Genomic DNA, 57,671 nt, shown 5'->3' on the forward strand with positions numbered 1-57,671 from the left:
ATATCCACTATTACAACAATGAGCGTATTAAGCTGAAACTAAAAGGCCTGAGTCCGATACAGTATCGAAATCAGGCCTTGGCAACCGCTTAGCAAAGAGTCCAACTTTATGGGGTCACTTCAAACCGCGGTTTTTATCAATGCTTGGTTAAGCTATTAAATATACTCAACTTCAATGATTTCGTACTCTACCTCACCGTTTGGTGTTTTAATGATAACGGCATCGTCTACCTCTTTACCAATTAAACCTCGTGCGATTGGCGAGTTAACAGAGATCAAGTTATTTTTGATATCTGCCTCATCATCACCTACGATTTGGTATTTCACCTCAGCGTCGGTTTCAACATTAACGATAGTCACTGTAGTGCCAAAAATAACCTTGCCAGTTTTTGGCATTTTAGTTACATCGATGATTTGCACATTTGAAAGCTTCGCTTCGATTTCTTGAATACGGCCTTCGCAGAAACCTTGTTGCTCACGAGCAGCATGGTATTCAGCGTTTTCTTTCAAATCACCATGTTCACGCGCTTCAGCGATATCAGCGATGATTTTTGGGCGTGTAACTGTTTTTAATTCGTTAAGTTCTTCGCGCAGTAATGCTGCACCACGAACTGTCATCGGAATTGATTGCATATTATTCTCACTTAATCCAAGGGTGAATGTATCACCCTTGGCACATTTCCTTAGTTCATTCGCTGGTGTAATTCCTGAACTGACGTCACACTGCTACGGTCGTCTGCTTGGTTAGCAGTACAGTTAGCAAATGCCGCGTTCAGTGTCGTTGTGTAGTTTGTCTTGTGCTGTAATGCACCACGACGTAACACCTTCGAATCTTCAATCGCTTGGCGACCTTCAGTAGTGTTTACAATATAGCTGTATTCACCATTTTTAATTCTATCAAGAATATGAGGGCGGCCTTCGAATACCTTGTTCACGCGACGAACTGCAATACCTGCTTCTTCAAGGGCTTTAGCAGTACCACCCGTTGCATCTAACTCAAAACCAAGGTCAGTCATGGTTTTAGCTAGCTCAACAATACGTGGCTTGTCACTGTTGCGTACCGATAGTAACGCGCGACCACCGCGTGGTAAAGTGTTGCTTGCACCTAATTGTGCTTTAGCAAATGCTTCGGCGAAAGTTTCACCAACACCCATTACCTCACCCGTTGAGCGCATTTCTGGGCCACGGATTGGATCAACACCTTGGAACTTAGCAAATGGCAATACCACTTCTTTAACACTGTAGTAAGGAGGAATTACTTCTTTAGTAATACCTTGGCTCGCCAGCGACTGACCCGCCATACAACGTGCCGCTACTTTAGCAAGCGCGATACCTGTCGCTTTAGAAACAAACGGTACTGTACGTGCAGCACGTGGGTTTACTTCGATTAAATAAACTTTACCGTCTTTCACAGCAAACTGTGTATTCATTAGACCTACTACGCCAAGCTCAAGTGCCATATCAGTCACTTGCTTACGCATCACGTCTTGAACTTCAGCTGTTAATGAGTGCGCTGGTAATGAACATGCTGAGTCACCAGAGTGAACACCTGCTTGCTCAATGTGCTCCATGATACCACCGATGATTACTTGCTCACCGTCACAGATTGCATCAACGTCAACTTCGATTGCGTTATCTAAGAAATGGTCAAGTAGTACTGGCGCTTCATTTGACGCTGATACTGCTTCAGTCATGTAACGACGTAAATCGTCTTCATCATATACCACTTCCATCGCGCGGCCACCTAGTACGTATGAAGGACGTACAACAAGTGGGAAACCGATTTCAGCTGATTTTGCAATCGCTTCTTCCATTGAAGTTACTGTTGCATTCTCTGGCTGAAGAAGGTTTAAACGCTCAACTAATTGTTGGAAGCGCTCACGGTCTTCTGCACGGTCGATAGCATCTGGTGAAGTACCAATAACTGGCACACCGTTCGCTTCAAGTGCACGAGCAAGTTTAAGCGGCGTTTGACCACCGTACTGAACGATAACACCTTTAGGCTTTTCAACACGTACGATTTCTAATACGTCTTCTAGCGTGATTGGCTCGAAGAATAAGCGATCAGATGTATCATAGTCAGTTGAAACAGTTTCAGGGTTACAGTTAACCATGATTGTTTCGTAGCCGTCTTCACGTAAAGCTAATGCTGCGTGAACACAGCAGTAATCGAATTCAATACCTTGACCGATACGGTTAGGGCCACCACCGATTACCATGATTTTATCTTTGTCAGATGGGTTCGCTTCACACTCTTCATCGTATGTTGAGTACATGTAAGCTGTGTCTGAGCTAAATTCGGCAGCACAGGTATCAACGCGCTTGTATACAGGCACGATATCTAACTGGTGACGCTTTTTACGAATTTCTGCTTCAGAGACACCGGCAATTTCAGCGATACGCGCATCAGCGAAACCTTTACGCTTAAGCTTACGTAAGAACTCAGCATTTAAACCAGCCATACCAACTTCGCTGATTGTTGCTTCGTCTTTTAAGATGTCTTCGATTTGCACTAGGTACCAAGGGTCAATCTTAGTTAGTTCGAAAACTTCTTCTACGCTCATACCGTGACGCATTGCATCTGCTACATACCAAATACGCTCTGCACCTGGCTCACGTAATTCACGGATGATTTTTTCTTTCGCTTTCGGGTCATCAAGAGCAACGATTGGGTTAAAACCCGTTGCGCCTACTTCAAGACCACGTAATGCTTTATGAAGTGACTCTTGTTGGTTACGACCAATCGCCATAACTTCACCTACAGACTTCATCTGTGTTGTAAGACGGTCGTTTGAACCGGCGAATTTTTCGAAGTTAAAACGTGGGATCTTAGTCACAACGTAGTCAATTGACGGCTCGAAAGACGCTGGTGTTTTACCGCCAGTGATGTCGTTTTGTAGCTCATCAAGGGTGTAACCTACTGCTAGTTTTGCAGCGATTTTCGCAATTGGGAAACCGGTTGCTTTTGATGCTAGAGCAGATGAACGCGATACACGAGGGTTCATCTCAATGATAACCATACGGCCATCTACTGGATTCACACCAAACTGTACGTTTGAACCACCTGTTTCAACGCCGATTTCACGAAGTACCGCCATCGATGCATTACGCATGATTTGGTATTCTTTGTCTGTTAGCGTCTGCGCTGGTGCAACCGTAATTGAGTCACCAGTATGAACACCCATTGGGTCAAAGTTTTCGATAGAACATACGATGATACAGTTGTCGTTTTTGTCACGAACAACTTCCATTTCGTACTCTTTCCAACCGATTAATGATTCATCGATTAGAAGCTCATTTGTTGGTGATAAATCTAAACCACGCTCACAAATTTCATCAAATTCTTCTTGGTTGTATGCAACACCACCACCGGTACCACCCATAGTGAATGATGGACGAATGATACATGGGAAACCTATGCGGCTTAGTACATCGTGTGCTTCTTCCATTGAGTGAGCGATTTCTGCACGCGGACACTCAAGACCAATGTTTTTCATTGCAGCGTCAAAACGCTCACGGTTTTCAGCTTTATCGATTGCATCAGCAGTTGCACCGATTAACTCAACGCCGTGTTTAGCCAATACACCATGCTTATCTAAATCAAGTGCACAGTTTAATGCAGTTTGACCACCCATAGTAGGAAGTACTGCATCTGGCTTTTCTTTTTCAATGATTTTCTCTACCACTTCCCAGTGAATTGGTTCGATGTACGTCGCATCAGCCATTTCAGGGTCAGTCATGATAGTTGCAGGATTCGAGTTTACAAGAATAACTCGATAGCCTTCTTCTCGTAGTGCTTTACACGCTTGTGCACCAGAGTAGTCAAATTCACAAGCTTGACCGATTACAATCGGGCCTGCGCCTAAGATAAGAATGCTTTTTATGTCGGTACGTTTTGGCATTGTTACTCCGGTTAAATTAGTTTGAACGTGCTTGCATCAAGTCGATGAAGTGGTCGAATAATGGTGCCGCGTCGTGTGGACCAGGGCTTGCTTCTGGGTGACCTTGGAAGCTAAATGCTGGTTTATCTGTACGGTGAATACCTTGTAGCGTGCCATCGAATAGTGAAACGTGCGTTGCACGTAAATTCGCTGGTAATGTTGATTCATCAGCTGCGAAACCGTGGTTTTGCGCTGTGATCATAACAACATTGCGGTCAAGATCTTTAACTGGGTGGTTACCACCGTGGTGACCGAACTTCATTTTTACTGTTTGTGCACCTGAGGCAAGAGCAAGTAATTGGTGACCTAAACAAATACCAAAAATTGGCGTGTCTGTTTCAAGGAAAGTTTTAATTGCTTCAATCGCGTATGTACACGGCTCAGGGTCACCAGGGCCATTTGATAAGAAGATACCGTCTGGGTTAAGTGCTAATACGTCTTCTGCTGATGTTTGTGCAGGCACTACGGTTAATTTACAACCGCGGTCTACTAACATACGTAAGATATTACGTTTAACACCGAAGTCATAAGCAACAACGTGGAACTTCTCGTCTGCTGCTTCTAGCGTTTTAAAGCCTGAACCTAATGTCCAGCTTGATTCACGCCACTCAAAATTTTCCTTGGTTGAGACAACTTTTGCTAAATCCATGCCTTTTAAGCCTGGGAAGGCTTGCGCAGCTTCAAGCGCTTTTTTCTCATCTAACTCGTCGCCCGCGATGATACAACCATTTTGAGCGCCTTTATCACGTAAGATACGTGTTAATTTACGAGTGTCGATGTCTGCAATACCTAAGATATTGCGTTCTTTTAAGTAATCACTTAACGATTGCTCGTTACGGAAATTACTTGCTAGCAGTGGCAAATCACGGATCACTAGGCCTTTAGCCCAGATTTGACCCGCTTCTTCGTCTTCGCTGTTAGTACCCGTATTACCGATATGTGGGTACGTCAAAGTTACGATTTGTTCCGCGTATGAAGGGTCAGTCAAAATTTCTTGATAACCAGTCATAGACGTATTGAATACTACTTCGCCCACTGACATGCCGTCAGCGCCGATTGCAGTACCGCGAAACACTGTGCCGTCTTCTAGGACTAACAGAGCGGATTTAGTCAAGTTAACCTCCTAACAGTAAAAAACGGGAGTAAAGTCATTTGCTCTACTGCCCGTTTATAGCGATTGGAAACACGCATTTATGAATTTTTGGCAAATTGGCGCTATTCTACAGTAATTTAGCTTGTAGATCTAATCTTAATTAATAAAATAGTAAAAATAAGCGCTATTAACTAAAAACTCGCTGAAACTGCCAAAAATCAAACTAAACTACTTCAAGTCAAGCACATCTTGCATGTCATAAAGTCCAGCTGGTTTATTTTTCAACCAGCCCGCAGCTCTTACAGCTCCTAATGCAAAGGTCATTCTTGAACTTGCTTTATGAGTTAATTCTAGCCTTTCGCCAGAAGTTGCGAAATATGCGGTGTGTTCACCTACTATATCCCCGCCTCTCATGACCGAATAACCTATTTCATTTTGCGATTTTGCATGTTCGTCATTGCTTCTGTCAAATCGTGCAACTTCATCGTGTTGCCAGCCTTTTGCCTCAGCAATTGCTTCTCCAATTGCCAGCGCAGTGCCCGAAGGTGCATCAATTTTGTGACGATGATGAGCTTCAAATATTTCGATGTCCATGTCATCGCCAAACTTCACAGCCGCAGTCTGCACTAAGTTAAGCAGTAAATTCACACCTACGCTATAATTGCGCGCAAAAACAATCGGAATATGCTTTGCTGCTTCATTTAAAGCATCAATGTCGTCTTGATTAAGACCCGTGGTACCAATTACCATCGCGATATTTTTTTCTACGGCTGTTTTTAAATGACTACGCATACCTGCAGGTAAGGTAAAATCAATCAGCACATCAGTATCTTTTACATCTGACTCTTTACTAAATGACACATCAGCTGTTGCGGCACTGTTTAATTGATTAACGGCAATATCTAAAAGTGGCGAGTTGTCACGAACATACGCGCCCGTTAAAGTTGCATCTTCTTTTTTTGTGACAGCTTCTAAAAGTGCCAGCCCCATACGGCCGTTTGCACCAAATACACCTATACGATTCATACTATTACCTTACCTATTCTTATTAGCTGGCTAGATTTTATCGAAAACTCATGTAATAGTCAGGTTAGCTTATAAAAAACACTGAGCTAATTTATGCTGAGTTTATGTTTTATAAAATAACAACAATAATAACAGATAGTCTTTGCATTTAGCCATCTATACATTTAAACTTCTTCCTTTGCGCCGATTTGGTCTTTGGCTTGCGGGCGCTGTTGATGTCTTTTAGACACAACTAAATACAGCTAAAAGAAGTCTTTGGCTGTGTTATTGGTTATCTAACGAGGAATATGATGCAGCCATCATTTAATAAAACAAAAGCAAAATTATCTTTGCTGCCGCTTTTGGTGTTTGTCGGCTTATTTTTAGGCGCTGGCTTATACTTACAAACTCAAGGTGTTGATTACGCTTTTTATCAATTACCTGCTCCAGTGGCAATTTTACCTGCCATCATGCTGGCGTTTATCTTAAATAAAAATACCATCAACCACAGTGTTGAAACCTTTATTAAAGGTGCTGGCCACAGCAATATCATCACGATGTGTTTAATATATCTTCTCGCTGGTGCGTTTTCTGCGGTTGCCAGTGCAACAGGTGGTGTTGATGCCGTTGTTAATGCAGGTTTATCACTTATTCCGCCAGCATTATTACTACCGGGATTATTTTTAATCGCCGCTGTTGTGTCGACTGCAATGGGTACTTCAATGGGTACTATTGGTGCTATTGGTCCGATTGCTTATGCCGTCGCCCAAAAAACAGGTATTGATCCATCACTGATGGCTGGCACGATTGTATCGGGTGCCATGTTTGGTGATAACTTATCAATTATCTCTGACACAACGATTGCTGCAACCCGCACGCAAGGCTGTGAAATGAAAGATAAATTCCGCGAAAATTTAAAAATTGCACTGCCTGCTGCAGCATTAACAATCGGTTTGTTATTTTTCTTAACACCTACTGCAGAAGCTGTAGAAACTCAAGACTTCGATATTTTATTAGTATTGCCTTATGTCTTTATCTTGGTACTCGCGGTAATGGGCTTTAACGTATTTGTGGTGCTATTTAGCGGTATTATCTTTGCTGCACTCATGGGCTTTACTGGCAGCTATGAAGGTGCGAGTTTTGTTAAAGATGTTTATAAAGGCTTTACCGATATGCAGGAAATTTTCTTGCTATCGATGTTTATTGGTGGCCTTTCAGAATTTATCCGTATTAATGGTGGTCTTGATTATATTGCTAACAAAATTCAAGCAATTACTAAAGTTATCGCTAAATGGCACCGTAAAGTTGCGGATCAATTAGGGATTGCAGCCCTCGTTATGACCAGCAACTTATGTATTGCTAATAATACGGTATCAATTATTGTTGCAGGCCCAATTGCTAAAAAATTAGCGGATGATGGCGAAATTACAGGTAAGCGCTCAGCAAGCTTGCTTGATATTTTTGCTTGTGTAACACAAGGCTCACTGCCTTATGGCGCACAAGCGCTATTGTTGGGTGCTACTTTTAAAATTAGCCCATGGGAAGTATCAACATCATCTTATTATTGTTTTATTCTTGCTTTTACTGCAGTAGCGGTAATTTGCTTACGTCGGAATAAAGCATAAGTTAAATAATTTTTGCCAAGATACGCCCAATTTAGGGCGTATCTGCTATAATCCCTCCTTTATATCCCCCTTTACACCATCAATATTGAGATATGAACTTGAAAAAGATCCTTTCTGTTGCTGCGCTATGTGCAGTAAGTACTTCAGGCTATGCCGCTAATTGGAGCTCTACGCAATTACACGTTAATAACGGTGAACACAAAAATCCGTTTTCATTAACTAAGTCAAATACCACGGTTGTTTCATTGCAACACGCTTCTGGTTACGACTATGGCGATAACTTCTTTTTTATTGATTACAGCAATGACGACCGTCAAGATGGCTATCAAGACAAAGACTTTTATGGCGAGTGGTATTCAACATTTAGCTTATCAAAAATCTCTGGCAATGACTTTTCATACGGCGCAATTGCCGATGTAGGCTTAACAGCAGGTTTTAATGCAGCGGGTGACGCAAAAGTACTGAAATATTTACCAGGTGTAAAATTGAGCTGGCAAGCTCCGGGCTTTAGCTTTTTATCTACCCTATTCACCGCTTATATTGATGACAGTGAAGGCGTAGCACGTGGTGGCGCACCAACTGAATCAAACAGCTGGATGATTGATGTTGCATGGGGTTACCCATTTACTATTGGCTCACAAAAGTTCAATGTAACAGGTCATGTTGAATACATCGCTGGACGTGAAAATGAATTTGGTGAAGATGTAAAAGCGTGGATTTTAGCACAGCCAATCATTACTTGGGATTTAGGTCATGCAATGAGCATGAAAGAAAATACGCTACTGCTAGGTCTTGAGTGGCAATACTGGCACAACAAGCTAGGTACAGACACTACTGAGTCAGTACCACAACTTCACGTTGAGTGGACGTTTTAACGAGTTGCTAGTTGCTAGTTGCTAGTTGCTAGTTGCTAGTTATCAAATTAAAGCCTGCAGTTATCTAAACTACAGGCTTTTTAAATTTTAGAGTAAAATTTGACATACATTCGATCGTGGTTCTACAGTTAGATTTTAGGAGAACCTCATGAATAAGTTGTTTATCATTAGTAATACCAATTCACTTAATTAAGTGATCTATTTTGAGGCAATAAAACCTCGTTGATAGCAAGGCAAAAATTTCGTTATTTAGTTGTTCTAAATCAGAAATTTTTAACGCAGATAGCGACAGGTTTAATCCCTCAAAATGATTAAGTATTATTGCGGATTGGTATAACTTACTAGCTTTAACTACTTCTTTCCTAGCCGATACAACTGAGCTTAAACCTGCAATAAAATGCGGTTTACCAAAACCTTACTCAATGCCAAAACTTGATCAAGTTACTTACGACGGAAAAGCCTGTTTTTGCCAAGAAAATGATTGTAATTGGAAAGATATAGATATTGCTCTTTTAATTGAGGGTATAGCTATGGTTAGTCTGGCGCAAAAATGTGGTATTCCTGAGCAGCTATCCGCTCCTTCAATCGAGCAGACAACTTACCCAGGAAAAGTGTGTATTTATGAGAATAAAAAATATTATTGGCAAAATGTTGATATTCAACCTTTGCTCTATTGATCATAATTTACACTGCGGGGTTTTCCCTTTCGCTCTAGCCGCTTGTTGAGCTTTTAATGCATCTGACATGTGCTTTTGAAGCTCTTTAATTCGGTTACCCGGAGCTGGGTGAGTCGACATAAACTCGGGTGTACCACTACTACCTGCTGCACTCATATTTTGCCAAAGAGATACTGATTGCTCTGGGTTAAATCCTGCTTTTGCCATTAAATCTAGACCTACAATATCTGCCTCTGATTCATGTGAGCGACTAAATGGTAATACCACCCCATATTGTGCGCCCAAACCCAAAGCCTGCATGATTTCGCCTCGATATTGCACATTCCCCATATCAAGTGCCGCACCACCAACTTGTAAGCCAGTTTGTAAAAGTGCATTCTGTGAAACACGTTCATTTGAATGCTCAGCTATCACGTGTGCAACTTCATGACCTAAAACAGTAGCAAGTTGGTCTTGGTTTACCGCTACTTTTAATAAACCAGTATGAACCCCGATATAACCGCCCGGTAAGGCGAATGCATTTGCAGAATCGTCTTCAAATACTACAACTTCCCAAGACTGTTTTGCATACTCATTTGGCAGTACAGAAATTACATCATCGGCAATACACGTAACATAGCTATTAACTCGTGGGTCTTTATTAACAGGCTGCGTTTTTTTCATTTCTGCAAAACTGGCTTGTCCCATTTGATTCATTTGTTGATCAGAGTAAAGCGCAATTTGCGTGCGTCCTGTTGGTGAGGTTTTACAACCAGCTAAAACAGCGGTAGCTAACACTGCCATCAATAACTTTTTCATACGAATCCTTGAAATACTTGGTGCAATAATCGCTAATATAGCAAAGCATTGCTTAATTTTATATGAAAATGAACGACCTTATTATCAGTTGTTATTTTTTCGTTAATTCTTTTGCTTAGCAGGCAAACTAAGTTCACCACAGGGGTTCACACTGCTACAATAGTGACCTAACTTTCGATTAATGAGTAACCAATGCCTTCCCCAGAGATTTTAAATAAACGCATTTTATTACCGTTACTGGCAAGTATTGTTGCAATTACCCCTCTTGCCATAGATTTATACCTACCTGCAATGCTGGTAATTGCAAACGACTTGCAAACGACGATGCCAAATGTGCAAATTTCACTGAGCATTTATCTTGCAGGTTACGCCCTTGGCATGTTGTTTTTTGGTCCAATTGCCGATGAGCTTGGTAGGCGACTACTTGCTAAAGTAGGCTTAAGTTTATTCGGTATTAGCTCATTGGCTCTGGCATTTTGCCAAAATATTGAATTGTTTTGGTCTTTAAGAGCCATTCAAGCTTTTACCGGAGCTGCTGCGACGGTTGTAGTGCCCGGGATCATTCGCCATATTTACCGCGAAAATACCGCTAAAGGTATGTCGTATGTGTCTATGATTATGATGGTGGCTCCACTGATAGCCCCTACCCTTGGCTCACTCATTATGGGCATCTCAACCTGGCGGGTTATTTTTATCGTTCTAGCAGGCTATAGCTTTACAATTTTAGCCTTAGTCCAAATACATTTGATCGATATTCCTATATTTAAAAGTAAACAACGCGGTTTAGCATTGTTTTTCAATAGTTATAAAACGGTATTTTCACGCCGCAGTGCACTTGCTGATATTGCCAGCTCAATGTTTGCCTCATTCGCATTCTTTTGCTTTTTAACATCAGTGCCTTATGTATATCTCGATTTCTTCAAAGTAGATGAGCAATTGTTCGGTGTGCTATTTGCTTTTAACGTGTTGGCTTTAATGTTCGGTAACTTTATGAATACACGTTTAGTGCCACGTTTAGGCTCTCGTAAACTTTTATTTATTGGCCTTGGCATTGGCTTTGTTGCTGGCGGGGCATTGTTATTATTCAGTGTGATGCATTTATCGCTATATTTCATCGTTGCCACCATTGCACCATTAATGATGAGCTTAGGTATTGTAGCGAGTAATGCAGACTCATTGATTCTTATGCAATTTGAAGAAAAGTCAGGTACTGCAACAGCTGTTATTGGTACACTGAGATTCGGTAGTGGTGCTTTAGTTGGACCTATCCTTGCTTTTGTTCATCCACAAAGTGCTATTCCATTTTCTGCGATGATGTTCAGCGCACTGATACTGATCTTACTTGTACAGCTTTGGCATCGAAAACGATACCAATCGACTTAAATATTGAACACAATTGTAATAAAAAAAATGCCTGTAATTTACAGGCATTTTTTCTATCTCTTTAAAGCTTATTCAGCTTCTTTCGATACCATAACCATTGCAGGACGTAATAAACGGCCATTTAATGTGTAACCTTTCTGCATTACTGCAAGAACAGTATTAGGTGCTACGTCATTGCTTGGCTGAATTGACATTGCTTGATGAAATTCAGGATTAAATTGTTCACCCTGAGGATTAACAATTTCAACACCGAATTTTGATACCGCATCATTAAAACTCTTAACGGTCATTTCGATACCTTCAAGCACAGGTTTAAGCTGTTCATTTTCTTTATCAGAAAACTCAATTGCACGCTCTAGGTTATCGATAACAGGTAGTAATTCGTTAGCAAACTTTTCAAGTGCAAACTTATGTGCTTTTTCTACATCTTGAGCGGCACGACGACGCATGTTCTCAACATCTGCTGCAGCACGAACAACACTGTCTTTTTGATCGTTTATAGTTTGCTTAGCAGCTTCTAACTCGCTGTGCAGTAGCGCGATTTCTGCTTCAGGGCTCATTTCTTCGCCTTCAACTTGCTCTGCTGCTTCAACGGCTGCATCAACATCCGCTTGCATTTGTTCAAATTCTTCGTTTAGTTCAACTTCTTGCTCTGGTGATTTTGTCTGCTCAGACATAGCTTACATGCTCCAATTCTTTACAACTGCGGTAATTATGGGGATTGAATAAAAAGATTCAAGAGGCTGATGAGCCGATTAACTCAAATTCTTGGATGATTGCTTCTATTTGTGCTGATTTTGGACAAATAACACAAAATCGACTCTGATATTCTTGGTTATTAAAGTATGGAACACTAATAACCATTAGCTCATCACAATCAGTAAATGGTAGTTGTTCTGTATTAAGAACCGATAAACCATTTTTAAATGCCAACTTATCTTCAACGAAATTTAAAAATGATACTCCAATATTAAGACTGGTTTGGCAATCAACTTGGCGATAAAGATAATTTTCGCCCACCACAATGCTATTATCAGAGCCCAGTTTTTGACTTAACTGTCTTGTCCATTGTGTGAGTGAATCATGACAATTATGCGGTGCAGTATTGGCCATCGCCTGCATGCGATACAACCCTTCCATCAAGGTTTGTTGACTGAACACCGTGTTTAGCCAAGTCGCAAATTGATAACGCACAGCATCACTTGAATCCTCAGGTTTAGTGATACAAATATTGTGGCTTTGCCCTGCTCTATCAAGCAACAAAATAAGCCAGTTGCTAGCATCAAAATCTAGTACTTCAACACGAAAAACCAGTTGTGAACTTACCTGTGGCAAGCCAACACAACAACAGACCTTGTAACGCTGACTTAAGCCATGAGCTAATTCAACAAGCTGGGCTGGCTGTGGTTGCCAATAAGTTGCAATTTGCGGTAATTCAAAAAACTCTGACAGCCAATATTCAAACCCTTCATTGGTGGGTACACGGCCAGCAGATGTATGAGGTGAATATAATAAGCCCTCTTTTTCGAGACGTGCCATCGCATTACGCACCGTAGCTGAGCACACAGCCATGCCTTTTTGTTTAGCAATTCGTGATGAAGCAACAGGCAACCCTTCACCATTACAATAAAGGCTCATTACTGCTGAAAATATTTGTTGGTCACGCGGATTTAATTTCATAATTAATACATCTTGCTCCTTGGCCTTTGATATTTGGGCGCTGCAAGTTTATTTCAAGTTATTTTCAAAGCATTAATTTTTAATGTAATCTATTGCTATGAAAGTTTAAGTGCAATTAACATGGATTCACCGTTCAAGACCATAGGTTTGATTGGCAAACCTAATCACAGCGCCGCAGCCACGACCCTGCAACGCCTTCATACTTTTTTACTTGCCTTAGGCTTTGAAGTGCTCGTCGAGCAACGAACTGGACGCCAACTTGACAACGTACCAGCAGAAAACTTAGTTAAGTTAGTTGATTTAGGTGAACGGGCAGATTTAGCCATTGTTGTTGGCGGCGATGGAAACATGCTTGGTGCTGCTCGCGTTCTTGCGCGCTTTGATGTTGCAGTTATTGGTGTAAACAGAGGTAACTTAGGCTTTTTAACTGATTTAAACCCAGAAGGTTTTGAAGCAAGTCTTGAACATGTCCTAAGCGGACAATTTATCGAAGAAAAACGCTTTTTATTAGAAGTTGAAGTCTATCGTCATGCCGAACTTAAGAGTGCGAATTTGGCGGTTAATGAAGCTGTTCTTCATGCCGATAAAGTTGCCCATATGATTGAGTTTGAAGCCTTTATTAACAACGATTTTGTGTTCTCACAGCGCTCAGACGGCTTAATTGTCTCAACACCAACAGGCTCAACTGCTTATTCATTATCGGGTGGCGGGCCTATTCTAACACCTGAGCTGAACGCAATTTCATTAGTACCTATGTTCCCACATACTTTATCAAGTCGTCCCCTAGTGGTTGATGCCGATAACGAAGTGCGCTTAAAGCTCAGCCTCGAAAATACCGACAGTCTGCAAGTAAGCTGCGACAGTCATGTGGTTTTGGCGGTATTGCCCGGAGATGAAGTGGTTATCAAAAAAGCCGATAAACACTTGCGCTTAATTCACCCTAAAGACTATTCCTACTATGATGTTTTGAGGAAAAAACTTAATTGGGGAAGTCGGCTATTTTAAATAGCAATTTTTATCTTAAATAATTGCCAAGGCAGATTGATTAGCGCAAAATAATCATACTTAATGCTGTAATTTTTTAAGGATACTTCACCGAAATGAGCTATATCGTTTTTCTTGCTCTGTTATTACTTATCACCTTGCTAGGGTGTTACTGGATGGTTGAAAGCAACCGTCGTAAAGCGATTGAGGCTGAAAAGAAACGTTTTAACCAACGTGTAAAAGAAATTAATAATGACTTTAAAAGCAAGTTGATTGACTTTAGCGAAGGCAAACTTATTCGTCCGAAAAATGTTTCGCGTTTAAGTCAAATTACGAGTAACTTTTTTGTTGTTCAAGCTCATAATGAAGAAAACCTTGCTCACCTTGAATACATCAGTGATTTATTGATAAATACCATCATCATGGAAGCGAGCAAAGCGCAGACACCAGAAGAATTAGATCAATTAGCTGACCGCCTTCAATATTTCATGGCTGAACTTCCTTACAATGGCATCGAGTACAACAAGTCATTTTATCAGGAATCTTTGCCATCGCTAATTGAAGTCATCAAGTATCAGCCGCCGACAATGCCCTCAGATGAACAAGCAAAAGAGCTGAACTCATCGAATCCAAAAGACATAAACCAAGAAAATCAGAACGCAGAATTAAGCAAAGTTTAAAATTTAATTTGCAAAACCCAAAAACACTGTATAAATTAACAGTTAATTAGCTGGATGGATAAACAGTATGTTAATTGGGTTAGAAATTAAAAATTTTGCCATCGTCAGTAACTTGAGTACTGAGTGGCACAATGGCATGACCGCCATTACAGGTGAAACCGGCGCAGGTAAATCAATTGCCATCGACGCGCTATCATTGTGCCTTGGTGAACGAGCTGATGCAGCTGCGGTTCGCCCAGGCTCTGAACGCGCAGAGATCTGCGCTGAGTTTGATATTAGCCAACTTCCGCTCGCCCAACAGTTTTTAGAACAGCATTTACTTTCAAATAACGACGGTGAATGTTTGCTGCGTCGAGTTATTTGTAAAAATGGCCGCAGCAAAAGCTATATTAATGGCAGCTCAGTAACCGCTGCGCAATTAAAAGAGTTAGGTCAGTATTTAATTTCAATTCATGGTCAACATGCCCATCAGCACTTGTTAAAGTCTGAGCATCAATTACATTTACTTGATGCTTATGCAGGCCACAACCAGCTATTAACTGATGTTAAAGAGCGCTACAAAGCTTACCAAGCATTACTCAAAGAATTTAATCATTTAGAGCAGCAGCAACAGCAACAAGCAGCTCAAAAGCAGTTATTAGAGTATCAGGTGGCTGAACTTGATGAATTTGCTTTACAGCCGGGTGAATTTGAGGAGATTGAAGCTGAGCATCACAAACTAAGTCATAGCCAAACTATCTTAGAGTCATGCCAGCGTGAGCTACAACACTTATACGAAAGTGACGAGCTAAGTGCTTGTTCAATGTTGCAACACAGTGCGCAGCAATTTGCTGAGCTTGCTAGTTATGATGAAAGTTTATCGAGCATTGCAGCGCTACTTAGCGAGGCTGCTGTACAAGTTGAAGAAGCAAGCCGTGAAATTCGTAGTTATGTCGATGTAACTGACTTAGACCCCGCTCGCTTAGATGAAGTTGAAACAAGGTTAACAGGTATTATGGACCTTGCCCGCAAGCACCATATAAAACCAGAAGAGTTAGTTGAGTTTCATCAATCTATCAGTGAAGAGTTAGCATCAATCAGCTATAACAGTGACCGTTTAGGTGCGCTTGAAAGTGAAATTGATGATGCGCTTGAGCAATACAAACAGGCAGCTCAATTATTAAGTGAAAGCCGTCATAGTTACGCACAAACACTTAACCAATTAATTAGCGATAGCATGGCGAACTTGTCGATGGAAAATGGCAAGTTTGCGATTGATATTCAGCAAGCTACCGATAAAGCACCAAGCTCAATGGGCTTTGATATGGTTTCGTTTTTAGTATCAACTAACCCAGGTCAACCAATGCAAGCACTTTCTAAGGTGGCCTCGGGTGGTGAACTATCACGTATTAGTTTAGCGATTCAGGTTATTATTGCTCAACGTGTTACAACGCCAACACTAATTTTCGATGAAGTCGATGTGGGTATTTCTGGCCCAACCGCTTCAGCCGTTGGTAAACTTTTACGCCAACTCGGTAAATCGACACAAGTAATTTGTGTAACTCACTTGCCGCAAGTAGCAAGTTCTGGGCATCAACAATTTTTTGTTGCAAAAGAAATTGCAGACGGCGAAACCTATACGCAAATGAATAAGCTTACAAAAGAAGGCCGTATTGATGAAATAGCCCGACTACTCGCTGGCGATAACATCAGTAAAATGGCAAGAGCCAATGCAAAAGAGCTCATAAACGCGCATGCCTAATTTGAATGCTTAGGTGTTTAGCTGCTAAAGATTTATTAGTTTAGAGTTTATGAATGAATATTAAAAATATGTTTATCACTGTGGTGCTTGGATTGGTTGCCTTAAGCTCTAACCATTCACAAGCTGCAACAGCTGCAACAGCTGCTCCGCCTTCGCAAAGCGCTCAGTTATTCGTTACGTTAATTGAATGTATATTATTTATACTCCCCACTACCGCATTTTTACTGATTGTTTGGAGTCGTTGGAAACATTTACGCTTTAAGCAGTTATTACAAACTGCATTAAATTCGTCATTGCTTTTGATGCTAATGAGCTTGGTAACAGTCAGTCTTTTAGCACAAAGTATTTCACCATGGATAATTGTGCTTGCAAGCTGTCATGTATTATTGGTGGGAGTTAATTATTTATTAGTTAAACAGCACACCAATAGAGTGAAAAATACCCTAACTGGTTGCTGGTAAATAATTTTATATTAAAAATCGCGAAGCATTCAATGCTTCGCGATTTTACTATAGCCAACTAATAATTATTCTATTTCACTGGCATAGTTAAACAAGTTAGTAAGTAGACGATCCGCCATACTTGAAACACCTGGACCATCAGTAATGTTTTCAGTTTTAGGCTGAAGAGTTAACATACCACTATCTGCTAAAAGAATATCTCCAGTGGCAGCATCTAAAACAATAGTCGGTAAACCTTGTTGGTTAACAGCTAATATCTGAGTACCCTCTGGCATTTCAGAAAAGTAACCTCTAGCTGAACCAGCTTGGTAAAATTCAATTACATTACCAAATGGGCCCGCAAAAATGCCTTGCTGAGCTTCAGAGCCAAAACCTTCAGGATTTGGCATGCTTGGGCCATCGATATAACCAACTTGAGTTACGGTATAACCCCATTTTGGATAAATTTTCTCTTCAGGGTAATCTGCATCACCAGCAATAATTGCGACATTACCTTTTTTTAAAGACCAGTTATATGCTTCATCAAGTTCTGCATCTGTGAAATTACTTAATCGGAAACTACCAATAAAAAAGATATCTGTATTGTAATTATCCAGTGCTTGCTCAGTAATTGAATTTGACGCTGCAAAATCGTTGTTAATAGATATAGGCTTGCGAACAACACCTGATTCACCAAAATTTGCTGGATTTGTTAATTTTGCCGTAGAGTGTGTCATTAACCAACCATTAAGGGTATAACCTGCCCAAGTTGCTTGTCTGGCTTGATCAATACTCGTTACAACAATTTTCTCAGGGGCTGTACTACACAGAGATTCAGAATAGCATGCAGCAGGCTTTAATGTATTTGTAGCTAAGTCATTTATACGCATTGGGTAAGTACCCAATTCACAGGTTTTCCCTGTTTCTATTGATGCTTTATACAATTTTGTAATGTTGTAATTACCTTGATCATTGATCACTTCTCTAGATATTAATAACTCTCCATTTTGATCAAGCGCTGCACCTGTTACTGTTGTTAGTCTATGTTCTGACATTTTTGTTAATTTTAATGTCTCTAGATCTAAAGAAAAAATGCTTGAAGAAGACACTAGATAAATCTGCCCTTCTTTGACAACCATATCACCACGGAGAATATCTGATTTACTACCGTAGCCAGTCATGCTACCAAGGTACTCAGTTTCACCAGACTCTGGATACACTGCATATAGCTCACTCCCTTTTGAGCCATAAAAAATATCTCGAGTAGCATCATATGCTAATCGAGTCATTGGAGAAGTCCTATTAACAATCTTATGTTCTTTGCTATCCATATCAACATAGGCTAAACGAGTATATTTATATTTAGCAGCTTTAATGGGTAAATCCCGTAATTCTTCTTCTGTTAAATTTAATGAAGTTGGGTCAAGTTTATAAGTTAACGGTCGAGGCGCAGCAATATAATACAAGCGGTTGCGAGTGCTATCGAAAGCCATTGCTGCTGATGAAAACTTTGCTTTTGAATGAATTGCAGCAGTTTGCTCTTGTTCATTTAAGGAAAAGACAATCCCTAAATCTCCACGCCCTGAGTTAATTCCATAAAGCTCACCTGTACACGTATTTGCATAAACACTCGAGGAAAGTGCACTACAAACAGTTAATATTGACAATATAGATTTTTTCATTTTATATTCACCTAAAAGAAACCAATTTATTAAAAAATAAAAAACATACAACTATAAAGTTTTGTTTTAAATTTAAACACATTCAAAGGTAAATAATAATAAACAACACAAAATAAACAATAGGAAATTTTTGATTCAACAATGGAAAAATAGTATAACCGAGTAAGTGACAAACAGAAAAAACACCAAATAAGATATTAATATTAAATATAAAGATTTCTAAATATTTATATTTTTATAGATTAATAAGATAATAAAATAGTGGGTATCAAGAGGTGATTTATAAAACAAAATCATCGTGAAGCAGCCTACTTCACGATGCATAATACTTAATAGTATTGCAAATTAATTTATTTCACTAGCGTAGTTAAACAAATTCATCAGTAATCGGTCACTCATACTTGAAACCCCTGAACCATCTGTGAAGTTTTCATTTTTATCTTGGCTAGTAAGAATGCCACTATCAGACAATAAAATATCACCAGTAGCAGAGTCCTTTACTATCGTTGGTAAGCCATCTTGATTAACTGCTAATACTTGCGTACCTACAGGCATCTCAGAAAAATACCCTTTAGCACCACCTGCTTGATAGAAACTCGTTACACCACCAAATGGACCCGCGAAAATAGCTTGTTGAGCTTGAGTATTCACACCATCAGGGTTTTGAGTATTTGGCCCATCTACATAACCATTACGAGTAACTGTGTAACCCCATTTGGCATAGACTTTTTCATTCGGCATATCAGAATCAGACGCAATAATAGTTACATTGCCAGTTTTATTTGACCAATTGTAAAGCTCTGCAAGTTCAGCATCTGTAAAATCGGTGTCATGAAAACTTCCCACAAAAAAGATATCTGTATTGTAATTATCAATAGCAGCTTCAGTAATTGAGTTTGCAGCAGCAAAATCATGATTTATTGAAACCGTTTTATTGACAATACCGTCTTCACCAAAGTTTGCTGAACTAGTCAGTTTTGCTATTGGTTTATCAAATAAATAGGCATTTAAAGTATAGTTTTGCCAAGTTGCCTTTCTATTTTTATCAATACTGGTGATAACTAGTGGCTGAGCACCAATACTACAAGTTGGCTGGCTATAACACGCGACTGACTTAAGTGTGTTTAACGCTAAATCATTAATTCGCATTGGGTATGTACCCATTGCGCAGGTTTTGCCCGTTTCAATCGACGCTTTATACAACTTCGTAATGTTATAATTACCTTGATCATTAATAACTTCTCGTGAAATTAATAACTCTCCATTTTGGTCTAGCGCAGCACCGGTTACTGTTGTTAAACCATGTTCAGACTTTTTCGATAATTCAAGTGTAGAAAGATCCAATGAAAAGATACTGGTTGCAGAAACCAAATAAACTTCGCCTTTTTTTACAACCATATCGCCGCGAAGAATATCTGAGCTATTACCATAACCAGTCATATTACCTACGAACTGCGTCTCACCTGACTCAGGAGAAATAACATAAAGTTTACTGCCTTTTGAGCCATAAATAACATCGCGATTTGGATCATACGCTAAACGAGTCATCGGATTAGATCGATTAAGAACGGTGTGTTCTTTTGTATCCATATCTACATAAGCAATACGAGTATATTTATACTTTTCACTTTGTATCGGCAGGTCAGCAAGTTCATGGCTCGCTAAATTAAATTCACTTACATCTAACATATATGAAAGCGGTCGTGGAGCTGCTACGTAATAAAGTCGGTTTCTTGTGCTATCAAATGCTATCGCTGCAGATGAAAACGCAGCTTTTGAATGAACAGCTGCGCTTTGCGCTTGTTCATCTATTGAAAAAACGAAACCTAAATGACCTCGACCAGAGTTAATACCATATAACTCGCCAGTGCAGTTATTTGCCGATGCATCTGCTGCAAGCATCCCACATGCTACCAATATAGATAAAATAGATTTTTTCATTGTATTTTCGCCTGAAGAATTAATCAAAACTTTATTACTAGCAAAAATGATAAATAAATTATTTATTATTATGCCAATTGTGTATAAATTATATTCAACTTGATTTTAGGCTTCAGATATCTGAAAACAATCAGAAATTTTTGATAATGAGACAAAAAGGTGAAAAATAATAACATGTAAGGTTTAAACAGATTAATAGTAATTCTTTTTCATTAAATAATATGAAATAACGAAAAACGTTAACTAATAACTCCATAATTTCTACACATTTTCTCGTTAGTATGCGAACACATTAAGCCCATTCTAACCTCTAATGAAATACTCTTTACTTATCGCTATTTATTTTTTGTCATGCGCGAGTGTAGCAACCACACTGCCAAGTTCTCTATTAAATCAAGTCACTGACCTTGAAAACCAAGGAAAAATCAGTGAAGCCCTAACAATTCTTGAGCAATACAAAGATCATAATAGCACTTCATCAACCTATAATGTTGCCATGGCACAAGCGCCACTTTTACGTAAAAAAGGTCATTACAACGAGGCAATTGAACTGTTACTGCCATTACAAAAAATTGCTAATTTGAGTAAAGAGGATCAATACCAGATCCAAAAAGAGTTGGGGATCAACTACCGCCGCCAAGTAAAAACAATTGAAGCAAAGAAGCACTACATGGCAGCCTTAGCGCTTGCAAACGAACTTGAAGACAAAAACCTACAAGCACAAAGCCATAGCAATTTAGGTTCGCTATACGACACACTTAATGATCTTGAACAATCAATGCACCATCAAGTAAAAGCACAAGGCTTGTTAGAAAACAGCGATAATTATGAACTGGTTGCCACTAACTTTTATAACTTAGCAAACCTTGCTCAAAGACTTGATGACCTTTCTCAATCTGAGTACTTCTATAAAAAAGCGCTTGAGTTTGATATTAAAACCAAAAACCAAATGAATATTGCAGACACCAGCTTACAACTTGCCAAGTTAGTGTATAAACGAGGTGACTTAGAGCAGGCGCTCCCCTTATTAAATAACGCTTATACCCGTTTAGCCGACGTCAACGCCTATGAGAATATGGCTACCGCGAAACATACGCTAATGCAATTGTATTTAAAAATAGACAACCAACATATGGCGCTCAGTAGTGCTGAATCAGGGCTCAACGCAGCGCTTAAGTCTGGCTCGACATTAAGCAAAATTTACTCTTACTTTAATTTAATCGAACTACATCTAGCACTAAAAAACCCTATATTGATTAATATTTATTTAAGCAACACAAAAGAACTACTCGCTGATATTGATAACCGCTTATTGAATCAAAAACAGCACGGTTATACCGCGATTTATGCTGAACTTATCGGTGATTACAAGCTAGCAGCTGAGCAGCTAAAACTTAAAAACACACTTGCCGAGTCGTTGTTTGAAGAGCATTTAAATCTAGCTGTTGAAAAGAACAAAAAACAATTAACAGCAATCGAGCAACAGCAGCGCATTGATGATGAGATACAAAAAAACAAACTCGCTACAGCTCAAATGAATAATCAGCGATTAGAAAAACAGATATGGCTGTTATCAGCCGGCATTGTTTTATTGTTCAGTACGCTTGCCTTAGTGCTGTATTACTTTAAGCATCGAAAAGCACTATTTAAAGCAAAGCTGTATCAATATAGCTTGATTGAGAAAGACAAAATGCTTGCAGATATATCCCATGAATTACGCACACCACTGAGTGTATTAAAACTGCATATCGAAGCGCTGGAACTCGATATTCAAGAAAACCGTGACCTAGCCTACAGCAAAATTAATGGCAAGATAGCACAGCTGAATAACTTAATATCCGATGTATATCAGTTATCTCAAGCTGAAAACAAAACTCTTACATTAAATCTTCAACAATATAATGCAGCACATATTTTTACTGAATACGAGCAAGACATGCGCCGCTATGTTTGCAGCCATCAACTCACATTTTTAGCTGACATTATTATTGCTGAAGGAGTTGAGATCACGGTAGATAAGCAAAAGCTTGACCAAATTCTCAACAATATTTTTACTAATGCCTGCCTATACACAGACAGCCCTGGCCATGTTCGCCTTAAAGTAAGAGCAAACAACCAAGAGTTGTTTATTCAAGTTGATGATACCTCTCCTGGGGTAGGAAAAGCGCATATAGGCAAACTCTTCGACCGTTTATATCGTATTGAAGAGTCTCGTAGCCGTGCATTAGGAGGTTCTGGCTTAGGGCTTTCGATCTGCCAAAGTTTTGTAGAACTAATGTCTGGTAATATTAGCGCATTACCGGGTAAGTCAGGTGGTTTATGTATCAGGATTTTACTGCCTTTAAGTAATAAATAAGCGCTTTCGTCTCCATTTTTTCACCACATTTTATTGCTTAAATAGCACTATAAACTACTGTGGAATGGAACCATGTCAGAGTCATTAAAGCATGCTCAATGGGCTAAGTCTGTTGAGCGTAAACATCGTCAAAACAAAGTTAAAAAAACCAAAAAGTCTCATCTTCCTTTCAGTGCTGCTATCGCTAGCTTGCTATTAAGTGCTGGGCTTTATTATGTAAGCTATGAAAAGCCAGTAGCGTCACCTCCTCTGTCTGAATCTGCAAAACAGCGTATATCACAGTTTTTTGCAAAACAGTTTTTATTAGGTCATTGGCGTTTAAACAAGATTAAATATTCAACTAATGCAATTCAAGTATATGTACAAACGCCAACTCCAATTGCTCTTGAAGGTGAGGCGCTAAGCCAATATTTACATTACGCATTATGTCCACTTCCTAGTAAACAAATTTGGCAGGATATTCAATCCAGAGAGTTATCAGTGTACGTATTTAGCCATTCTGTTAGAAAAGGTGAACGTACCGTTTGCAATAAGGTGTGAAAGCGATGAACGCCAAATCAATTGATTTGACGTTCATCATAACGATAGCCTGCGCCGTAAACAGAAGCGACTACCTTAGGAGAGAACTTTAAATTCTTAAGTTTTTTGCGGATGTTTTTGATATGACTATCGATAACACGATCGGTAATGTCAAAGTTATTAGGTTGAATATGATCAAGTATCTGCTGCCTTGAGAAAACACGTTTTGGTGCTTTATATAAAAGCTTAAACACGTCAAATTCGACCTTAGTTAAACCGAGCGATACACCTTGAATTTCAACTTCTAAGGCATCTTCGTTTAGACAAATAGTAGCAGGCATCTCAGTTGGCTGCTGGGATATTGGTGTACATCGTCTTAAAATAGCCTTAACACGCATGACAAGCTCTGCGCCACTAAAAGGTTTACACACATAATCATCAGCACCATGCTCTAACCCTTTTAACCTATCAGCCTCTTCAACTTTAGCGGTTACCATAATAATGGGTACCATAGAAAAAGCGCGGATCTGCTTCATGCACTCCACGCCATCTAAATTAGGTAACATAACATCTAGAATTATTGCATCTGGATTATTCTCTTTGACCCACGACACCACGGCGCTGCCATCAGTAATGTGATGAGTAGTAAAGCCAGATGCATTGAAGAACAACAGCACTTGTTCTGCAATATCTAAGTCGTCTTCAACGACTAATATCTGCGACATTTTTATTTCCGTTTCATATTTTTTATTATTTTTAATTGCTTCCTAACCATCGCTTTAAACGCGTCTGATAAGGTTTCGTCTAATAAAACCATAGTCAGAATATCGTGCAGATCTTCACTTTTCATAACCTCATTAAGTAAATCATTTTCAGATTTTGAACTTGGTTGAAAACAGTTTAGTTGCTCATGATTAATGTGTTCGCAAAACATTTTCTTTTTTTCCATGTTGTTAGCATCAAATGTCCATACTGGATCCAAACTTCTTTGGAACATTAAAGCGTAACAATGTGGAGCAAATATGGAGCTAGCACTAAACTGCGAAGATAAATTAGAATCCAACAATTTTTACTGAGCAATTATACGTTGCTGGTTCTGATTTTTCATTTTCTTTATCGGGGATTACTCTCAACAAATCAAATGTTAGTTGAGGCGATGATTTTGCTTTATTAAGCATAAAAAAAGCAAGCCATCGGCTTGCTTTCAAAATCGTACATTAAGTTAAGTACTTATACGCCAAGATATTCCATTATACCTTCAGCTGCATTTCGGCCTTCGAAAATAGCTGTAACAACTAAATCTGAACCGCGAACTATATCACCACCCGCAAAGATTTTAGGGTTCGTTGTTTGGTGAGTAAATTCTCCTTGCTCAGGAGCATTAATGCCACCCCAATGGTTAATTTCAACGCCATACGGCTCCAACCAATCCATTTTATGAGGTTTAAAACCAAATGCCATTAGCACTTTAGTTGCTTCAATAACATGTTCAGAACCGGCCACTTCTTCGGCACGACGACGGCCATTCTCATCTGGTTCACCCAACTGAGTTTTAACCATTTTTACGCCTGCAACTTTGCCTTGCTCGTCAACCACAATACCTTTAGGTTGAACGTTAAAGGTAAATTCAACACCCTCTTCACGGGCATTTTTAACTTCACGTTTTGAGCCTGGCATGTTTTCTTCGTCACGACGATAAGCACAAGTTACTTTTGTAGCACCTTGGCGAATAGAGGTTCTTACACAGTCCATTGCTGTATCACCACCGCCTAACACGACGACTTTTTCGTTAGCCATATCGATATAAGCTTGCTTGTCTTCGGCATAGCCCATAACACGGTTGGTGTTACCAATTAAGAATGGTAGTGCATCAAACACACCATCAGCGTCTTCATTCTCAAGTCCTGCACGCATACTTTGATACGTACCAACACCTAAGAACACGGCATCATATTCAGCGAGTATTTCATCAAGGGTAACATCTACGCCAACCTCAGTGTTTAACTTAAACTCGACACCCATTTCAGTGAAAATTTCACGACGCTTTTGCATCACTTCTTTTTCAAGCTTGAAAGAAGGAATACCAAACGTAAGAAGTCCGCCAATTTCTGGATGACGGTCAAACACCACAGGTTTTACACCGTTACGTACTAAAATATCCGCACAGCCCAGGCCTGCCGGGCCAGCACCAATAATTGCTACTTTTTTGTCAGACCAAACAACATACGACATATCTGGTTTCCAGCCCATCTTAAAGGCTGTATCTGTGATGTACTTTTCGATATTACCGATAGTAACAGCACCGAATTCCTCTTCAAGTGTACATGAGCCTTCACACAAACGGTCTTGTGGACAAACTCGTCCACACACCTCTGGTAAGCTGTTAGTACGGTGAGAAAGCTCTGCCGCTTCTAAAATACGGCCAGTACGAATGAGCTTTAACCATTGTGGAATATAGTTATGTACCGGACATTTCCATTCGCAATACGGGTTACCACAATCCAAACAGCGGTCCGCTTGTGAGTTTACTTGTGTCTCAGAAAACGGCTCGTAAATTTCGACGAAAGATTGCTTACGCGCTGAAATTGGCTTTTTCCGCGGATCAACACGTTGTACATCGATAAACTGGTATACATTTTCGCTCATACTACCCCCTTACTGAGCCTGAACACGAAGCTCTGCGCTGCTGCGCGCTCGGTGTCCGAGTAAACTTTTTACATCACTAGATTTTGGCTTAACTAATTTAAACATTGGAATGTATAAATCAAAGTTAGCTAAAATCTGCTCAGCGCGGTTTGAGCCTGTAAGCTCTAAATGCTCAGCAATTAGGCCGCGTAAATGTTCTTGGTGTGATGCCAACCCTTCGAGCGTGACAATTTCAACAAGCTCAGGGTTAATGCGTTTTTCAAAGTCATTGCCTTCATCAAGAATATAAGCAAAACCACCTGTCATACCTGCACCAAAGTTGATACCTACTTTGCCAAGCACGCAAACCACACCACCTGTCATGTATTCACAGCCGTTGTCACCAACACCTTCTACAACCGCTTGAACGCCAGAGTTACGAACTGCAAAACGCTCACCTGCACAACCTGCCGCAAATAATTTGCCGCCTGTAGCACCATATAAACAGGTATTACCGGCAATAGTCGCTTTGTGGCTTTCGAACGATGAACCCAGCGGTGGACGAATTACCAGCTTACCGCCAGCCATCCCCTTACCAACATAGTCATTCGCATCGCCTACTAATGTCATTTCAAGGCCACCAGCATTCCATACACCAAATGATTGACCCGCTGTACCATGAAGCTCAATAGAGACAGGATCAGCAGCCATACCTTGGTTACCATGTTTAGAGGCAATGTAGCCCGATAACATCGCACCCACTGAGCGGTCAGTATTACAAATACGACTTACCAATGAGGTGCCCAATTTTTCATCAATCGCTTGTTTTGCTTTTTCAAGCAAGGTTTCATTTAGTTGACCTAAATAATGCGAGCTATTAGGTGCACTGCAATACAGAGTCTCACCAGTTGGGTTATTTGGTACCGCAACCACAGATGACAAATCTACTTTCTTTTGCTTCTCTGTTTTGCCTTCAATAGCTTCAAGCAGGTCCAAACGACCTATTAAATCGGTTAATCGAGTAACCCCTAAGCTTGCCATTATTTGGCGCGCTTCTTCGGCAATAAACTTAAAGTAGTTCATCGCCATTTCTGGCAGACCATGATAATGCTTTTGACGAAGCGTATCGTCTTGCGTTGCAACACCGGTCGCACAGTTGTTTAAGTGACAAATACGCAGATACTTACAACCAAGTGCCACCATAGGGCCGGTACCAAAGCCAAAGCTTTCAGCACCTAAAATAGCCGCCTTGATGATATCTAGGCCCGTTTTAAGGCCACCATCAGTTTGTAGACGAATACGATGACGTAAACCATTTTCTACTAGCGCTTGCTGAGTTTCAGCAAGACCAAGCTCCCAAGGACTTCCTGCATACTTAACAGAAGTAAGTGGGCTTGCACCTGTACCACCGTCATAACCAGCAATGGTGATTAAATCGGCATACGCTTTTGCTACACCTGTTGCGATAGTACCTACACCCGGCTCAGAAACTAACTTCACCGAAATCAGTGCATCTGGATTTACTTGTTTTAAATCGAAAATAAGCTGAGCTAAATCTTCGATTGAGTAAATATCGTGATGCGGAGGAGGTGAAATCAAGGTCACACCCGGTACCGAGTAACGTAATTTTGCAATATATGGCGTTACTTTTTCACCCGGTAATTGACCACCCTCACCTGGTTTTGCACCTTGCGCAACTTTAATCTGAATTACATCAGCGCTACGTAAGTAGTGTGGTGTTACGCCAAAGCGGCCAGATGCAACTTGCTTAATACGCGAGTTTTTCTCTGTGCCGTAGCGAAGTTTGTCTTCACCACCTTCGCCTGAGTTTGAACAACCACCTAAACGGTTCATTGCAATCGCGAGCGCTTCATGAGCCTCTGGCGATAACGCACCAATACTCATTGCTGCTGAGTCAAAACGCTTGTAGAGCTCAGTTGCCGGCTCAACGTCATCGATATTCACACCAGCTTCAGGAATTTTCACTGCCAACATGTCACGTAAATTGGTGATCGGGCGGTTATTTACTAAATCAGCGTACGCTACATAGTCGCTATATTCCCCAGAACGCACAGCTTTTTGCAGTGTTTGGATAACGTCTGGGTTATAAGCATGGTATTCACCACCATGAACATATTTTAATAAGCCGCCATGGCTTAATAATTTACGTTTACTAAAGGCCAGCTTATGAAGTTTACGTTGGTCATCATCAAAATCAGTAAAACACGCCCCTTTGATGCGACTTGCCACGCCATTAAAACAGGTTTCTACAACTGCATCTGATAAACCAACGGCTTCAAATAACATCGAACAGCGATACGAAGCAACAGTACTAATGCCCATTTTCGACATGATTTTATATAGACCTTTATTTATCGCATTACGATAAGCAAGGGTTACTTCACAGTAGCTCTTGTTTAAGATCTTTTTGTCAGTCATCGCAACTAACGATTCATACGCAAGATACGGATAAATTGCTGTTGCACCAAAGCCTAGTAATACAGCAAATTGGTGTGCATCACGGACACTGCCCGATTCAATAATGATATTTGATTCACAGCGTAAGTTGTTATCAACTAAACGTTTTTGAACAGACCCTACCGCCATTGCAGCCGGGATAGGCAAGTGCGTTTCACTAAAGTTACGGTCACTTAGAATAAGCATTACACAGCCCGACGCTGCTTTTGCTTGCGCTTCATCACAGATACGGGTGATCGCTTTCTCTAAACCTTCTTCTTTGGTGTAAGTAATATCAATTTTACAATAGCTGTAATGTTCATCGTCAGCATTGATAAGCTGTTGCATGTCTGCATACATCAAAATTGGCGTATCAAACTGTAAACGCTTAGCATGGCCTGTTGTTTCGTTAAATACGTTTTGCTCACTACCAATACAAGTAGCTAAAGACATAACGTGATTTTCACGAAGTGGATCAATCGGTGGATTGGTTACTTGCGCGAATTTTTGTCTGAAGTAATCGAACAGTGAACGATGACCTTCTGAAAGTACCGCAAATGGCGTGTCATCACCCATTGAGCCTGTTGCTTCTTGGCCATTTTCGCCCATTACACGAATAACGCTATCAAGTTCTTCGTTGGTGTAACCAAACATTTTTTGGTACTTAAGCAGAGTTTCATCATCAAATGAACGGTTGCCCGCGTCTTTCTCTGAGAGTTGCTCAAACGGTGTTAAACGCTTAACGTTTGCTTCTAGCCATGCTTTATATGGATGGCGTGATTTAAGGTCTTGGTCAATCTCATCTGAATGCCAAATCTTCCCTTGATGAGTATCAATAACTAATAGCTCACCAGGGCCAACACGGCCTTTCTCAACCACTTCGTCTGGTGCGTAGTCCCAAATACCTACTTCTGAGGCAAGGGTAATGAAACCATCTTGAGTGATTACATAGCGAGCTGGACGCAAGCCATTACGGTCAAGGTTACAGGCTGCAAAACGACCATCTGACATTACAATACCTGCCGGGCCATCCCATGGTTCCATGTGCATTGAGTTGAAGTCATAGAATGCACGTAAGTCATCATCCATGGCACGATTCTTTTGCCATGCTGGTGGCACAAGCATTCGCATAGCACGGAATAAATCCATACCACCCGCTAAGAACAACTCAAGCATATTATCTAAGCTTGAAGAGTCAGAGCCGCTTTCGTTCACAAAAGGCGCTGCTGATTGCAAATCAGGAATAAGTGGTGAGGCAAACTTGTACGCACGGGCACGAGCCCACTGGCGGTTACCCTGAATAGTATTAATTTCACCATTATGCGCTAAATAGCGGAATGGTTGCGCTAATGGCCAACGAGGTTGTGTATTAGTAGAGAAACGTTGGTGGAATACACAAATCGCACTGGTCATGCGAATGTCAGCTAAATCTAAATAAAAGTTAGGTAAGTCTACAGGCATCATTAAGCCTTTATAGACAGTAACTAAACCAGATAAGCTGGCAATATAAAAATGTTCATCGTTTTCGAGGCGCTTTTCTGCACGACGACGTGCTACATACAAGCGACGCTCTAAATCTTTTGGACGCCAGCCTTCTGGTGCGCTCACAAAAATTTGTTCAAAGCCCGGTAGTTGTTTTTTTGCAATTGGCCCTAAACATGATGAATCTGTTGGCACTACACGCCAACCCTGAATACTCAAGGTTTCTTTTTCAAGTTCTTCACTCAGCACATCTTTAGCTGTTTGTGCAAGTACAGGATCAGCATTTAAAAATACCATGCCGACTGCGTAGTTCTTACCTAAATGCCAATCATGTTCGCTGGCAATAGCACGAAAGAAACTATCGGGTTTTTGCATTAATAAACCACAGCCATCACCGGTTTTACCATCTGCAGAAATACCGCCTCGGTGTTCCATGCGATCTAAGCCCGTGATTGCTGTTCGAATCAAGCGGTGACTCGCTTGACCATTGACCTGGGCTATTAAGCCAAAGCCACAATTATCTTTTTCTAATTTTGAGTCATATAACATAGACCCCTCCCCTTGCTACAACGACTAGCGATTCAGTCTTTTGCGACAGTGCTAGCAGACGAACAAAACTATCGCCAATTGTTCCATGAGTCAATAGAGATTTGAATACATATTCATATTCTTGAATATTTCTCACTTGGAGGCACATATTAAATACTAAGCAATTTTTTTACATTTAGACGTATTTTTACCGTTATTTTTTTATGACACTGGTGTCAAATTTAACAACTTGTAAAAAACCAATCTAAAAACCCGCACCTTTACGTTAACGTAAACTGCATCAATAAATGAATAATTATTCACCTTATGAATATCAATGCAGCTTTTTATGGGGTCTCACCTAGCACAGTTGCATCATTATTTACTCTTGGCTTTAGCATAGTTACAAACTATGTATCTGAGCAGACTACCTTAGTCGCAATGACTGAGTTTCTTTACCTATGCGTCAACAAACAGCAATTTAAAAGTGTCCGCTGCGGACACTTTTTCTGTCCGCGGACAGGCAGTAACTCATCAAATAAAATAAAATACATTAAAAATCAATGCATTAAGTTTTGGCACGCTACTGGTATAGATAAGACATCAGCGAAATTGAGGATTTCAAAATGTTCACTATCAGTTTGTTTATGGCTTCTCCACTTACCATGCTTGCCGTTGGCTTCATGATTGTGTGTTTTGAGAATCGTAAGGAGTTATGATGATTAAGGATACCAGCGCCCAAGATATTAGTGTGGCAAAGAAAAACACCATAAAAAAACCACTTTTACTAGCAGCGGGTGTAATACTTGTTGGTGCGCTTGGCTTTCAAGCATTGTTTGCCAGTAACGATGGCAGCATTTCGGTTGATGCAGCAAGCCTACAAATTAGTGAAGTGAGCCAAAAGACGCTCACCAGAGATGTGGCAGCGAGCGGTAAAATAGTTGCAGCCAATGCGCCAAAGGTTTACAGCCCTGAACGTGGCTTTGTCGATTTAAAAGTAAAAGCCGGTGATAGCGTTGAAGTAAATGAAGTGATTGCAACCGTTACCAGCCCAGAGCTAACCAACGAATTAAAACAGCAACAATCAGTATTAGCGCGATTAGAAGGCGAATTACAACGCAAGCAACTTGAAGCGCGCAGGCAAAAGCTGAGCCTTACCAAAGCACTTGATTTAGCTCAGGTAGAACTAAATGCCGCAGATAGAGAAAACCGTCGCGCTAAAATCTCTATCGAGAAACATTTGATCAGCCAAATAGATTTAGAAAAAGCCGTTGATGATTTAGCTCGTGCCAAGCTTTCTTATAAGCATGCTGAGCAAGAAGTCAACTTAGCTAAAGATACCCTCGCATTTGAGCTAAAAGCAGCAGAGCGCGATCTGGCGCGTCAGCAATTGATTGTTGATGACTTACTAAGGCAAGTAAATGAACTCACCATTACAGCCAGCGTAAGCGGCATTGTGGGTAACTTATTAGTGCAACAAAAAGAGGCGGTAACACAAAGCCAACCGTTAATGACATTAGTCGATTTAAGTAACTTTGAAGCAGAACTGCAAGTACCAGAAAGCTACGCCAACGAGCTAGGTCTTGGTATGCAAGTAGAACTTACTTTAGGCGCACGTCATGTAACAGGCACCCTATCGGCTATTTCGCCTGAAGTGAATAATCGCGAGGTCACTACCCGCGTACGCTTTGACAATGAGATTTCTGGCATTCGCCAAAACCAACGCTTAACCGCACGTATTTTATTAGAGAATCGCGACAATGTATTGCAGGTAAAACGCGGCGCATTCTTACAACAAGGTGGCACCCATGCTTATAAAGTTGACGGTGACATGGCTTATTTAATCGATATAAAAACCGGTGCAAGCAGTATCAATGCTGTCGAGATTATCGAAGGCGTAGAGCCTGGCGATAAGTTAATTATCTCGAATTACGATCGCTTTAAAAAAGCACCCACACTGGTTTTACGCTAACAAATAAAAGGAATAATCAACATGCTTACAATGAACAACATCAGCAAAGTATATCAAACAGATATGGTACAAACGCACGCCCTTCGCGACTTCAACCTACAAGTAGAAGAAGGTGAATTTATTGCCGTAACGGGTCCGAGTGGCTCAGGTAAAACCACCTTTTTAAACATTGCCGGTATGTTGGAGCCGTTTAGCGAAGGCCAATACATGCTAGACGGTATTGATGTGGGTAAATTAAATGACAACCAGCGCGCAGATCTCCGTAATCAAAAAATTGGTTTTATTTTCCAAGGCTTCAACCTTATTCCAGATTTGAACTTGTATGAAAATATTGAAGTACCACTGCGTTATCGCGGTATCAAAGCTGCTGAGCGTAAACGCCGAATTGAACAATGCCTTGAGCAAGTTGGTTTAGCCTCACGCGCTAAACACTTACCGCAACAACTTTCTGGTGGTCAACAGCAACGTGTCGCTATTGCCAGAGCCCTTGCAGGTGAACCACGCTTTTTACTCGCCGATGAGCCAACTGGTAATTTAGACAGCCTAATGGCGCGTCAGGTAATGGAGCTGCTTGAGCAAATCAACCGTGATGGCGCAACCATCATCATGGTAACCCATGATCCAGAGCTTGCCCGCAGAGCACCTCGTAATATCCAAGTTGTTGATGGCCAACTCGCTGACTTCACTTTGTATCAAGGCACCCAAAACCTTAAAGCGGCTGGAGTGTAACCATGTTCCTTCATTATTTAGATTTAAGCTGGCGCAGCTTTAAGCGCACGCCACTAGTAAGCTTTTTAATGGTGCTGGCTATTGCCATTGGTATTGGCGTAACCATGACAAGTTTATCTGTGTATCACATGATGTCGGCAGACCCTATTCCTGAAAAAAGTAGCGATCTTTACTCTGTGCAGTTACAAACCATGGATGAAGGCCGTACGTGGTGGACAGTCGATAACATGCCACTGCAATTAACCTATCAAGATGCGGTTAATCTTAACCAGGCCAAAGCTGGTGGCAAACGTGTCACTATGGTTAGAACGGGTTTTTCGGTTTATTTAGACTCAGATAAAGTTAAACCTTTTATTGGTCAAGCCCGTCTAACCACCCCTGATTTTTTCGATATGTTTAACCTATCGTTTATTTATGGTGGGGTTTGGAGCGCGCAACAAGAAGCCGATGCAGCACCTGTCGTGGTTATCAATAAAGAATTAAACGACAAACTATTCGCAGGTGAAAACCCCGTAGGCAAAATGGTGTACCTCGATGATGCTAGTTACGAAGTCATTGGCGTGATTGATGATTGGGATATCACTACTAAATACTATGACTTGAATAACGGTGCATTTAATAAAACCGAACAACTATTTTTACCATTTAGCCTAATGAAAGCACGCCAGCTTGAAAACTGGGGTAATACCAATGGTTGGAAGCACGAAAAAACCAATACCTTTAATGACAAGCTCAATTCAGAAATGGTGTGGTTACAGTTTTGGGTTGAACTAAAAACACCTGCAGAAAAGCAAGCTTACCAAGACTTTTTAATGGCCTATATGCAAGAGCAACAGAAGCTAGGTCGTTTTAACCGTGAAAAATTAACCGCCACCTTACGCGATGTAAATGAGTGGATGAAGTACAACAATGTTGTCAGCGAAGACAACGAAATTCTAGTTGGCCTAAGCTTTATGTTTTTAGCGGTATGCCTTGCCAACATCTTAGGCTTGTTACTTGCGAAATTTTTACGTCGCGCTCCTGAGGTCGGTGTACGCCGTGCATTAGGTGCCAGTAAACGCCAAATATTCTTTCAACATATTGTTGAGGTAGCCATGTTAGGTTTCTTAGGTGGCATCTTCGGAATTATTTTGGCGCAAGTGGGGTTATTAGGCGTACGTCAAAGCTATAGCTACTACCAAAGCTTAGCCACAATGGACTTGAGCATGTTACTCAGCGCACCTGTGATTGCAATTAGCACCTGTGTGATAGCGGGTCTGTACCCTGCTTGGCTGGTGTGTAAAACCAACCCTGCTATTTACCTTAAGAGCCAATAAGGAAGACACCATGTTAGAAATCAAACCTATCTTTCACGCCTTATGCCGCTCAAAAGTTGGCGCTATTTTATTACTGATCCAAATTGCCATCACCACTGCAATTGTTAGTAACGCGGCGTTTATTATTCAAGACAGAATTAGCTATTTAAGCCAAGAAACAGGCTATCCTGAACAAGACATTTTTGTTTTTAATGTCATGATGTTTGGCAAAGATGTGTCTCCGTCTCAGCAATATGAGCTTGATGAAGCCATGCTTCGTCAAATACCTGGGGTAGTCGATGCCGCTTATTCAAGTAACACACCGCTTTCGGGCAGTGGTTCTTCGTCAGATTTTAGTTTAAAGCCAGCACCTGAAGAGAGTAAATCAGCACGTAGCTCTTACATGTTTATCGATGAGCATGGCATTAATACCTATGGCGTTAAACTCATTGCTGGGCGTAACTATACCGAAGACGAAGTGATCGTAACCGATAACTATGATGAGCTTTCAAAAGTAACAGTTGTCACTAAAACCCTACTCGATGAGCTGTTTCCTGACGGCAATGGTTTAGGTCAAACTGTCTATTTTGGTGACATTCCAATGAAAGTGATTGGTGTTGTCGAACTAATGAAAGGCCCATGGCTTAAAGACAGCCGTCCAGATAACGTAGCACTGCTGCCTTTTATTAAGCCTGGAACAAATGCACGCTTTGTAGTTAGAACGGAGCCTGGTCAACGTCAATCAGTTATGAACCGTGTTGAAGAAGCCATGTTAAAAAACTACAACAAACGCGTTATCTCTCGCATTCGTGGCTTAGATGACGATAAAGAGTCATACATGGCTGAAGATACATTAATGATGCGCATGCTGATTGTACTTATTACTATTTTAGTGTTGGTGACAGCCCTAGGTATTTTCGGCCTAACGCTGTTTAATATTAGCAAGCGTACAAAGCAAATTGGTACTCGCCGCGCTTTAGGTGCCAGAAAGTCAGCCATTATCAGCTACTTCTTAGTTGAAAACGCCATGATATGTGTTGTTGGTTTAGTGATTGGCGTGATTGCTGCCGTGTATTTAGGCCAGTTACTCATGCAGCACTTCTCAATTGCTCAGCTTGATATTAGCTACGTGCTTGTAACAGCACTTGCTGTTTTCGTCATGAGCTTATTAGCGGTACTTGCACCTGCAAAACGGGCTGCGAATATCTCACCGAGCATTGCAACTCGAACCATTTAGTTCTCCCAACCTATGCTACACTGGATTAACAGTGTAGCATTCATCTTGCACCCTTATTAGGACAATAACTAAAACAATAATATGGAAAAAATACTTATCGTCGATGATAACCCAGCCATTTTGGATGCGTTATCGTTGTTACTCGAAATTCACGATTTTGATGTTGTTACGGCAAGCAACCCTTTTGAGGCAATTCAGGCCGTACAATACCAACGCATTGCACTTGTTATTCAAGACATGAACTTTACCGCCGACACCACTTCAGGCGAAGAAGGCAAAGCACTTTTCTATGCCTTACGAGACATTAATCCTCACCTTCCGATTATTTTGATCACCGCATGGACAGAGCTTTCTACTGCTGTTGAACTTGTCAAAGCAGGGGCTGCTGATTACCTGCCAAAACCATGGGACGATGCCAAGCTACTTACTTGTGTAAATAACCTAATAGAGCTGGGTAAAGCAAAACAGCAAAACGAAACCTTTACCCGCCACCAGCAAGAACGTGACGCATCTGTGCAACAAGCAAATTTAGTGGGTTTGATATATAAAAGTACCGCTATGGAGCACATTGTTAATCTTGCGATTCAAGTTGCTAAATCGGATATTTCGGTGCTGATCACAGGCCCTAACGGCAGCGGTAAAGAACGCATTGCACACATAATTCAGGCCAATTCTTTATTAGCAGATAAACCCTTTATCACTGTTAATGCCGGCGCTCTGCCTAGCGAGCTTATTGAGGCTGAGTTATTTGGTGCAGAAGCTGGCGCCTATACAGGCATTACCAAACAGCGCATTGGTCGTTTTGAAGCGGCCGATGGTGGCACCCTATTTCTAGACGAAATTGGTAACTTGCCACTTTCTGGGCAAATGAAGCTATTACGCATTTTACAAACCGGTGAATTTGAGCGCTTAGGTTCAACACAAACGCGTAAAGTGAATGTTAGGGTCATTTCAGCAACCAATGAAGATTTAAGCCATGCAATTAAAACAGGTCAATTTCGTGAAGACCTTTACTACCGCTTAAATGTAATTGAGTTAAATTTACCAAGCCTAGCTCATCGCCCTGATGATATTTTAGCTTTGGTCGCACACTTTTTACCTGAGCGCACCCTGTCGTTAAGTACAGAAAAAGCCCTGCTCGCCCATAGTTGGCCGGGGAATGTTCGTGAGCTTGAAAATGCCTGTAAACGCGCTGGCGTTTTAAAACCCACAGGGGTGATTGAGCTTGCTGATTTTGGCTTACAAGTTGAAACAAACAGCCCATCACAAACAAGAGCAGAGCCTAACAAACAAGAGATTGAACTTGCCATGCGCGAGTACAAAGGTGTGATTGCTAAAGTGGCTCGCCATTTTGGCTTAAGCCGCCAAGCACTTTATCGCAGGCTTGATAAATTTAAGATTGAATACTAATGCGTTTTTCGTTTCGATATAAAATCATAACCCTATGCATGACCGCGTCTGCATTGCCACTTATGTTGGTTTGTTACTTTGCGGGTATAAGCTTGTTTTACAGCCTATTAGCCCTGCTCGCTTGCGCTTTGATCAGCGGACTTTTTGCCGCGCAATTATCAACCCCGCTTATTGATGGCATGAACTCACTCGAAACCGGGTTGCTTAATTTTAAAGATGGTGAGCTGGCTACATTATTAGCCTATGATGGCAGTGATGAGCTAGGTGATTTATGCCGGCTTTATAACCAAACCGCAAAACAGCTTCGCCAAGAAAAACAATGGATATATCAGCGCGAGTTGATGCTCGACAAAGTATTACAAAGCTCGCCACAAGCTGTGCTTTTGACTAACGACCAAGGCTTTATTGTGTATAGCAACCACAGTGCTCGTAGCTTACTCGATGCTAAGTCAGCCCTTGAAGGTGCCAAGCTCGAAAACTTATTAGATTCAAGCTGCGAGCAATTAACGCGTGCCATTCACAAAGGCGTTGATGGCTTATTTACCCTCGATAAAGCAGATCAAGAATCACAAACTTGGCATATGGCAACAGGCCGATTATTACTTAATAATCAGTTTCACCAACTATTTGTATTTAAACAGCTGACACGCGAACTAAGCCGCCAAGAAGTAGAGGTATGGAAAAAAGTCATTCGTATCATTAGCCATGAGCTTAACAACTCACTAGGGCCAATGTCATCTATGCTTCATAGCGCGCAACTATTAACAAAAGAAGTCGACGAGCCACGCTTAAAACGGGTATTTACCACCATTGAAGACCGCATAAAACACCTTAATGAGTTTGTACAAGGCTATGGCAAATTTGCTAAGTTACCCACCCCTCAACTGTCGACGATTAACTGGCCGACACTGATTGAGCAATTAAAAAGTCAGTGGCAGGTTAAGGTATCACTTGATGAACGTGTAACAACTGACGCTGATCATACCCAACTCGAGCAGTTACTTATAAACCTATTAAAAAATGCCTATGAATCCGGTTCAAACCCAGAAGATGTCAGCTTAACTGTGCAACAAGAAACAAGTGGCACACACATCACAGTGAGTGATAAAGGCAAGGGTATGAGTGAGGCTGTAATGGCCAACGCACTAATTCCCTTTTACTCAACCAAAGCAACTGGCAGTGGTTTAGGTTTAGCACTATGCAGAGAAATAGTTGAAGCGCACCACGGGCAAATTAGCCTACATAACCGTGAGCACGGTGGTTTGAGTGTGCATGTTTTATTACCCGGGTAATACCACCGCTTACTAATCTTAAGCGAATGGCTATAAAAAAAGCCGCAATCAGCGGCTTCTTTCTACACTAAATATAATTATTCAGCGTCTTTTTCTTTGTACTTTGCAGCTGTTTCAGTGATTAGTGGCTGTAATTCACCACGTTGAAACATTTCGATGATAATGTCACAACCACCGATAAGCTCGCCTTCTACCCATAATTGTGGGAATGTTGGCCAGTTTGCGTATGCAGGTAACTCTGCACGGATATCTGGGTTAAGTAGAATGTCAACGTAAGCAAACTGCTCACCACATGCCATAAGTGCTTGTGATGCTTGTGAAGAAAAACCACAGTTAGGTAACTTTGGTGATCCTTTCATGTAAAGAAGGATTGGATTTTCAGAAATTTGCTGTTTAATTTTATCGATGGTTTCCATTTACAACCTCAAAAAAGACATTAGCTTACTACATTGGCCTTGAAAAAGTTTCACAGTGGCCTCAGATATATAACTTAAATCGGCATTCGTAGCCACAATTTAAAATAGTCTTTAGCAATAGCATTGCTGTTTGCTAAAACTTGAGTAAAATACTCAACAATTATAGTAACACTATAATACCACTTGGTATAGGGAAGTACGCTGTTTACCTTGCTATTACCTATAACTGAGTGGACTATCAACCAAGAAGATGGAGATAAAAAATGGCATTTGAACTACCGTCACTACCATACGCAATCGATGCATTAGAGCCACATATTTCAAAAGAGACTCTAGAGTTTCACCACGGTAAACACCACAACACTTACGTTGTGAAATTAAACGGTCTGATCCCAGGCACAGAATTCGAAAACAAATCTTTAGAAGAAATCGTATGTTCTTCAGAAGGTGGCGTATTTAACAATGCTGCACAAATCTGGAACCACACTTTCTACTGGAACAGCCTATCTCCAAACGGTGGTGGCGAGCCTACAGGCGCAATCGCTGACGCGATCAACGCTAAATGGGGTTCTTTCGACGCATTCAAAGAAGCGTTAAACGACAAAGCAGTAAACAACTTCGGTTCAAGCTGGACTTGGTTAGTTAAACTAGCTGATGGCACACTTGATATCGTAAACACGTCAAATGCTGCAACGCCATTAACTGATGAAGGTGTTACTCCAATCCTAACTGTGGATCTGTGGGAACACGCTTACTACATCGATTACCGTAACGTACGTCCTGATTACCTAAAAGGTTTCTGGGCATTAGTTAACTGGGACTTCGCGAACGCTAACTTCGCTTAATCTTCTGTTACTAACAGTAATCAAAAAAGACGCTTCGGCGTCTTTTTTATTGCCCTTCGCACGCCCCTTCTGACCCGCAGCCAACCACTCACCCAAAAAGCCTAATCAGGATGAGCTTTTTTCAATTAAATTCTTAATTTTCTTGCGCAAAAATTCAAAATCGTGACTAAGCTTTAATTAACCTTTGCTTTTCTCTTAATCTAATTACACGTCATTTTAGCGGGTTTTCGGAGGTCTCTATGAGTATTTTTGAGCATTACCAATCACGATACGAAGCAGCGCAAGAAGAAGAATACAGTATTGAGGAATTTCTCGAGATCTGTAAGAAGGATAAATCAGCTTATGCCAGCGCACCTGAACGGTTATTGATGGCTATTGGCGAGCCTGAAATTATCGACACATCAACCGATGCGCGCTTAAGCAGGCTGTTTTCAAATCGCGTAGTTGCACGCTACCCGGCATTTCACGATTTTTATGGTATGGAAGATGCCATTGAGCAAATCGTCTCTTATCTAAAACATGCTGCGCAAGGTTTAGAAGAATGTAAGCAAGTGCTGTATTTACTTGGCCCTGTAGGGGGTGGTAAATCATCCATTGCTGAAAAACTAAAATACTTAATGCAACAAGTACCTATTTATTCAATTAAAGGCTCGCCTGTTAACGACCACCCTTTAGCCTTATTTGATCCAAATGAAGACGCCGAGCTTTTAGAAAAAGAATATGGCATTAAACCGCGTTATTTAAAAACGGTGATGTCACCGTGGGCTGCAAAACGCTTAAGTGAATTTAATGGTGACATTAGCCAATTTAGAGTGGTTAAGCGCTACCCATCTATTTTAAATCAAGTTGCGATTGCTAAAACTGAGCCCGGCGATGAAAACAACCAAGACATTTCAGCGCTCGTTGGTAAAGTCGATATTCGCCAGCTTGAGCACTTTGCACAAAATGACCCAGATGCGTATGCCTACTCCGGTGCACTTTGTTTAGCTAACCAAGGTTTAATGGAGTTTGTGGAAATGTTTAAAGCGCCAATCAAGGTGCTACATCCACTACTTACAGCAACGCAAGAAGGTAACTACAACGGCACAGAAGGCATTAGCGCCCTACCGTTTAATGGTATGATTCTGGCTCACTCTAATGAATCTGAGTGGCAAACATTCAAGAACAATAAAAACAATGAAGCATTTTTAGACCGTGTTTACATCGTCAAAGTACCTTATTGTTTACGTGTTTCTGAAGAGGTTAAAATTTACAATAAACTACTCGAAAATAGTGAGTTACATGACGCCCCTTGTGCACCCGGTACATTAAAAACACTGGCGCAATTTACCACCCTTTCACGCATGAAAGAGCCTGAAAACTCAAGCATTTATTCAAAAATGCGGGTATATGACGGCGAAAGCTTAAAAGACACCGATCCGAAAGCGAAGTCGTATCAAGAATACCGCGACTACGCAGGTGTTGATGAAGGCATGACAGGGCTTTCTACCCGCTTTGCGTTTAAGATTCTGTCGCGGGTATTTAACTTCGATACTACCGAAGTGGCTGCCAACCCTGTGCACTTATTTTATGTGCTTGAGCAACAAATTGAGCGTGAACAGTTTTCAGCCGATGTTGAAGAGCGTTACTTAAGTCACTTAAAAGGCTACCTCATTCCTCAATACGTAGAGTTTATTGGTAAAGAGTTACAAACGGCCTATTTAGAATCTTACTCAGAATACGGGCAAAATATCTTTGACCGTTATGTCACCTATGCTGATTTTTGGATCCAAGATCAAGAATACCGTGACCCAGATACCGGCCAGCTATTTGACCGTGCAGCACTTAACGCAGAGCTTGAAAAGATTGAAAAACCTGCGGGAATTTCAAATCCGAAAGATTTTCGTAATGAAATAGTCAATTTCGTACTGCGTGCACGCGCGCACAACCAAGGCAAGAATCCGCTTTGGACTAGCTACGAAAAACTTCGCACGGTTATTGAGAAGAAAATGTTCTCAAATACAGAAGATCTCCTGCCGGTTATTTCGTTCAATGCGAAAACATCAGCTGAAGATCAGAAAAAACACGAAGACTTTGTCAATCGTATGGTTGAGAAAGGCTATACCCAAAAACAAGTACGTTTACTTTCTGAATGGTATTTACGCGTTAGAAAATCGCAGTAAAAAACGTTTGTTTTAAGGGGGTTGTTATGGCGCATTTTATTGACCGACGCCTGAACGGAAAAAACAAAAGTACCTTGAATCGTCAACGGTTCATCAGGCGTTACAAAAAACAGATTAAAGAAGCGGTATCTGATGCAATTAATAAGCGTAGCGTAACCGATACCACCAGTGGTGAGAGTATTTCTATTCCGCAACGTGATATCAGTGAGCCTATTTTTCATCAAGGACGTGGTGGTGACCGTGAACAGATCCATCCAGGCAATGACCAATTCTCTACGGGCGACAAAATTAAGCGCCCGCAAGGAGGCGGCCAAGGTGGTGGCTCTGGCGAGGGTGAAGCCAGTGATTCTGGTGAAGGACAAGACGACTTTGTGTTCTCTATTTCGAAAGATGAATACTTAGACTTATTGTTTGAAGATCTTGAACTGCCTAACCTGCAACAAAACCAGCTCGATAAACTGGTGCAAATGAAAACCCATCGAGCCGGTTTTTGTAACGATGGCATGCCAAGCAACATTGATATTGTGCGCTCTTTACAGGGCTCACTTGCGCGAAGAGTTGCAATGACTGCTGGCAAAAAGCGTCATCTTGCTGAACTTGAAGGTCAATTAGCGCTTTTAAAAGCCGAAGAACAGCCAGATAAAGCGGCTATCGCTTTGCTTGAACGCCAAATTGAGGAGCTGCAAAGTCGCATTAAAGCAGTGCCATTTATCGATAACTACGATTTACGTTTTCGTAATTATGAAAAACGGCCACACCCCACAAGCAAAGCTGTCATGTTTTGTTTAATGGATGTGTCCGGCTCGATGGATCAAGCGACTAAAGACATGGCAAAACGCTTTTATATTTTGCTTTATCAATTTTTAACCCGTAGCTACAAAAATATAGAAGTCGTTTATATTCGCCATCATACCCAAGCGAAAGAAGTCGATGAGCAAGAGTTTTTCTATTCTCAAGAAACGGGTGGCACCATCGTCTCCAGCGCATTAAAACTGATGAACGAAATCATCGCTGAACGCTATAACCCTGAAGAGTGGAATATATACGCAGCGCAAGCGTCTGATGGCGACAACTGGGCAGATGACTCACCAAATTGTGGAGAAATTTTACGTAACAAGCTTCTAAAAGCAGTACGCTACTATGCGTATATTGAAATCACAGCCCGTGCTCACCAAAGCTTATGGCGAGAGTATCAATCAATAGCGCAAACCCACGACAACTTTGCAATGCAACATATTCGTGGCGTTGAGGACATTTACCCAATTTTCCGTGAATTATTTAAAAAGAATCGTCAGCAGCAAGGCGCCGCATAGCCTTGCGAGTGAGGTAAAGTATGGCCGATAAACGTATTAGCGACGGTCCTGATTGGACATTTGATTTATTAGCAGAGTATCAAACTGAGATTGAACGGGTCGCGAAAATTTATAAACTCGATACCTACCCGAATCAAATTGAGGTGATCACTGCAGAACAAATGATGGATGCCTATTCGAGTGTGGGTATGCCAATTGGCTACAGCCACTGGTCGTATGGTAAAAAATTCATTCAAACTGAGCAAAACTATAAACGTGGGCAAATGGGTCTTGCTTATGAGATTGTTATTAACTCGGACCCGTGTATTGCCTATTTAATGGAAGAAAACACACTGCCAATGCAAGCCTTGGTAATGGCCCACGCCTGCTATGGTCACAACTCATTTTTTAAAGGTAATTACTTATTTAAAACTTGGACTGACGCCAGCTCAATCATCGACTACTTATTATTTGCAAAAAACTACATTGCCAAATGCGAAGAAAAATATGGCATTAATGAGGTCGAGAATCTCATCGACTCATGCCATGCATTAATGAATTACGGTGTGGATCGCTATAAGCGCCCACAACGTATTTCGCTTTATGAAGAACAAAAACGCCAGCAAGAGCGCGAAGATTACTTACAATCACAAGTGAATGAGCTGTGGCGCACTATTCCTACCTCGCAACAAGAATCTAAAAAACGTGAGCGCCGTTTTCCTGAAGAGCCGCAAGAAAATATTTTATATTTCATCGAAAAAAATGCCCCATTACTTGAATCATGGCAGCGTGAAGTAATCCGTATTGTGCGTAAAATTTCGCAATATTTTTATCCGCAAAAACAAACTCAAGTGATGAATGAAGGCTGGGCAACATTCTGGCATTACACAATTTTGAACCATCTGTATGATGAAGGTAAGCTCACTGATTCCTTTATGCTCGAGTTCTTACAAAGCCACACCAATGTTGTGTACCAACCGCCTTACAACAGTAATTATTATTCAGGGATTAATCCTTACGCCCTTGGTTTTAACATGATGGTTGATATTCGCCGTATTTGTGAAAATCCGACCGAGGAAGATAAAAGATGGTTTCCGGAGTATGCCGGCAGTGATTGGTTAGAGACGCTGCACTTTGCAATGCAAAACTTTAAAGACGAGAGCTTTATAAGCCAGTTCTTATCGCCAAAAATTATCCGCGATTTTAAGTTATTTACTATTATTGACCATGAAAAAGAACCCACCCTAAATGTGGGTGCAATTCATGATGAAATGGGTTATCACCAAGTACGTGAAAGTTTATCAGCGCAATACAATTTAAGTTACCACGAACCCAATATTCAAGTTTACGATGTTGATGTTAGAGGTGACCGCTCTTTGACCTTACGCTATGTGCCACATAACAATATCCCCTTAGCAAACTCAAAAGATGAAGTATTAAAACACCTTTACAGGTTATGGGGCTTTAAGGTAAAACTGGAACAAGAGTCTTCAACAGGGGAAGTGTCACTACTGGGAGAATGCCCAAAAAGTGATGCCCGACACACTACAGAGTGAACCGAATGAATAAAAAGTTACTGGTTATCATCGATTCTGTCGACGATGCAAAAACGTCGTTATTACACGCTAAACAAAAAGCTAAAGGGGTTAAGCATATTGATATTGTTGCTTTTAGCTATGAAGACACCAGTAGCATTTTATTTTCTCTTCCGCCAGATGAAGCTTTGGCTATTCAAGATAAAGAGTTAGCGAAACTGCGTACTTCATTAAGTCCGCTAATTAATGACTATTTAGAAGTCGGTAGTTACACATTGCAAACACTGTGGCACGAGAGCCCCGTGCAGTGGCTGGCTAACGAAGTGACCACCTCAGATTATGAGATGGTAATTAAAACTCGCCATATTGATGAACAAACGCAATTTAGCGAGCTTGACTGGCAGCTTATTCGATTTAGCCCGCTGCCTCTTTACCTAGCTGCTGACAACAAGTGGCGTAACAATACCAATGTACTCGCCGCGCTCGATTTAGGCAGCGAGAAAGCCACAAAATACTGTTTAAATGAAGCAATTATAAAAACCGGCCTTGCCTTCGCAAAGGATTATCAGAGCGAATTTTTTGCCTGCTATACTGTCCATGTGTCGCCTTTCTTGCGAGATTTAGGGATTGTTTTTTCTGATGAGCAGGTAACTAATGCTTATGAAAAATTACCGGTTGCGCAACGTGCACTAATTGAAGCTCATAATTTAAAAGAGCAACTCAAGATTAAAGCTGGGGTGGTTGAACAAGTTATACCTAGTGTCGCCGCAAAACTTAATGCTGATTTAGTAATTATGGGGTCAGTGGGTAACACGGGCATAAAAGGGCATTTAATCGGTAATACCGCTGAGAAGGTCATGAAACTGTTAAAAACAGATATTCTCGTATTACCACCAATTGGAGTGTAAAAAAGGGCGAAGTTTCGCCCTTTTCCGTTAAGTTATAAATCTGAATACGCTGTAACTTTATTACGGCCGTTTTCTTTAGAGTGATATAAAGCTTTATCTGCAGCTTCAACCCACTTTTCATAACGATCGAACTTTTCGTCAAAACAAGCAAAACCAATACTGACGGTTAATTGAATTTGTTTTTCCCCAAAATAAATTGACGAATTCTCAATCATTGAACGCAGACGTTCAGCAAAAATGTGCGCACCATCGAGATCAGTATCCAGTAAAGTTACTGCAAACTCTTCGCCACCATAGCGACCTGCCAAATCAGTTTCACGTAATGTTTTTCTAAGTAAATCAGCAATGTGACGCAGCGCTTCATCACCGCCACGGTGACCGTGTTCATCATTGACCTTTTTAAAGTGGTCAATGTCAAACATTAATAAGGTACTGCAGCCGCCACTGCGTACGATACGCATATACTCTTTACGCAGTTTTTCTTCCCAATATCCCCTATTCGTTAATTTTGTAAGGGCATCAGTTCGACTCATTTGCTCAAGCTTACTATTGGCTTCTTCTAACTCTTTTTTATTTACCGCTTCATCGGTTACATCATAAATAATGATACAGATATGAGACACTTCACCAGTGGTCGTGGTTAAAGGAATAAAGGTGGCATTTTGATACATATGATCCGCTTTACCAGTAATTGGGCGGTAATTTTTAAAACGGAAAATATAAGGCTGCTGCTCCCAGATAGTAAAAGAGCGATTATTTAAAATGAACACTGACTCTGATTTACTACGGAACCACTTCTCGTCTATTGATGGAAACAAATCAAACAAATCTTTGTCTTTCACTGCACTTGGTAACAAGCCTGAATGGTTTTCCATAAACCCATTCCAAATGCAGACTTTGTAGTCCCTATCAAGCACCACAAGACCTACATCAACAGTATTAAACATATCCATTAACCAATGGAGTTCATTCATATTAAAATCAGATGCAGGCATAGTTTAATCTTCTAGTAAATAAGCGACTTTGTATTTTAAGGTTTTGAGCGAATCCTCAGTAAATAGCAGCATTAAATCACAATTAATATTATGATTTTCGATGCCATAGCTGATCTCAATCGCCAGCGTTCGTTGCCAGCGAGATTTATTAGCCTTTACCAAATCAGACACATCACAATGTTGACCCAGAACCACAGGGTGCCCTTGACTAAAGCGCATATCAAGCTGCTTTGAAAGACCACTTAAAATAGCCCCGATCAGAATATTGCTCACATCCATTAGCAACTCAAGCTCAATCTTGTTGTTAAGCTCACCTTCGTAGTTCATGAGTGACGCAATTTCTTTAAAGCTTGAGTCATTTAACAGCAGCAAAGCTTCACCAGAAACACCGCCGCCTATAAAGCCTTGGCAAACCCCAGAGGTAGTCGCATTGGCATCAATAGAACGCAGTGCCATGTCTAGTTCATTAACTTCTAGGATATTAACATTCGGGATAGGCAACTTTACAAACACATTCAGTAAGCGTGCAAGCAAGTCCCCTGCTTGTCCCATTGCAACATTGGTAAGCTCTTGATAGATATCACGTACATCGGGGTCAACTTGTTCGCCCAGCCGGTGTGATAGACGCTCACGCATGGCTTTGTCTTTAATACCATGATGTTCAATGATATTAGCAAGCTTTTCTGCAGAGCAAGGTTTTTGAATAAAATCAATGGCGCCTAACTCAAGCACACGTTGATGAGCATTAGGTTGGATATCACCTGAAACAACCACAGTAAGCACATGAAGATCTTGGTCTTGAATGGCTTGAAGTACTTCATAGCCATCCATTTCAGGCATATTTAAATCAAGAAATAGTATTTCAGGCTGAATTTTTTTGATTTGCTCAATACAGTGCACACCGTCTTCAGCAAACTCAATTTTAATATCCCAATCATCGGGTAAAGAGCGCGCTAATTGCCGACGAGCTAACTTTGAATCATCACAAACTAATACCGATGTTGACATATACTCTCTCTAAACCCACACTTTTTTACTAGCCATCTTTAAGAGTGCTAACTTTATTCTTATTTTAATTCATAAAAAATAGCGGCACGGACACATGTTAATCAAACTGCTCGTTTTTTACAATTTTAAATTAGAGTAAACCTTGGAGCAATTAGATGAGTATAATACACTCAGCTTAAATGCGTTAATTTGAAGGAATTATATTATGTTACGCCCACTTATTTTTGCACTCAGTGCAGTTTGTACGTTTAGTTACGCAAATGACTTACCAGAAAATAGTCTTGATGCTGGTAAGGTATCAGCTCAGTCAAAGCCAGTTACCCTACTAGGACAAGGAGTTGAAGTCGGTCAAAAGGCACCTAATTTTAAAGTAGTAGATGATAGCTTTACACCTGTCACACTAGACAATTATCAAGGTCAAGCTGTTTTGCTTAGCGTTGTACCAAGCTTGGATACGGGGGTGTGTAGCATTCAAACCAAACACTTTAATGAAAAAGTAGCTGCTGAGTACCCGAACATAGCTATGCTCACATTAAGTGCTGATTTACCGTTTGCACAAAAACGTTTCTGTAAAGCAGAAAATATCGACAAAGTCGTCACCTTATCTGATTCTGTATGGCGTGACTTTGGTAAGAACTACGGCTTGATTATCAAAGATATGGGCTTATTAACTCGTGCAGTATTTGTGCTCGATAAAGAACATAACATCGTTTACAAGCAACTAGTCGATAACCTCTCAAAAGAGCCTGATTATGACGGTGCTATTGCCGCATTGAAGAAACTGTAATATCAGAATACAGTTAAACAGATACAAAAAAACCGCCCTGAGGCGGTTTTTTTATTAATGAATCTAAAAGGTTAATTAACCTAATAGCTCACCAAGTTGTTGGCTAACAGCTTCAACAGCTTGGGTACCGTCTAGTTTATGGTACTGAGTGTTGCCTGCTTTTGCTTCAGCTTGGTAGTAATCAACTAATGGCTTAGTTTGGTCGTGGTAGATACCTAAACGCTTACGTACTGTTTCTTCAGTATCGTCATCACGAATGATTAGGTCTTCACCTGTGATGTCATCTTTACCATCAACTTTAGGTGGGTTATAAACTACGTGATAAACACGACCAGAACCTGGGTGTACACGACGGCCGCCCATACGCTCAACGATAATTTCGTCTGCAACGTCAAATTCAATAACGTGATCAACCACCACACCATTCTCTTTCATTGCATCAGCTTGAGGAATAGTACGCGGGAAACCATCTAGTAAGAAACCTTTTTCGCAATCTGGTTTAGCGATACGCTCTTTAACTAGACCAATAATAATTTCATCAGATACTAATTGACCTGCATCCATTACTTTTTTAGCTTCAAGACCAAGTGGTGTACCTTCTTTGATTGCTGCACGCAGCATATCGCCCGTAGAAATTTGTGGAATACCGTATTTGTCCATCAAAAACTGAGCTTGAGTACCTTTACCTGCACCCGGCGCGCCCAAAAGAATAATGCGCATATCATTGTCCTCTGTGTGATACTAATCTTAAATTATGGTCGATCAGTGGAGTTTTGTTCTTAGAGCCTGAATTCTTCCACAACTGAGGCTATACCTCAAGTAACTTATACCAATTGCCTATATTAGCAGCAATAAAAAAGGGAGCACTGCTCCCTTTTCCAACTCATTCAGCTAAAACGCTTATTTGCTTAAATCTAGCATAAGCTTGTTCAAGCGAGTTACAAAGCCAGCAGGGTCTTTTAGAGTACCGCGCTCTGCTAATAATGCTTGGTCAAGCAGGACATGTGACCACTGGCTGAACTTGTCTTCATCTTGCTCAACGTTTAAGTGTTTAACAAGCTGATGCTCTGGGTTAAGCTCAAAAATAGGCTTTTGCTCAGGCACAGTTTGACCTACAGATTCCATTAACTTTTGCATTTGTGAACTCATATCGTGTTCATCGGCAACAACACATGCTGGAGAATCAGTTAGACGGTGCGTAAAGCGCACATCTTTCACGCTGTCGCCAAGTGCTGACTTAATACGTTCAACTAGACCAGCTACTTCTTTTTCTGACTCTTCTTGCGCTTTTTTGGTTTCTTCGTCATCCATGTTGCCTAAATCTAAGTCACCACGGGTAATTGACTGGAATGATTTTTCGTTGAACTCTGTTAAGTAGCTCATCATCCACTCATCAACACGGTCGCTTAATAGCAATACTTCAATGCCTTTCTTACGGAAGATTTCTAAGTGTGGTGAGTTTTTCGCTGCAGCAAATGAGTCAGCAACCACATAATAGATCTTATCCTGCTCTGGCTTCATACGTTCGATGTATTGTTCAAGCGATACATTTTGCGTGCTTTCGTCAGTATGTGTAGAAGAGAAACGCAGTAGCTTAGCAATGGCTTCTTTATTTGCCATATCCTCAGCTGGACCTTCTTTTAACACCTGACCAAACTCGTTCCAGAACGTTTGGTAATCTTCTTCACGGTTTTTCGCCATACGCTCAAGCATTTTAAGTACGCGTGATGTACAACCTTTACGGATCGCTTGCGTTACTTTGTTGTCTTGTAAAATTTCACGCGACACGTTAAGTGGTAAGTCGTTTGAGTCAAGTAGACCTTTCACAAAGCGTAAGTAACTTGGCATAAACTGCTCTGCGTCATCCATGATGAAAACGCGTTGCACATACAGTTTTAAACCAGTTTGACGGTCACGATTCCATAAATCGAATGGTGCTTTTTTCGGGATGTATAACAAGCTAGTATATTCAGTTTTACCTTCAACCTTGTTGTGAGCCCAGCTTAGTGGCTCTTCCCAGTCATGACCAATGTGCTTATAAAACTCTTTGTACTCTTCATCTTTTACTTCTGACTTATCGCGAGTCCAAAGTGCAGTTGCGCGGTTAATACCTTCCCACTCGCCCGGCTGCGTTGGGATTTTCTCACCATCAGGACCTTCAGATTCAGGTACTTCTGCTTTATACATTTCAACTGGAATAGAAATATGGTCTGAGTATTTAGTTACGATGCTACGTAAACGGTACTCATCAGCAAATTCTTTCTCATCTTCACGTAAGTGTAGAATGATTTCGGTACCGCGTGTTGGCTTGTCAATCTCTTGTAATGTGTACTCGCCCTCACCTGCAGATTGCCATTCAATACCTTGGCTTTCACCTGCTTTACGAGTACGCACGGTTACTTTATCTGCAACGATAAATGCAGAGTAAAAACCAACACCAAATTGACCAATCAATTGTGAATCTTTGCTTTGATCGCCTGTTAGGTTTTGGAAGAATTCTGCTGTGCCTGATTTTGCAATGGTACCCAGTGAATTGATCACATCTTCACGGCTCATACCAATACCGTTATCAGTAATGGTTACCGTGTTTGCTTCTTTATTTGCACTAATACGTACTTTTAGATCTGCATCGTTTTCGTATAAATCGCCATTAGAGAGCGCTAGGAAACGTAATTTATCTGCTGCATCTGACGCGTTTGATACCAGCTCACGTAGGAATATCTCTTTATTAGAATAAAGAGAATGAATCATCAGGTTTAATAGTTGTTTGACTTCTGTTTGAAAGCCTAATGTTTCTTTTTGTGCTGCAGTCATTGTGTAAATCTCCAATTAACAAAGTGTCTAATCTGCACTATGACTCATATATGGGGTAGGCTTTTGGAACTTCAAGGCAAAAAATTAAATTAGCGGGTAAATTCGGGGGCTAACTACAAAAAAGCCTGCATAAAGCAGGCTTTTGATACCATATCAGGTATTAGTTTTGATTTACGGCGCGTCGTCCGCTAAATGCGTGCATCAGCGTCATACCATCGAGTAAGTCTAGCTCACCACCAACAGGGACACCGTGCGCAATACGAGATGCACCTACCTGGTACTTATGACAAAGCTCAGCAATATAGTGAGCTGTTGTTTCACCTTCAACACTTGGATTGGTTGCGAGGATCACCTCATTAATACCGCCTTGTTGCAACTTACTTTCAAGGATATCAAGGCCAATTTCTTTTGGTCCTATACCATCAATTGGCGACAAATGACCCATTAAAACAAAGTAAAGCCCTTGATATTGACCGGTTTGCTCAATAGCGAGTACGTCGGTTGGTGATTCAACCACACACAGTAAACCACTATCTTGGCGTTTAACACTTGAGCAAATATCGCACACAGCTTGCTCTGTGAAAGTGCGACAAGATTGACAATGCCCTACTTCATCCATTGCTTTGGTTAATGCATGGCCAAGTTGCTTACCACCTTGACGGTCACGCTCAAGCAAATGAAAAGCGATACGCTGTGCCGACTTTGGGCCTATGCCCGGCTGGCATCTTAGCGCTTCAATTAGTTGTGTTAAACTAGGAGATAGTTGCATACAAGATCACTTAGAATGGCATTTTCATACCTGGTGGTAATTGCATACCGCCAGTTACTTTACTCATGCGCTCTTGTGTTTCTTCTGCAACACGACGTACTGCATCGTTACACGCTGCCGCTAGTAAATCTTCGATCATGTCTTTGTCGTCTTCCATTAGGCTTTCATCTAATTCAACACGACGTACATTGTGGTTACCAAGCATAGTTACTTTCACTAGGCCTGCACCTGCTTCACCTACAACTTCAAGGTTTGCGATTTCTTCTTGGGCTTTTTGCATGCGCTCTTGCATTTGCTGCGCTTGCTTCATCATGTTACCCATTCCACCTTTAAACATAACTGTCTCTCTTTCTAAACTACTTTAATTGGCATGAAGATAAGGGCTATTGCAACTAATTACAATGCCTGAATACTGTTTTCATCGATTATAGCGCTAAATAACTGCTGAAATTGCACTATATTTTCATCGCTATTTATTACATCAATCGCTTGTTGATGACGTCCCGCATCAATTTTTTGTTGAATCAAATACGGTGAATCAATTACGCCATCAGCAAACTCGATACTAAGCTCTACATTATGACCATAAATTTCACTTAATGCAGCATTGAGCTTTTGTCTAAGCACTGCGCTGTCTAAATGGCGCTGTGATGAGTCAACTTCAATATGTAACTGATTATTCTGCTTGGTAAAGATTGAATGCAGCGCAAATTGGCGCATGCGGCCACCAAGTCCCATACGCTTTATTAAATACGCCCACTCGTCTTGTTCGTGTGCAAATTTAATACTGCTGATCGGGCTTTCAAAATCATCTGGAACCGGAATACTGGCTTCTTCAGCTACTGGCTCTGGCACTTTTTGCGGGTTAATTTGCTCAAGCAATTCAGGCGCTAGGTTTTCAGTGATTGTTTGATGCTTTTCTCGAAAGTCGACTTTTTTTACTTTATTACTGCTCTCCCCCGTTTGCTGGGGGATGGGCTTTTTTACTTCAGCAGCCATTGCTTGCTGCTGAGGCTGAATATTGGTCGTGGCTGTGCTTTGTTGCGCTGGCGGTTCTAATGTTGGCTTAACTTCGGGCTGTTGTTCTGCTTTAACATTCGTTTGCGTTGCCGCACCACTTAAGCGACCAGCACCTGAGATATTGCGGTCTTGTAAAATACGAGCAATGGCCGATTGCGCCTGACTTTGCTGTTGTTGCAATTGTACGGGTGCAGTTTGCTGTTGCTGAGGCGCAGGTGCTTCATTTGCGCTAAAGCCCTGATCATAAGCGCTATTCATCACATCATCATATTGCGCAGCAAGTGATGAATCCATTTGTGCATCGTACTCATCCATATAGTCTTGCGAAGAATAGTCAGATGTAGAGTACTCTGGTGAAGAATAATCAGCTGCTGGAATGTGCTCTGAGCTACTCTGCTGTTGTGGCGCTGGTTTGACTTCAGTTTCAGCTGGCTGAGCGGGTTGCTGAGGCTGTTGATTAACATTAGGCTGCTCTACTGCTGTTGCTTCAACTTGCTGAGCAGGCTCATGGCTATGTGCTGTTTCTGCTTTGGCTGCTTGAATAGGCTCGGCTTCAACAGGTTCAGCTTGTGTTGGCTGAGGCTCTGAAGGCACAGAAGTTGTATGCTCTGAACTTTGTGCTACTGATACTTGCTCTGAAGCTGCTTGCTCACGTTGCGCCGTTGATTTTTTTAAAATATCACGTAGTGCACCAGCACCACTTGGTTTAACCTGCTGCTGGGTATTCGTTGGTGTTTGGCTTTGTGCAAATTGCGTTGGTTGAAATGCGAGCAGTCGCAACATGATCATTTCAAAACCAAGCTTAGCATCGGGTGCCCATTGCAAATCCTTTTTACCATTTAATAACAACTGGTAATACACCTGCATTTGCTGTGCATCAGTTGTTTGTGCCACTTGCTCAATAAAATCACGGTTAGTCTCATCAAGTGCCGCTGCACTAGGCACGAGTTGCACAAGCTGAATAAGGTGCGTCAGGGCGATTAAATCGTCGAGCAAGGCTACAAAGTTAGGGTTTCGGCTAACCACTGCTTTTACTTCTTGAAGTAATGCATCGCCATCTTGGCACAGTAACGCTGCTAACATGGTTTGGCTATATTGGGTATCCATTAAGCCAAGCATAGTTTGCACTGCTTGATGATTAATATTGCCATTGGTTTGCGCAATTGCTTGGTCTGTAAGACTCAGTGCGTCACGCATACTACCATCAGCTGCTTTCGCTAAAATTGACAGCGATTTATCATCAAAACTTAGCTGTTCTTGATTAAGAACATGGGCAAGCTGATCATGAATTTCTGATTGCGACAAAGCATTTAAATTAAACTGTAAGCAACGCGATAAAATCGTCACGGGCAGTTTTTGCGGATCGGTTGTCGCTAATAAAAACTTCACATGCTCTGGTGGCTCTTCCAATGTTTTTAGTAATGCATTGAAACTATGCTTTGACAGCATGTGAACTTCGTCGATTAGGTATACCTTGTAACGACCACGTGTTGGCGCGTATTGAACGTTATCAAGGATTTCGCGGGTATCTTCTACTTTGGTACGTGATGCCGCATCGATTTCTAACAAATCAATATAACGACCAGCTTCAATGTCAGTACAGCTTGAACATTGGCCGCACGGCTCAGCAGAGATACCCTTATCGCAGTTGAGGCTTTTTGCGAATATTCGTGCGATGGTTGTTTTACCCACCCCACGAGTTCCAGTAAAGAGATAGGCATGATGGAGTCTGTTTTGTGTTAATGCATTAACCAATGCCTGTTTAACATGAGACTGCCCCACTAACTCGTGAAAGGTTTGTGGTCGCCATTTCCTTGCTAGAACCTGATAACTCATTAATTATTCGCCTTCGAATTCAACCAACTTTAAGATTTTGATGCCCATATCAGCAACACGTTGTTCACCACCAAGCTCAGGTAAAGATACAACAAATGCGGCATCCGTTGCATTACCACCCAGTTTTGCAACTAATTTTGCTGTTGCTTCAATTGTGCCACCTGTGGCAAGTAAGTCATCTACTAATAACACTTTATCACCAGAAACGATAGCGTCTGTATGAAGTTCAAGCGTATCTTCACCATATTCTAATTGGTAGTTTTGTGAAATCACTTCGCGAGGAAGTTTGCCTGGTTTACGAACTGGAATAAATGGAATACCAAGAGCATAAGAAAGTGGCGCACCAAAAATAAAACCACGAGATTCAGTACCAATGATTTTAGTAAAACCTTGGTCTTTATATTCCGCAATAAAGCTGTCTATCGTTGCTTTAAATGCCTCAGCGTTAGCCATTAAAGTTGTTACATCGCGGAACATAATGCCCGGCTTAGGGTAATCAGCGATCGTTGCAATGCTCTGTTTGATGAGCGTTGAAGTTGCTTGAGTCATAATTATACTGCTCAAAAAGTTTATCTAACAAAGCTCGAGAGTATAACATCACCTTAGTGGAAAGTCGGTAGCAAGTTTCGAAATTAATCACCTAACTACAACAAAAAAGGCTGCATGGTGCAGCCTAGTGTCTTAAATTTGCTTACGCAGATTAAGATAAAGATGTGATCCAACCCAGAATAGCGTTAAGACAGCCAATGCCACCGAATACAGCTAAAAACGCAATGAAATAAGTTGCATTGAACGGATCTTTAAAGTCTTTATCATTCGACATAGTTACTACCTTTATTTAAGCACGACAAAATAAGGCGGACATAATAGTCGAACTGCCCTCATCAATAAAGGGGTTTAGCCGATTTTTAAACCAATGTATTAGTAACTACGATACCACGCTCTACCATGGCACTTAAGGTATTGAGCGCTCCCTGATAAAGCTGCTCTTGGCTAAATTGAGGAGCATGCTCTGCAACTACTTGACATACATCATTTAAGTTTATACCTGGCTGAGATTCAATAATATTAAGTAGTAATGCGGTCATCTCGTTTGTTGATAAAAACTGCACTTCGTCATCGCCATCCCGATATACCACAAAATAGCTTGCCTCAGCTGCGGGCTCACTCGGCTGGTTATCGACACTGATGGTATGAACTGGGAAGCTATAACTCAAATTACGAGCCAGTGAACTTAAATATAATGGGGAACTTGTCACTTGATGAGCCGATAAGCCAACTTCATTTGCAAGTTTTTTAGCAACCGACACATCTAGCTCAACCCATTCATAATGAGCAAGCTCTAACATGAACGCAGGATCATTACTTTGCATTTCATAGTCATTAGCAAGAAAGGCCAAAAACTCCCCTGCTATATCTAAAAAATAAGGAGATTTACAGTTGTGCTGACTGAAAAATTGCCTAACGAGTCTGTGCCAAGCTTGCTCTGAATATAAACTTTTAAGTACTGGATATGCAGAGCTGACAAAACCATCCACATTATTAAAAAATAAATCGCGGTAAATCGCCATGCGACGCTCTTCAACATCACTAGGCTTAGCATTATTCTCAGGGTCGCGAATATGCGCCATAAACGCTTGTTGTACTTGCGTAAAATGATTATGCACTGTGTTTCACCGTTACTTGGTTTTGCTTATTGGCTGCGTGCTGCAGGGCTTCAATAGTTTTCAGTTCAGCTAATAACTCAGCCATAGGTGGAATATTAAAGTCACGCTCTAACAAAGTAGGAAAAACTCCATGTACTGCGTAGGCTTTTTCAAGCAATTGCCAAACAGGATCGATAACTGGCGCACCATGGGTATCAACGAGTAAATCTTCAGCCTCAGTGTAATGGCCCGCAACATGACCATAAGCGATACGTTTAGTTGGTAATGCTGCTAAGAATTGCTCAGCATCATAACCATGATTAATAGAGTTTACATAGATATTGTTTACATCAAGCAATAGTTGGCAATCAGCTTCCTCTAAAACTGCATTAGTAAACTCAAGTTCAGTCATTTGCTGCCCAGGGGCACCGTAGTAAGATACATTTTCAATAGCAATTGGCTGTTCAAGAATATCTTGTACTTGTCTGATCCGCGAGGAGACATGCTTAATTGCATCTTCAGTAAACGGAATAGGCATCAAATCGTACATGTGCCCTTCGCCCGAACAGTAGCTTAAGTGCTCACTAAACAAACGAATATTATGCTCTTTAAAGAAGGTTTTAAGTGATTTCACAAAGTCAATATCAAGCGCTGCAGGTGAGCCGATCGATAACGATAAACCATGACACACAAAGGCATGCTGCTCGGTTAGCTGGTTAAATTGTTTACCAAAACGCCCTCCAAGCTTTAGCCAGTTTTCTGGTGCAACTTCTAAAAACTCAATAGGCTTAGGAACATCGATGAGCATTTCATCAAGCATTTCCCGGCGTAAACCTAAGCCAATTTGCCCAAAATCAGCTACTGATTCTTTTAACATACTACCTCCTACTAAAAAGGGCCATTACGGCCCTTTCAAAAGCTAAATGAGCGCTTAGTGGTTAGAACCACATTTACCTTCGCCACACTTACCTTCTTTAGCTGCTTTTTTGTCTGCGCCACATTTACCTTCGCCGCACTTACCTTCTTTAGCTGCTTTTTTGTCTGCACCGCATTTACCTTCGCCGCACTTACCTTCTTTAGCTGCTTTTTTATCTGCACCGCATTTACCTTCGCCGCATTTACCTTCTTTAGCTGCTTTTTTATCTGCGCCACATTTACCTTCGCCGCACTTACCTTCTTTAGCTGCTTTTTT

Annotated in this window: 49 protein-coding genes (1 of these 49 running past the window's edge); 23 read left to right on the plus strand and 26 right to left on the minus strand. The window is 41.0% G+C overall.

Going from position 1 to position 57,671, the window contains the following annotated elements; translation table 11 throughout:
• Nucleotides 1–92, plus strand: a 92-nt coding sequence (locus AAEU31_RS10760; RefSeq protein WP_421966909.1) for an IS3 family transposase, incomplete at its 5' end; no start/stop codon positions are given.
• Between the two features lie 63 nt (nucleotides 93–155).
• On the opposite strand, the gene greA is transcribed toward AAEU31_RS10760, so the two are convergent.
• The 4 genes from greA to dapB form a co-directional block, all read right to left on the minus strand.
• Nucleotides 156–632, minus strand: a complete 477-nt coding sequence (gene greA, locus AAEU31_RS10765; protein WP_135924257.1) for a transcription elongation factor GreA — start codon at nucleotides 630–632, stop codon at nucleotides 156–158.
• A 50-nt stretch (nucleotides 633–682) separates the two neighbouring features.
• Nucleotides 683–3,901 carry a carbamoyl-phosphate synthase large subunit gene (gene carB / locus AAEU31_RS10770; RefSeq protein ID WP_135924256.1) on the minus strand — a complete coding sequence of 1,073 codons (3,219 nt, stop codon included), beginning with the start codon at nucleotides 3,899–3,901 and terminating at the stop codon, nucleotides 683–685.
• A gap of 16 nt (nucleotides 3,902–3,917) precedes the next feature.
• A complete protein-coding gene (gene carA, locus AAEU31_RS10775) occupies nucleotides 3,918–5,054 on the minus strand; it encodes a glutamine-hydrolyzing carbamoyl-phosphate synthase small subunit (RefSeq protein ID WP_199527681.1) in 1,137 nt (378 codons plus the stop codon).
• A 207-nt stretch (nucleotides 5,055–5,261) separates the two neighbouring features.
• Entirely contained in the window at nucleotides 5,262–6,059 is a 798-nt protein-coding gene (gene dapB, locus AAEU31_RS10780; RefSeq protein ID WP_135924254.1) for a 4-hydroxy-tetrahydrodipicolinate reductase, read from the minus strand.
• A gap of 290 nt (nucleotides 6,060–6,349) precedes the next feature.
• Between dapB and AAEU31_RS10785 the strand changes: the two genes are divergently transcribed.
• From AAEU31_RS10785 to AAEU31_RS10795, 3 genes are all read left to right on the plus strand, one after another.
• Nucleotides 6,350–7,663, plus strand: a complete 1,314-nt coding sequence (locus AAEU31_RS10785; protein ID WP_421967284.1) for a Na+/H+ antiporter NhaC family protein — start codon at nucleotides 6,350–6,352, stop codon at nucleotides 7,661–7,663.
• Nucleotides 7,664–7,755: 92 nt separating this feature from the next.
• The gene (locus AAEU31_RS10790) at nucleotides 7,756–8,538 is read left to right on the plus strand and encodes an outer membrane protein OmpK (RefSeq protein WP_421967207.1); all 783 of its coding nucleotides are present in this window, start codon (nucleotides 7,756–7,758) and stop codon (nucleotides 8,536–8,538) included.
• Between the two features lie 422 nt (nucleotides 8,539–8,960).
• Nucleotides 8,961–9,215, plus strand: coding sequence for a hypothetical protein (locus tag AAEU31_RS10795; RefSeq protein WP_421967208.1), 255 nt, complete (start codon nucleotides 8,961–8,963; stop codon nucleotides 9,213–9,215).
• Here the strand turns inward: AAEU31_RS10795 and AAEU31_RS10800 are convergent, their stop codons facing one another.
• Complete coding sequence (locus AAEU31_RS10800) at nucleotides 9,216–10,013, minus strand: M48 family metallopeptidase (RefSeq protein WP_421967209.1); 798 nt, start codon at nucleotides 10,011–10,013, stop codon at nucleotides 9,216–9,218.
• 192 nt (nucleotides 10,014–10,205) lie between these two features.
• Here AAEU31_RS10800 and AAEU31_RS10805 point away from each other — a divergent pair, with 192 nt between their 5' ends.
• Nucleotides 10,206–11,396 (plus strand): Bcr/CflA family efflux MFS transporter, encoded by a 1,191-nt coding sequence (locus AAEU31_RS10805; RefSeq protein WP_421967210.1) that lies wholly within the window; start codon nucleotides 10,206–10,208, stop codon nucleotides 11,394–11,396.
• A gap of 68 nt (nucleotides 11,397–11,464) precedes the next feature.
• Here the strand turns inward: AAEU31_RS10805 and grpE are convergent, their stop codons facing one another.
• Nucleotides 11,465–12,073, minus strand: a complete 609-nt coding sequence (grpE, locus tag AAEU31_RS10810; protein WP_135924249.1) for a nucleotide exchange factor GrpE — start codon at nucleotides 12,071–12,073, stop codon at nucleotides 11,465–11,467.
• 58 nt (nucleotides 12,074–12,131) lie between these two features.
• Nucleotides 12,132–13,076 carry an HrcA family transcriptional regulator gene (locus AAEU31_RS10815; RefSeq protein WP_421967211.1) on the minus strand — a complete coding sequence of 315 codons (945 nt, stop codon included), beginning with the start codon at nucleotides 13,074–13,076 and terminating at the stop codon, nucleotides 12,132–12,134.
• Nucleotides 13,077–13,196: 120 nt separating this feature from the next.
• On the opposite strand from AAEU31_RS10815, the gene nadK reads away from it, so the two are divergent.
• From nadK to AAEU31_RS10835, 4 genes are all read left to right on the plus strand, one after another.
• Nucleotides 13,197–14,081 carry an NAD(+) kinase gene (gene nadK / locus AAEU31_RS10820; protein WP_135924247.1) on the plus strand — a complete coding sequence of 295 codons (885 nt, stop codon included), beginning with the start codon at nucleotides 13,197–13,199 and terminating at the stop codon, nucleotides 14,079–14,081.
• A gap of 95 nt (nucleotides 14,082–14,176) precedes the next feature.
• The gene (locus tag AAEU31_RS10825; protein ID WP_135924246.1) at nucleotides 14,177–14,740 is read left to right on the plus strand and encodes a hypothetical protein; all 564 of its coding nucleotides are present in this window, start codon (nucleotides 14,177–14,179) and stop codon (nucleotides 14,738–14,740) included.
• A 67-nt stretch (nucleotides 14,741–14,807) separates the two neighbouring features.
• Nucleotides 14,808–16,481, plus strand: coding sequence for a DNA repair protein RecN (gene recN, locus AAEU31_RS10830; RefSeq protein WP_135924245.1), 1,674 nt, complete (start codon nucleotides 14,808–14,810; stop codon nucleotides 16,479–16,481).
• A gap of 53 nt (nucleotides 16,482–16,534) precedes the next feature.
• On the plus strand, nucleotides 16,535–16,942 hold the full coding sequence (locus AAEU31_RS10835; protein ID WP_421967212.1) for a hypothetical protein: 408 nt from the start codon (nucleotides 16,535–16,537) through the stop codon (nucleotides 16,940–16,942).
• Between the two features lie 65 nt (nucleotides 16,943–17,007).
• On the opposite strand, the gene AAEU31_RS10840 is transcribed toward AAEU31_RS10835, so the two are convergent.
• Both AAEU31_RS10840 and AAEU31_RS10845 read right to left on the minus strand, forming a co-directional pair.
• Complete coding sequence (locus AAEU31_RS10840) at nucleotides 17,008–18,603, minus strand: hypothetical protein (RefSeq protein ID WP_421967213.1); 1,596 nt, start codon at nucleotides 18,601–18,603, stop codon at nucleotides 17,008–17,010.
• A 345-nt stretch (nucleotides 18,604–18,948) separates the two neighbouring features.
• Nucleotides 18,949–20,544 (minus strand): hypothetical protein, encoded by a 1,596-nt coding sequence (locus AAEU31_RS10845; protein WP_421967214.1) that lies wholly within the window; start codon nucleotides 20,542–20,544, stop codon nucleotides 18,949–18,951.
• 313 nt (nucleotides 20,545–20,857) lie between these two features.
• On the opposite strand from AAEU31_RS10845, the gene AAEU31_RS10850 reads away from it, so the two are divergent.
• Both AAEU31_RS10850 and AAEU31_RS10855 read left to right on the plus strand, forming a co-directional pair.
• Nucleotides 20,858–22,900, plus strand: a complete 2,043-nt coding sequence (locus AAEU31_RS10850; protein ID WP_421967215.1) for an ATP-binding protein — start codon at nucleotides 20,858–20,860, stop codon at nucleotides 22,898–22,900.
• A gap of 72 nt (nucleotides 22,901–22,972) precedes the next feature.
• Nucleotides 22,973–23,440, plus strand: a complete 468-nt coding sequence (locus tag AAEU31_RS10855) for a hypothetical protein (protein ID WP_199525731.1) — start codon at nucleotides 22,973–22,975, stop codon at nucleotides 23,438–23,440.
• A 17-nt stretch (nucleotides 23,441–23,457) separates the two neighbouring features.
• On the opposite strand, the gene AAEU31_RS10860 is transcribed toward AAEU31_RS10855, so the two are convergent.
• From AAEU31_RS10860 to gltB, 4 genes are all read right to left on the minus strand, one after another.
• Nucleotides 23,458–24,144 (minus strand): response regulator, encoded by a 687-nt coding sequence (locus tag AAEU31_RS10860; RefSeq protein ID WP_421967216.1) that lies wholly within the window; start codon nucleotides 24,142–24,144, stop codon nucleotides 23,458–23,460.
• Between the two features lie 2 nt (nucleotides 24,145–24,146).
• Nucleotides 24,147–24,482 carry a hypothetical protein gene (locus AAEU31_RS10865; protein WP_240704511.1) on the minus strand — a complete coding sequence of 112 codons (336 nt, stop codon included), beginning with the start codon at nucleotides 24,480–24,482 and terminating at the stop codon, nucleotides 24,147–24,149.
• 167 nt (nucleotides 24,483–24,649) lie between these two features.
• Nucleotides 24,650–26,065 (minus strand): FAD-dependent oxidoreductase, encoded by a 1,416-nt coding sequence (locus AAEU31_RS10870; protein WP_135924238.1) that lies wholly within the window; start codon nucleotides 26,063–26,065, stop codon nucleotides 24,650–24,652.
• Between the two features lie 9 nt (nucleotides 26,066–26,074).
• On the minus strand, nucleotides 26,075–30,532 hold the full coding sequence (gene gltB / locus AAEU31_RS10875) for a glutamate synthase large subunit (protein ID WP_421967217.1): 4,458 nt from the start codon (nucleotides 30,530–30,532) through the stop codon (nucleotides 26,075–26,077).
• A gap of 697 nt (nucleotides 30,533–31,229) precedes the next feature.
• On the opposite strand from gltB, the gene AAEU31_RS10880 reads away from it, so the two are divergent.
• The 6 genes from AAEU31_RS10880 (at nucleotide 31,230) to AAEU31_RS10905 (ending at nucleotide 38,446) form a co-directional block, all read left to right on the plus strand.
• Nucleotides 31,230–32,483, plus strand: coding sequence for an efflux RND transporter periplasmic adaptor subunit (locus AAEU31_RS10880; RefSeq protein ID WP_421967285.1), 1,254 nt, complete (start codon nucleotides 31,230–31,232; stop codon nucleotides 32,481–32,483).
• A gap of 21 nt (nucleotides 32,484–32,504) precedes the next feature.
• On the plus strand, nucleotides 32,505–33,212 hold the full coding sequence (locus AAEU31_RS10885; RefSeq protein ID WP_054551528.1) for an ABC transporter ATP-binding protein: 708 nt from the start codon (nucleotides 32,505–32,507) through the stop codon (nucleotides 33,210–33,212).
• Between the two features lie 2 nt (nucleotides 33,213–33,214).
• The gene (locus AAEU31_RS10890) at nucleotides 33,215–34,528 is read left to right on the plus strand and encodes an ABC transporter permease (RefSeq protein WP_062564569.1); all 1,314 of its coding nucleotides are present in this window, start codon (nucleotides 33,215–33,217) and stop codon (nucleotides 34,526–34,528) included.
• 10 nt (nucleotides 34,529–34,538) lie between these two features.
• Nucleotides 34,539–35,744, plus strand: a complete 1,206-nt coding sequence (locus AAEU31_RS10895) for an ABC transporter permease (protein WP_235404186.1) — start codon at nucleotides 34,539–34,541, stop codon at nucleotides 35,742–35,744.
• A gap of 81 nt (nucleotides 35,745–35,825) precedes the next feature.
• Nucleotides 35,826–37,154 carry a sigma-54-dependent transcriptional regulator gene (locus AAEU31_RS10900; protein WP_421967218.1) on the plus strand — a complete coding sequence of 443 codons (1,329 nt, stop codon included), beginning with the start codon at nucleotides 35,826–35,828 and terminating at the stop codon, nucleotides 37,152–37,154.
• Entirely contained in the window at nucleotides 37,154–38,446 is a 1,293-nt protein-coding gene (locus AAEU31_RS10905) for a sensor histidine kinase (RefSeq protein WP_421967219.1), read from the plus strand. Before AAEU31_RS10900 ends, AAEU31_RS10905 begins: the two co-directional genes overlap by 1 nt.
• 77 nt (nucleotides 38,447–38,523) lie before the next feature.
• On the opposite strand, the gene AAEU31_RS10910 is transcribed toward AAEU31_RS10905, so the two are convergent.
• Nucleotides 38,524–38,862: a Grx4 family monothiol glutaredoxin gene (locus AAEU31_RS10910; protein ID WP_054551536.1), complete on the minus strand. Its 339-nt coding sequence runs from the start codon at nucleotides 38,860–38,862 to the stop codon at nucleotides 38,524–38,526.
• Between the two features lie 263 nt (nucleotides 38,863–39,125).
• Here AAEU31_RS10910 and AAEU31_RS10915 point away from each other — a divergent pair, with 263 nt between their 5' ends.
• From AAEU31_RS10915 to AAEU31_RS10935, 5 genes are all read left to right on the plus strand, one after another.
• On the plus strand, nucleotides 39,126–39,707 hold the full coding sequence (locus tag AAEU31_RS10915) for a superoxide dismutase (RefSeq protein WP_054551537.1): 582 nt from the start codon (nucleotides 39,126–39,128) through the stop codon (nucleotides 39,705–39,707).
• A 239-nt stretch (nucleotides 39,708–39,946) separates the two neighbouring features.
• On the plus strand, nucleotides 39,947–41,869 hold the full coding sequence (locus AAEU31_RS10920; protein WP_135924231.1) for a PrkA family serine protein kinase: 1,923 nt from the start codon (nucleotides 39,947–39,949) through the stop codon (nucleotides 41,867–41,869).
• A gap of 26 nt (nucleotides 41,870–41,895) precedes the next feature.
• Complete coding sequence (locus AAEU31_RS10925; protein ID WP_421967220.1) at nucleotides 41,896–43,182, plus strand: YeaH/YhbH family protein; 1,287 nt, start codon at nucleotides 41,896–41,898, stop codon at nucleotides 43,180–43,182.
• 20 nt (nucleotides 43,183–43,202) lie between these two features.
• Nucleotides 43,203–44,717, plus strand: coding sequence for a SpoVR family protein (locus tag AAEU31_RS10930; protein ID WP_421967221.1), 1,515 nt, complete (start codon nucleotides 43,203–43,205; stop codon nucleotides 44,715–44,717).
• Nucleotides 44,718–44,722: 5 nt separating this feature from the next.
• Entirely contained in the window at nucleotides 44,723–45,604 is an 882-nt protein-coding gene (locus tag AAEU31_RS10935) for a universal stress protein (RefSeq protein WP_135924228.1), read from the plus strand.
• Between the two features lie 32 nt (nucleotides 45,605–45,636).
• Here the strand turns inward: AAEU31_RS10935 and AAEU31_RS10940 are convergent, their stop codons facing one another.
• The gene (locus tag AAEU31_RS10940) at nucleotides 45,637–46,599 is read right to left on the minus strand and encodes a sensor domain-containing diguanylate cyclase (RefSeq protein ID WP_135924227.1); all 963 of its coding nucleotides are present in this window, start codon (nucleotides 46,597–46,599) and stop codon (nucleotides 45,637–45,639) included.
• Nucleotides 46,600–46,602: 3 nt separating this feature from the next.
• A complete protein-coding gene (locus AAEU31_RS10945) occupies nucleotides 46,603–47,607 on the minus strand; it encodes a response regulator (RefSeq protein WP_135924226.1) in 1,005 nt (334 codons plus the stop codon).
• 205 nt (nucleotides 47,608–47,812) lie between these two features.
• On the opposite strand from AAEU31_RS10945, the gene tpx reads away from it, so the two are divergent.
• The gene (gene tpx / locus AAEU31_RS10950; RefSeq protein WP_135924225.1) at nucleotides 47,813–48,394 is read left to right on the plus strand and encodes a thiol peroxidase; all 582 of its coding nucleotides are present in this window, start codon (nucleotides 47,813–47,815) and stop codon (nucleotides 48,392–48,394) included.
• A gap of 75 nt (nucleotides 48,395–48,469) precedes the next feature.
• On the opposite strand, the gene adk is transcribed toward tpx, so the two are convergent.
• From adk to AAEU31_RS11000, 10 genes are all read right to left on the minus strand, one after another.
• On the minus strand, nucleotides 48,470–49,114 hold the full coding sequence (gene adk, locus AAEU31_RS10955; protein ID WP_036967590.1) for an adenylate kinase: 645 nt from the start codon (nucleotides 49,112–49,114) through the stop codon (nucleotides 48,470–48,472).
• A 180-nt stretch (nucleotides 49,115–49,294) separates the two neighbouring features.
• The gene (gene htpG / locus AAEU31_RS10960) at nucleotides 49,295–51,208 is read right to left on the minus strand and encodes a molecular chaperone HtpG (RefSeq protein WP_421967222.1); all 1,914 of its coding nucleotides are present in this window, start codon (nucleotides 51,206–51,208) and stop codon (nucleotides 49,295–49,297) included.
• A gap of 160 nt (nucleotides 51,209–51,368) precedes the next feature.
• Nucleotides 51,369–51,977, minus strand: a complete 609-nt coding sequence (recR, locus tag AAEU31_RS10965; RefSeq protein WP_054551546.1) for a recombination mediator RecR — start codon at nucleotides 51,975–51,977, stop codon at nucleotides 51,369–51,371.
• A 10-nt stretch (nucleotides 51,978–51,987) separates the two neighbouring features.
• On the minus strand, nucleotides 51,988–52,314 hold the full coding sequence (locus tag AAEU31_RS10970; protein ID WP_036967566.1) for a YbaB/EbfC family nucleoid-associated protein: 327 nt from the start codon (nucleotides 52,312–52,314) through the stop codon (nucleotides 51,988–51,990).
• 59 nt (nucleotides 52,315–52,373) lie between these two features.
• Complete coding sequence (gene dnaX / locus AAEU31_RS10975; RefSeq protein ID WP_421967223.1) at nucleotides 52,374–54,833, minus strand: DNA polymerase III subunit gamma/tau; 2,460 nt, start codon at nucleotides 54,831–54,833, stop codon at nucleotides 52,374–52,376.
• A 3-nt stretch (nucleotides 54,834–54,836) separates the two neighbouring features.
• The gene (apt, locus tag AAEU31_RS10980; RefSeq protein WP_421967224.1) at nucleotides 54,837–55,382 is read right to left on the minus strand and encodes an adenine phosphoribosyltransferase; all 546 of its coding nucleotides are present in this window, start codon (nucleotides 55,380–55,382) and stop codon (nucleotides 54,837–54,839) included.
• 151 nt (nucleotides 55,383–55,533) lie between these two features.
• Nucleotides 55,534–55,656 carry a hypothetical protein gene (locus tag AAEU31_RS10985; RefSeq protein ID WP_254907726.1) on the minus strand — a complete coding sequence of 41 codons (123 nt, stop codon included), beginning with the start codon at nucleotides 55,654–55,656 and terminating at the stop codon, nucleotides 55,534–55,536.
• An 85-nt stretch (nucleotides 55,657–55,741) separates the two neighbouring features.
• Nucleotides 55,742–56,500: an HvfC family RiPP maturation protein gene (locus AAEU31_RS10990; RefSeq protein ID WP_421967225.1), complete on the minus strand. Its 759-nt coding sequence runs from the start codon at nucleotides 56,498–56,500 to the stop codon at nucleotides 55,742–55,744.
• Nucleotides 56,493–57,356, minus strand: coding sequence for an HvfB family MNIO-type RiPP peptide maturase (locus AAEU31_RS10995; protein ID WP_253039174.1), 864 nt, complete (start codon nucleotides 57,354–57,356; stop codon nucleotides 56,493–56,495). The genes AAEU31_RS10990 and AAEU31_RS10995 overlap by 8 nt, the downstream gene beginning before the upstream one ends.
• A gap of 54 nt (nucleotides 57,357–57,410) precedes the next feature.
• On the minus strand, nucleotides 57,411–57,671 hold the end of the coding sequence (locus AAEU31_RS11000; protein WP_135924220.1) for an HvfA family oxazolone/thioamide-modified RiPP metallophore. 279 nt of this gene lie beyond the right edge of the window; 261 of the gene's 540 nt are visible here — the last part of the coding sequence; its start codon lies beyond the right edge, outside the window — the gene reads right to left on this strand; it ends in the stop codon at nucleotides 57,411–57,413.

Source organism: Pseudoalteromonas thalassia (assembly GCF_049257215.1).
Classification (GTDB): domain Bacteria; phylum Pseudomonadota; class Gammaproteobacteria; order Enterobacterales; family Alteromonadaceae; genus Pseudoalteromonas; species Pseudoalteromonas lipolytica_C.

What these genes read in the sequence shown, in the direction of transcription:
- AAEU31_RS10930 (WP_421967221.1), top strand. Translation starts at nt 43,203, where the DNA reads ATGGCCGATAAACGTATTAGCGACGGTCCTGATTGGACATTTGATTTA.
- AAEU31_RS10885 (WP_054551528.1), top strand. Translation starts at nt 32,505, where the DNA reads ATGCTTACAATGAACAACATCAGCAAAGTATATCAAACAGATATGGTA.
- nadK (WP_135924247.1), top strand. Translation starts at nt 13,197, where the DNA reads ATGGATTCACCGTTCAAGACCATAGGTTTGATTGGCAAACCTAATCAC.
- greA (WP_135924257.1), bottom strand. Translation starts at nt 632, where the DNA reads ATGCAATCAATTCCGATGACAGTTCGTGGTGCAGCATTACTGCGCGAA.
- AAEU31_RS10800 (WP_421967209.1), bottom strand. Translation starts at nt 10,013, where the DNA reads ATGAAAAAGTTATTGATGGCAGTGTTAGCTACCGCTGTTTTAGCTGGT.
- AAEU31_RS10890 (WP_062564569.1), top strand. Translation starts at nt 33,215, where the DNA reads ATGTTCCTTCATTATTTAGATTTAAGCTGGCGCAGCTTTAAGCGCACG.
- AAEU31_RS10815 (WP_421967211.1), bottom strand. Translation starts at nt 13,076, where the DNA reads ATGAAATTAAATCCGCGTGACCAACAAATATTTTCAGCAGTAATGAGC.
- AAEU31_RS10910 (WP_054551536.1), bottom strand. Translation starts at nt 38,862, where the DNA reads ATGGAAACCATCGATAAAATTAAACAGCAAATTTCTGAAAATCCAATC.
- carB (WP_135924256.1), bottom strand. Translation starts at nt 3,901, where the DNA reads ATGCCAAAACGTACCGACATAAAAAGCATTCTTATCTTAGGCGCAGGC.
- recN (WP_135924245.1), top strand. Translation starts at nt 14,808, where the DNA reads ATGTTAATTGGGTTAGAAATTAAAAATTTTGCCATCGTCAGTAACTTG.
- dnaX (WP_421967223.1), bottom strand. Translation starts at nt 54,833, where the DNA reads ATGAGTTATCAGGTTCTAGCAAGGAAATGGCGACCACAAACCTTTCAC.
- AAEU31_RS10805 (WP_421967210.1), top strand. Translation starts at nt 10,206, where the DNA reads ATGCCTTCCCCAGAGATTTTAAATAAACGCATTTTATTACCGTTACTG.
- AAEU31_RS10920 (WP_135924231.1), top strand. Translation starts at nt 39,947, where the DNA reads ATGAGTATTTTTGAGCATTACCAATCACGATACGAAGCAGCGCAAGAA.
- AAEU31_RS10915 (WP_054551537.1), top strand. Translation starts at nt 39,126, where the DNA reads ATGGCATTTGAACTACCGTCACTACCATACGCAATCGATGCATTAGAG.
- AAEU31_RS10925 (WP_421967220.1), top strand. Translation starts at nt 41,896, where the DNA reads ATGGCGCATTTTATTGACCGACGCCTGAACGGAAAAAACAAAAGTACC.
- AAEU31_RS10995 (WP_253039174.1), bottom strand. Translation starts at nt 57,356, where the DNA reads ATGTTAAAAGAATCAGTAGCTGATTTTGGGCAAATTGGCTTAGGTTTA.
- AAEU31_RS10835 (WP_421967212.1), top strand. Translation starts at nt 16,535, where the DNA reads ATGAATATTAAAAATATGTTTATCACTGTGGTGCTTGGATTGGTTGCC.
- AAEU31_RS10895 (WP_235404186.1), top strand. Translation starts at nt 34,539, where the DNA reads ATGTTAGAAATCAAACCTATCTTTCACGCCTTATGCCGCTCAAAAGTT.
- AAEU31_RS10905 (WP_421967219.1), top strand. Translation starts at nt 37,154, where the DNA reads ATGCGTTTTTCGTTTCGATATAAAATCATAACCCTATGCATGACCGCG.
- AAEU31_RS10900 (WP_421967218.1), top strand. Translation starts at nt 35,826, where the DNA reads ATGGAAAAAATACTTATCGTCGATGATAACCCAGCCATTTTGGATGCG.
- AAEU31_RS10870 (WP_135924238.1), bottom strand. Translation starts at nt 26,065, where the DNA reads ATGAGCGAAAATGTATACCAGTTTATCGATGTACAACGTGTTGATCCG.
- dapB (WP_135924254.1), bottom strand. Translation starts at nt 6,059, where the DNA reads ATGAATCGTATAGGTGTATTTGGTGCAAACGGCCGTATGGGGCTGGCA.
- AAEU31_RS10945 (WP_135924226.1), bottom strand. Translation starts at nt 47,607, where the DNA reads ATGTCAACATCGGTATTAGTTTGTGATGATTCAAAGTTAGCTCGTCGG.
- AAEU31_RS10935 (WP_135924228.1), top strand. Translation starts at nt 44,723, where the DNA reads ATGAATAAAAAGTTACTGGTTATCATCGATTCTGTCGACGATGCAAAA.
- tpx (WP_135924225.1), top strand. Translation starts at nt 47,813, where the DNA reads ATGTTACGCCCACTTATTTTTGCACTCAGTGCAGTTTGTACGTTTAGT.
- AAEU31_RS10845 (WP_421967214.1), bottom strand. Translation starts at nt 20,544, where the DNA reads ATGAAAAAATCTATTTTATCTATATTGGTAGCATGTGGGATGCTTGCA.
- apt (WP_421967224.1), bottom strand. Translation starts at nt 55,382, where the DNA reads ATGACTCAAGCAACTTCAACGCTCATCAAACAGAGCATTGCAACGATC.
- recR (WP_054551546.1), bottom strand. Translation starts at nt 51,977, where the DNA reads ATGCAACTATCTCCTAGTTTAACACAACTAATTGAAGCGCTAAGATGC.
- gltB (WP_421967217.1), bottom strand. Translation starts at nt 30,532, where the DNA reads ATGTTATATGACTCAAAATTAGAAAAAGATAATTGTGGCTTTGGCTTA.
- AAEU31_RS10795 (WP_421967208.1), top strand. Translation starts at nt 8,961, where the DNA reads ATGCCAAAACTTGATCAAGTTACTTACGACGGAAAAGCCTGTTTTTGC.
- grpE (WP_135924249.1), bottom strand. Translation starts at nt 12,073, where the DNA reads ATGTCTGAGCAGACAAAATCACCAGAGCAAGAAGTTGAACTAAACGAA.
- AAEU31_RS10855 (WP_199525731.1), top strand. Translation starts at nt 22,973, where the DNA reads ATGTCAGAGTCATTAAAGCATGCTCAATGGGCTAAGTCTGTTGAGCGT.
- AAEU31_RS10940 (WP_135924227.1), bottom strand. Translation starts at nt 46,599, where the DNA reads ATGCCTGCATCTGATTTTAATATGAATGAACTCCATTGGTTAATGGAT.
- adk (WP_036967590.1), bottom strand. Translation starts at nt 49,114, where the DNA reads ATGCGCATTATTCTTTTGGGCGCGCCGGGTGCAGGTAAAGGTACTCAA.
- AAEU31_RS10840 (WP_421967213.1), bottom strand. Translation starts at nt 18,603, where the DNA reads ATGAAAAAATCTATATTGTCAATATTAACTGTTTGTAGTGCACTTTCC.
- AAEU31_RS10985 (WP_254907726.1), bottom strand. Translation starts at nt 55,656, where the DNA reads ATGTCGAATGATAAAGACTTTAAAGATCCGTTCAATGCAACTTATTTC.
- AAEU31_RS10850 (WP_421967215.1), top strand. Translation starts at nt 20,858, where the DNA reads ATGAAATACTCTTTACTTATCGCTATTTATTTTTTGTCATGCGCGAGT.
- AAEU31_RS10790 (WP_421967207.1), top strand. Translation starts at nt 7,756, where the DNA reads ATGAACTTGAAAAAGATCCTTTCTGTTGCTGCGCTATGTGCAGTAAGT.
- htpG (WP_421967222.1), bottom strand. Translation starts at nt 51,208, where the DNA reads ATGACTGCAGCACAAAAAGAAACATTAGGCTTTCAAACAGAAGTCAAA.
- AAEU31_RS10880 (WP_421967285.1), top strand. Translation starts at nt 31,230, where the DNA reads ATGATTAAGGATACCAGCGCCCAAGATATTAGTGTGGCAAAGAAAAAC.
- AAEU31_RS10860 (WP_421967216.1), bottom strand. Translation starts at nt 24,144, where the DNA reads ATGTCGCAGATATTAGTCGTTGAAGACGACTTAGATATTGCAGAACAA.
- AAEU31_RS10785 (WP_421967284.1), top strand. Translation starts at nt 6,350, where the DNA reads ATGCAGCCATCATTTAATAAAACAAAAGCAAAATTATCTTTGCTGCCG.
- AAEU31_RS10825 (WP_135924246.1), top strand. Translation starts at nt 14,177, where the DNA reads ATGAGCTATATCGTTTTTCTTGCTCTGTTATTACTTATCACCTTGCTA.
- AAEU31_RS10970 (WP_036967566.1), bottom strand. Translation starts at nt 52,314, where the DNA reads ATGTTTAAAGGTGGAATGGGTAACATGATGAAGCAAGCGCAGCAAATG.